At 40.0% G+C, this 55,712-nt stretch carries 61 protein-coding genes, 1 tRNA gene and 1 riboswitch (2 of these 63 only partly in view); of the genes, 45 read left to right on the forward strand and 17 right to left on the reverse strand.

Annotated elements, in window-relative coordinates:
- The 4 genes in view from ACE1TH_RS01220 to ACE1TH_RS01235 are tightly spaced (at most 40 nt apart) and all read left to right on the forward strand, a layout consistent with a single transcriptional unit that may run on beyond the window.
- On the forward strand, positions 1-1,578 hold the 3' portion of the coding sequence (locus tag ACE1TH_RS01220) for a PTS mannitol transporter subunit IIBC (protein ID WP_099301624.1). It extends 144 nt beyond the left edge of the window; only the last 1,578 of its 1,722 coding nucleotides appear in the window; the start codon falls outside the window, past its left edge; its stop codon occupies positions 1,576-1,578.
- A 40-nt stretch (positions 1,579-1,618) separates the two neighbouring features.
- Positions 1,619-3,700 (forward strand): BglG family transcription antiterminator, encoded by a 2,082-nt coding sequence (locus ACE1TH_RS01225; RefSeq protein ID WP_375078247.1) that lies wholly within the window; start codon positions 1,619-1,621, stop codon positions 3,698-3,700.
- Positions 3,697-4,128, forward strand: coding sequence for a PTS mannitol transporter subunit IIA (locus tag ACE1TH_RS01230; protein WP_255223745.1), 432 nt, complete (start codon positions 3,697-3,699; stop codon positions 4,126-4,128). The genes ACE1TH_RS01225 and ACE1TH_RS01230 overlap by 4 nt, the downstream gene beginning before the upstream one ends.
- Complete coding sequence (locus ACE1TH_RS01235) at positions 4,128-5,255, forward strand: mannitol-1-phosphate 5-dehydrogenase (protein WP_255223744.1); 1,128 nt, start codon at positions 4,128-4,130, stop codon at positions 5,253-5,255. The genes ACE1TH_RS01230 and ACE1TH_RS01235 overlap by 1 nt, the downstream gene beginning before the upstream one ends.
- A gap of 48 nt (positions 5,256-5,303) precedes the next feature.
- Here ACE1TH_RS01235 and ACE1TH_RS01240 read toward each other — a convergent pair whose 3' ends face one another.
- The gene (locus ACE1TH_RS01240) at positions 5,304-6,299 is read right to left on the reverse strand and encodes an NAD(P)/FAD-dependent oxidoreductase (RefSeq protein ID WP_255223743.1); all 996 of its coding nucleotides are present in this window, start codon (positions 6,297-6,299) and stop codon (positions 5,304-5,306) included.
- A 252-nt stretch (positions 6,300-6,551) separates the two neighbouring features.
- Between ACE1TH_RS01240 and ACE1TH_RS01245 the strand changes: the two genes are divergently transcribed.
- From ACE1TH_RS01245 to ACE1TH_RS01255, 3 genes are all read left to right on the forward strand, one after another.
- Positions 6,552-7,754, forward strand: a complete 1,203-nt coding sequence (locus tag ACE1TH_RS01245; RefSeq protein WP_099301619.1) for an NAD(P)/FAD-dependent oxidoreductase — start codon at positions 6,552-6,554, stop codon at positions 7,752-7,754.
- A 117-nt stretch (positions 7,755-7,871) separates the two neighbouring features.
- Complete coding sequence (locus ACE1TH_RS01250; RefSeq protein ID WP_255223742.1) at positions 7,872-8,198, forward strand: YuiB family protein; 327 nt, start codon at positions 7,872-7,874, stop codon at positions 8,196-8,198.
- 83 nt (positions 8,199-8,281) lie between these two features.
- On the forward strand, positions 8,282-8,905 hold the full coding sequence (locus tag ACE1TH_RS01255) for a 3D domain-containing protein (RefSeq protein ID WP_099301617.1): 624 nt from the start codon (positions 8,282-8,284) through the stop codon (positions 8,903-8,905).
- Positions 8,906-9,022: 117 nt separating this feature from the next.
- On the opposite strand, the gene ACE1TH_RS01260 is transcribed toward ACE1TH_RS01255, so the two are convergent.
- Complete coding sequence (locus ACE1TH_RS01260; RefSeq protein WP_099301616.1) at positions 9,023-9,496, reverse strand: divergent PAP2 family protein; 474 nt, start codon at positions 9,494-9,496, stop codon at positions 9,023-9,025.
- Positions 9,497-9,633: 137 nt separating this feature from the next.
- Between ACE1TH_RS01260 and ACE1TH_RS01265 the strand changes: the two genes are divergently transcribed.
- From ACE1TH_RS01265 to ACE1TH_RS01275, 3 genes are all read left to right on the forward strand, one after another.
- Complete coding sequence (locus ACE1TH_RS01265; protein WP_375078248.1) at positions 9,634-11,118, forward strand: leucyl aminopeptidase; 1,485 nt, start codon at positions 9,634-9,636, stop codon at positions 11,116-11,118.
- A gap of 139 nt (positions 11,119-11,257) precedes the next feature.
- Positions 11,258-11,539 carry a hypothetical protein gene (locus ACE1TH_RS01270; RefSeq protein WP_099301614.1) on the forward strand — a complete coding sequence of 94 codons (282 nt, stop codon included), beginning with the start codon at positions 11,258-11,260 and terminating at the stop codon, positions 11,537-11,539.
- A gap of 123 nt (positions 11,540-11,662) precedes the next feature.
- Positions 11,663-12,994, forward strand: coding sequence for a Na+/H+ antiporter NhaC family protein (locus tag ACE1TH_RS01275; RefSeq protein WP_375078249.1), 1,332 nt, complete (start codon positions 11,663-11,665; stop codon positions 12,992-12,994).
- Positions 12,995-13,037: 43 nt separating this feature from the next.
- Here ACE1TH_RS01275 and ACE1TH_RS01280 read toward each other — a convergent pair whose 3' ends face one another.
- Both ACE1TH_RS01280 and ACE1TH_RS01285 read right to left on the reverse strand, forming a co-directional pair.
- The gene (locus tag ACE1TH_RS01280; protein ID WP_099301612.1) at positions 13,038-13,310 is read right to left on the reverse strand and encodes an HU family DNA-binding protein; all 273 of its coding nucleotides are present in this window, start codon (positions 13,308-13,310) and stop codon (positions 13,038-13,040) included.
- A 63-nt stretch (positions 13,311-13,373) separates the two neighbouring features.
- Positions 13,374-14,204, reverse strand: coding sequence for a YihY/virulence factor BrkB family protein (locus ACE1TH_RS01285; protein WP_375078250.1), 831 nt, complete (start codon positions 14,202-14,204; stop codon positions 13,374-13,376).
- A gap of 121 nt (positions 14,205-14,325) precedes the next feature.
- Between ACE1TH_RS01285 and ACE1TH_RS01290 the strand changes: the two genes are divergently transcribed.
- Positions 14,326-14,796 (forward strand): S-ribosylhomocysteine lyase, encoded by a 471-nt coding sequence (locus ACE1TH_RS01290; protein ID WP_375078251.1) that lies wholly within the window; start codon positions 14,326-14,328, stop codon positions 14,794-14,796.
- Positions 14,797-14,924: 128 nt separating this feature from the next.
- On the opposite strand, the gene ACE1TH_RS01295 is transcribed toward ACE1TH_RS01290, so the two are convergent.
- Positions 14,925-15,473, reverse strand: coding sequence for a cysteine hydrolase family protein (locus tag ACE1TH_RS01295; RefSeq protein WP_375078252.1), 549 nt, complete (start codon positions 15,471-15,473; stop codon positions 14,925-14,927).
- A 130-nt stretch (positions 15,474-15,603) separates the two neighbouring features.
- Between ACE1TH_RS01295 and ACE1TH_RS01300 the strand changes: the two genes are divergently transcribed.
- The 5 genes from ACE1TH_RS01300 to yugI all read left to right on the forward strand — a co-directional run bounded on the left by ACE1TH_RS01300 (position 15,604) and on the right by yugI (position 19,750).
- Entirely contained in the window at positions 15,604-16,101 is a 498-nt protein-coding gene (locus tag ACE1TH_RS01300) for an Lrp/AsnC family transcriptional regulator (RefSeq protein ID WP_099301608.1), read from the forward strand.
- Complete coding sequence (locus ACE1TH_RS01305; protein WP_375078253.1) at positions 16,101-17,294, forward strand: aminotransferase; 1,194 nt, start codon at positions 16,101-16,103, stop codon at positions 17,292-17,294. Before ACE1TH_RS01300 ends, ACE1TH_RS01305 begins: the two co-directional genes overlap by 1 nt.
- 33 nt (positions 17,295-17,327) lie before the next feature.
- Positions 17,328-18,107, forward strand: a complete 780-nt coding sequence (gene thiM, locus ACE1TH_RS01310; protein WP_375078254.1) for a hydroxyethylthiazole kinase — start codon at positions 17,328-17,330, stop codon at positions 18,105-18,107.
- Positions 18,108-18,121: 14 nt separating this feature from the next.
- A complete protein-coding gene (locus ACE1TH_RS01315) occupies positions 18,122-19,255 on the forward strand; it encodes a DEAD/DEAH box helicase (RefSeq protein ID WP_375078255.1) in 1,134 nt (377 codons plus the stop codon).
- A 78-nt stretch (positions 19,256-19,333) separates the two neighbouring features.
- Positions 19,334-19,750 (forward strand): S1 domain-containing post-transcriptional regulator GSP13, encoded by a 417-nt coding sequence (gene yugI / locus ACE1TH_RS01320; protein WP_099301604.1) that lies wholly within the window; start codon positions 19,334-19,336, stop codon positions 19,748-19,750.
- A 29-nt stretch (positions 19,751-19,779) separates the two neighbouring features.
- Here yugI and ACE1TH_RS01325 read toward each other — a convergent pair whose 3' ends face one another.
- On the reverse strand, positions 19,780-20,013 hold the full coding sequence (locus ACE1TH_RS01325) for a DUF378 domain-containing protein (protein ID WP_099301603.1): 234 nt from the start codon (positions 20,011-20,013) through the stop codon (positions 19,780-19,782).
- Positions 20,014-20,201: 188 nt separating this feature from the next.
- Between ACE1TH_RS01325 and ACE1TH_RS01330 the strand changes: the two genes are divergently transcribed.
- The 5 genes from ACE1TH_RS01330 to ACE1TH_RS01350 all read left to right on the forward strand — a co-directional run bounded on the left by ACE1TH_RS01330 (position 20,202) and on the right by ACE1TH_RS01350 (position 24,725).
- Positions 20,202-21,365, forward strand: coding sequence for an iron-containing alcohol dehydrogenase (locus ACE1TH_RS01330; RefSeq protein WP_375078256.1), 1,164 nt, complete (start codon positions 20,202-20,204; stop codon positions 21,363-21,365).
- A 104-nt stretch (positions 21,366-21,469) separates the two neighbouring features.
- Positions 21,470-22,573 (forward strand): D-alanine--D-alanine ligase, encoded by a 1,104-nt coding sequence (gene ddlA / locus ACE1TH_RS01335; RefSeq protein WP_255223735.1) that lies wholly within the window; start codon positions 21,470-21,472, stop codon positions 22,571-22,573.
- A gap of 66 nt (positions 22,574-22,639) precedes the next feature.
- On the forward strand, positions 22,640-23,986 hold the full coding sequence (locus ACE1TH_RS01340; protein ID WP_375078257.1) for a glucose-6-phosphate isomerase: 1,347 nt from the start codon (positions 22,640-22,642) through the stop codon (positions 23,984-23,986).
- A 99-nt stretch (positions 23,987-24,085) separates the two neighbouring features.
- The gene (locus tag ACE1TH_RS01345; RefSeq protein WP_099301599.1) at positions 24,086-24,502 is read left to right on the forward strand and encodes a YugN-like family protein; all 417 of its coding nucleotides are present in this window, start codon (positions 24,086-24,088) and stop codon (positions 24,500-24,502) included.
- Positions 24,503-24,563: 61 nt separating this feature from the next.
- Entirely contained in the window at positions 24,564-24,725 is a 162-nt protein-coding gene (locus ACE1TH_RS01350) for a hypothetical protein (RefSeq protein WP_255223733.1), read from the forward strand.
- 3 nt (positions 24,726-24,728) lie between these two features.
- Here ACE1TH_RS01350 and ACE1TH_RS01355 read toward each other — a convergent pair whose 3' ends face one another.
- From ACE1TH_RS01355 to ACE1TH_RS01365, 3 genes are read right to left on the reverse strand one after another with little or no spacing between them, the layout of a single operon-like run.
- On the reverse strand, positions 24,729-24,941 hold the full coding sequence (locus ACE1TH_RS01355; protein WP_141556763.1) for a hypothetical protein: 213 nt from the start codon (positions 24,939-24,941) through the stop codon (positions 24,729-24,731).
- Between the two features lie 21 nt (positions 24,942-24,962).
- Positions 24,963-25,130, reverse strand: a complete 168-nt coding sequence (locus ACE1TH_RS01360; protein ID WP_176554285.1) for a hypothetical protein — start codon at positions 25,128-25,130, stop codon at positions 24,963-24,965.
- A gap of 22 nt (positions 25,131-25,152) precedes the next feature.
- Positions 25,153-25,341, reverse strand: coding sequence for a hypothetical protein (locus tag ACE1TH_RS01365; RefSeq protein WP_099301598.1), 189 nt, complete (start codon positions 25,339-25,341; stop codon positions 25,153-25,155).
- Between the two features lie 152 nt (positions 25,342-25,493).
- On the opposite strand from ACE1TH_RS01365, the gene ACE1TH_RS01370 reads away from it, so the two are divergent.
- The 8 genes from ACE1TH_RS01370 (at position 25,494) to ACE1TH_RS01405 (ending at position 34,176) form a co-directional block, all read left to right on the forward strand.
- Positions 25,494-25,566, forward strand: a tRNA-Ala gene (locus ACE1TH_RS01370).
- A 243-nt stretch (positions 25,567-25,809) separates the two neighbouring features.
- Positions 25,810-26,565 (forward strand): DeoR/GlpR family DNA-binding transcription regulator, encoded by a 756-nt coding sequence (locus tag ACE1TH_RS01375; protein ID WP_306345939.1) that lies wholly within the window; start codon positions 25,810-25,812, stop codon positions 26,563-26,565.
- Positions 26,566-26,592: 27 nt separating this feature from the next.
- On the forward strand, positions 26,593-27,891 hold the full coding sequence (locus ACE1TH_RS01380; RefSeq protein WP_255223668.1) for a four-carbon acid sugar kinase family protein: 1,299 nt from the start codon (positions 26,593-26,595) through the stop codon (positions 27,889-27,891).
- A gap of 3 nt (positions 27,892-27,894) precedes the next feature.
- A complete protein-coding gene (gene pdxA, locus ACE1TH_RS01385) occupies positions 27,895-28,893 on the forward strand; it encodes a 4-hydroxythreonine-4-phosphate dehydrogenase PdxA (RefSeq protein WP_255223667.1) in 999 nt (332 codons plus the stop codon).
- An 80-nt stretch (positions 28,894-28,973) separates the two neighbouring features.
- Positions 28,974-30,341, forward strand: a complete 1,368-nt coding sequence (locus tag ACE1TH_RS01390) for a GntP family permease (RefSeq protein ID WP_099301595.1) — start codon at positions 28,974-28,976, stop codon at positions 30,339-30,341.
- Between the two features lie 106 nt (positions 30,342-30,447).
- Complete coding sequence (locus ACE1TH_RS01395) at positions 30,448-31,551, forward strand: GerAB/ArcD/ProY family transporter (RefSeq protein WP_255223666.1); 1,104 nt, start codon at positions 30,448-30,450, stop codon at positions 31,549-31,551.
- Positions 31,535-32,992 carry a spore germination protein gene (locus ACE1TH_RS01400; protein WP_375078258.1) on the forward strand — a complete coding sequence of 486 codons (1,458 nt, stop codon included), beginning with the start codon at positions 31,535-31,537 and terminating at the stop codon, positions 32,990-32,992. Before ACE1TH_RS01395 ends, ACE1TH_RS01400 begins: the two co-directional genes overlap by 17 nt.
- Entirely contained in the window at positions 32,989-34,176 is a 1,188-nt protein-coding gene (locus ACE1TH_RS01405) for a Ger(x)C family spore germination protein (RefSeq protein ID WP_255223664.1), read from the forward strand. Before ACE1TH_RS01400 ends, ACE1TH_RS01405 begins: the two co-directional genes overlap by 4 nt.
- A 34-nt stretch (positions 34,177-34,210) precedes the next feature.
- Here ACE1TH_RS01405 and ACE1TH_RS01410 read toward each other — a convergent pair whose 3' ends face one another.
- A complete protein-coding gene (locus ACE1TH_RS01410) occupies positions 34,211-35,143 on the reverse strand; it encodes a manganese-dependent inorganic pyrophosphatase (protein ID WP_255223663.1) in 933 nt (310 codons plus the stop codon).
- Between the two features lie 287 nt (positions 35,144-35,430).
- Here ACE1TH_RS01410 and cyoE point away from each other — a divergent pair, with 287 nt between their 5' ends.
- The 4 genes from cyoE (at position 35,431) to ACE1TH_RS01430 (ending at position 38,114) form a co-directional block, all read left to right on the forward strand.
- On the forward strand, positions 35,431-36,375 hold the full coding sequence (gene cyoE / locus ACE1TH_RS01415) for a heme o synthase (RefSeq protein WP_176554283.1): 945 nt from the start codon (positions 35,431-35,433) through the stop codon (positions 36,373-36,375).
- 84 nt (positions 36,376-36,459) lie between these two features.
- On the forward strand, positions 36,460-36,954 hold the full coding sequence (locus tag ACE1TH_RS01420; protein ID WP_099301590.1) for a CcdC family protein: 495 nt from the start codon (positions 36,460-36,462) through the stop codon (positions 36,952-36,954).
- Positions 36,955-37,023: 69 nt separating this feature from the next.
- A complete protein-coding gene (locus ACE1TH_RS01425) occupies positions 37,024-37,395 on the forward strand; it encodes a DUF1516 family protein (protein ID WP_099301589.1) in 372 nt (123 codons plus the stop codon).
- Between the two features lie 230 nt (positions 37,396-37,625).
- Positions 37,626-38,114, forward strand: a complete 489-nt coding sequence (locus tag ACE1TH_RS01430) for a small multi-drug export protein (RefSeq protein WP_255223661.1) — start codon at positions 37,626-37,628, stop codon at positions 38,112-38,114.
- Between the two features lie 13 nt (positions 38,115-38,127).
- Here ACE1TH_RS01430 and ACE1TH_RS01435 read toward each other — a convergent pair whose 3' ends face one another.
- Positions 38,128-38,271 (reverse strand): Fur-regulated basic protein FbpA, encoded by a 144-nt coding sequence (locus ACE1TH_RS01435; protein ID WP_099301587.1) that lies wholly within the window; start codon positions 38,269-38,271, stop codon positions 38,128-38,130.
- Between the two features lie 167 nt (positions 38,272-38,438).
- Between ACE1TH_RS01435 and ACE1TH_RS01440 the strand changes: the two genes are divergently transcribed.
- From ACE1TH_RS01440 to ACE1TH_RS01465, 6 genes are all read left to right on the forward strand, one after another.
- Positions 38,439-39,062, forward strand: a complete 624-nt coding sequence (locus ACE1TH_RS01440; protein WP_375078259.1) for a phosphatase PAP2 family protein — start codon at positions 38,439-38,441, stop codon at positions 39,060-39,062.
- Between the two features lie 318 nt (positions 39,063-39,380).
- A complete protein-coding gene (locus ACE1TH_RS01445) occupies positions 39,381-40,334 on the forward strand; it encodes an ABC transporter permease (protein ID WP_099301585.1) in 954 nt (317 codons plus the stop codon).
- Complete coding sequence (locus ACE1TH_RS01450) at positions 40,324-41,277, forward strand: iron chelate uptake ABC transporter family permease subunit (protein WP_099301584.1); 954 nt, start codon at positions 40,324-40,326, stop codon at positions 41,275-41,277. Before ACE1TH_RS01445 ends, ACE1TH_RS01450 begins: the two co-directional genes overlap by 11 nt.
- Positions 41,274-42,089, forward strand: coding sequence for an iron ABC transporter ATP-binding protein (locus ACE1TH_RS01455; RefSeq protein WP_099301583.1), 816 nt, complete (start codon positions 41,274-41,276; stop codon positions 42,087-42,089). The genes ACE1TH_RS01450 and ACE1TH_RS01455 overlap by 4 nt, the downstream gene beginning before the upstream one ends.
- A gap of 98 nt (positions 42,090-42,187) precedes the next feature.
- The gene (locus ACE1TH_RS01460) at positions 42,188-43,165 is read left to right on the forward strand and encodes a siderophore ABC transporter substrate-binding protein (RefSeq protein ID WP_099301582.1); all 978 of its coding nucleotides are present in this window, start codon (positions 42,188-42,190) and stop codon (positions 43,163-43,165) included.
- Between the two features lie 130 nt (positions 43,166-43,295).
- Positions 43,296-43,901, forward strand: a complete 606-nt coding sequence (locus ACE1TH_RS01465) for a restriction endonuclease (protein WP_099301581.1) — start codon at positions 43,296-43,298, stop codon at positions 43,899-43,901.
- 83 nt (positions 43,902-43,984) lie between these two features.
- Here ACE1TH_RS01465 and ACE1TH_RS01470 read toward each other — a convergent pair whose 3' ends face one another.
- Together ACE1TH_RS01470 and ACE1TH_RS01475 are read right to left on the reverse strand one after the other, a co-directional pair.
- On the reverse strand, positions 43,985-44,620 hold the full coding sequence (locus tag ACE1TH_RS01470; RefSeq protein WP_099301580.1) for a deoxynucleoside kinase: 636 nt from the start codon (positions 44,618-44,620) through the stop codon (positions 43,985-43,987).
- Positions 44,607-45,239 carry a deoxynucleoside kinase gene (locus ACE1TH_RS01475; RefSeq protein ID WP_375078260.1) on the reverse strand — a complete coding sequence of 211 codons (633 nt, stop codon included), beginning with the start codon at positions 45,237-45,239 and terminating at the stop codon, positions 44,607-44,609. Before ACE1TH_RS01475 ends, ACE1TH_RS01470 begins: the two co-directional genes overlap by 14 nt.
- A gap of 144 nt (positions 45,240-45,383) precedes the next feature.
- Here ACE1TH_RS01475 and ACE1TH_RS01480 point away from each other — a divergent pair, with 144 nt between their 5' ends.
- The 4 genes from ACE1TH_RS01480 (at position 45,384) to ytkD (ending at position 49,172) form a co-directional block, all read left to right on the forward strand.
- On the forward strand, positions 45,384-46,559 hold the full coding sequence (locus ACE1TH_RS01480) for a MalY/PatB family protein (protein WP_375078261.1): 1,176 nt from the start codon (positions 45,384-45,386) through the stop codon (positions 46,557-46,559).
- Positions 46,560-46,806: 247 nt separating this feature from the next.
- Positions 46,807-47,298: a YwpF family protein gene (locus ACE1TH_RS01485; protein WP_375078262.1), complete on the forward strand. Its 492-nt coding sequence runs from the start codon at positions 46,807-46,809 to the stop codon at positions 47,296-47,298.
- Between the two features lie 111 nt (positions 47,299-47,409).
- Positions 47,410-48,621 (forward strand): MFS transporter, encoded by a 1,212-nt coding sequence (locus ACE1TH_RS01490; RefSeq protein ID WP_303708741.1) that lies wholly within the window; start codon positions 47,410-47,412, stop codon positions 48,619-48,621.
- A 65-nt stretch (positions 48,622-48,686) separates the two neighbouring features.
- Positions 48,687-49,172 carry an RNA deprotection pyrophosphohydrolase gene (gene ytkD, locus ACE1TH_RS01495; protein ID WP_099301576.1) on the forward strand — a complete coding sequence of 162 codons (486 nt, stop codon included), beginning with the start codon at positions 48,687-48,689 and terminating at the stop codon, positions 49,170-49,172.
- A gap of 27 nt (positions 49,173-49,199) precedes the next feature.
- Here ytkD and ACE1TH_RS01500 read toward each other — a convergent pair whose 3' ends face one another.
- The 3 genes from ACE1TH_RS01500 to ACE1TH_RS01510 are packed head-to-tail and all read right to left on the reverse strand — an operon-like array spanning position 49,200 to position 51,735.
- Entirely contained in the window at positions 49,200-49,997 is a 798-nt protein-coding gene (locus ACE1TH_RS01500) for an ABC transporter permease (protein WP_099301575.1), read from the reverse strand.
- On the reverse strand, positions 49,987-50,736 hold the full coding sequence (locus tag ACE1TH_RS01505) for an ABC transporter ATP-binding protein (protein ID WP_375078263.1): 750 nt from the start codon (positions 50,734-50,736) through the stop codon (positions 49,987-49,989). The genes ACE1TH_RS01500 and ACE1TH_RS01505 overlap by 11 nt, the downstream gene beginning before the upstream one ends.
- A gap of 12 nt (positions 50,737-50,748) precedes the next feature.
- Entirely contained in the window at positions 50,749-51,735 is a 987-nt protein-coding gene (locus tag ACE1TH_RS01510; RefSeq protein WP_375078264.1) for an ABC transporter substrate-binding protein, read from the reverse strand.
- Between the two features lie 108 nt (positions 51,736-51,843).
- Between ACE1TH_RS01510 and ACE1TH_RS01515 the strand changes: the two genes are divergently transcribed.
- Entirely contained in the window at positions 51,844-52,632 is a 789-nt protein-coding gene (locus tag ACE1TH_RS01515; RefSeq protein WP_099301572.1) for an alpha/beta hydrolase family protein, read from the forward strand.
- 29 nt (positions 52,633-52,661) lie between these two features.
- Here ACE1TH_RS01515 and pckA read toward each other — a convergent pair whose 3' ends face one another.
- A complete protein-coding gene (gene pckA / locus ACE1TH_RS01520; protein ID WP_375078265.1) occupies positions 52,662-54,242 on the reverse strand; it encodes a phosphoenolpyruvate carboxykinase (ATP) in 1,581 nt (526 codons plus the stop codon).
- 637 nt (positions 54,243-54,879) lie between these two features.
- Positions 54,880-54,985, forward strand: a riboswitch (SAM riboswitch).
- Between the two features lie 222 nt (positions 54,986-55,207).
- Here pckA and metK point away from each other — a divergent pair.
- Positions 55,208-55,712 carry the start of a methionine adenosyltransferase gene (gene metK, locus ACE1TH_RS01525; protein WP_099301570.1) on the forward strand. Its footprint extends 695 nt past the window's final position, so the window shows 505 of its 1,200 coding nt (coding positions 1-505); its start codon is at positions 55,208-55,210; the stop codon falls past the right edge of the window.

Genomic DNA, 55,712 nt, shown 5'->3' on the forward strand with positions numbered 1-55,712 from the left:
AACATGGTCCAACCGATGATTTATTTCTTACTACCGCTATTAATTGCATATACAGGTGGTAAGCTTGTTCACGACATGCGTGGAGGTGTCGTCGGTGCAACAGCACTTATGGGTGTAATTGCAGCCGTACCAGACGCACCAATGTTTATTGGAGCAATGGTGATGGGACCACTTGGTGGGTATGTCATCAAAAAATTTGATCAGCTCATTGAAGGGAAAATTAGACAAGGGTTTGAAATGCTTGTCAATAACTTCTCTGCTGGTTTAATTGGTGCCGCTTTAGCTGTCATTGGTTCTTTAGTTGTAGCGCCACTTGTTCAAGGCTTAACGGAAATTTTAGGACGTGGAGCAGATTTTCTAATTTCAACAGGCCTTCTTCCGCTTGTAAGTATTATTATTGAGCCTGCAAAAATTCTCTTTTTAAATAACGCCATCAATCATGGTGTACTTGTTCCTTTAGCAGCTACTCAAGCAGATGAGTTAGGGAAATCAATTTTTTACTTACTAGAAGCCAACCCAGGGCCTGGTTTAGGAATTTTACTAGCGTTCATGATTTTTGGTAGAGGTGCTGCTCGTGGTTCTGCATACGGTGCAGGGATTATTCACTTCTTTGGGGGAATTCACGAAATCTACTTCCCTTATGTGTTAATGAAGCCATTAATGTTTATTGCTGTTATCTTTGGTGGGGCATCTGGTGTATTCGTTTTTAATTTATTTAATGTAGGTTTAGTAGCTCCAGCGTCACCAGGTAGTATTATTCCGATATTAGGTTTAACAGCACAAGGGGATTATCTAGGCGTCATCTTAGGTGTGCTTGTTGCAACAGCTGTTTCCTTTGTGATTGCTTCTCTTGTACTTCGTTTCGATAAAAAAGGCGAAGATGACAACATTGAAGACGCGCAAGCAAAAATGCAAGACATGAAAGGAAAGAAATCATCTGTCATTGCTGATGCAGGTGAGTCACAAGCAACTGGTTACGCGAATGTTTCATCAATTATCTTTGCATGTGATGCTGGAATGGGTTCAAGTGCGATGGGCGCATCGATCATGAAAGATCGCGTGAAGAAAGCAGGAATTGATGGGGTATCGGTTGCAAATACATCGATTAGCAATATTCCTGATAGCGCAGACCTTGTCATTACCCATAAGGACTTAACGGAACGTGCGAAGCAAAAAAATCCGTCTGCCATTCATGTATCAGTAGACAACTTTATGAATAGCCCGCGCTACAATGAAATCATTGAAGATTTAAAAGGTGGCACCTCGGCAGATGAGACAGTGAAAGCCGAAGCGGTCCAAGCAGATGTCGATAAAATTATTTTTGCATGTGACGCTGGAATGGGCTCTAGTGCGATGGGTGCTTCTTTACTAAAAAATAAGTTTAAGAAAGCAAATATCGAGGGTATTCATGTATCGAATACAGCGATTAATTCCATCCCATCGGATGCTGATATTGTCATTACCCATAGAGATTTAACGGAGCGTGCGAAGCAAAAGTTACCTGATGCTGAACATATCTCTGTAGAAAACTTCATGAACAGTCCGAAGTATGATGAGTTAATTGAACGCTTGAAATAAAAATTGGCATCCCTAACTCTAGGGATGCTTCCTGCTTTAGATGGAGGTTTTTTATGTGTTCTTAACGGCGAGAGAGCGTTTGCTATTAAGGGTGTTAATCGATCATGAATTTGGAATCGACATGAAGCAACTAGCGGATGCGGCATCAGTTAGTTTGCGTACGGTCCAACGTGATCTTAAACAACTGGAAAAGACACTTGCGAACCAACACCTACAGTTGCAAAGGAAGCCACACTTAAAGATTGTTGGAAACGAAGAACAAAAGCAGCAGCTGCTTGAAAGATTATCCGAAGGAGTTCAAAACGACTTCACCGCTCAAGAACGAATAAGCTTACTGATTGCCAGCTTGCTCGATGCAAAAGAACCAATAAAGCTTTATACATTAGCAAAAGATTTAAATGTTGCGGTTGCAACGGTTAGTTCTGATCTCTATAAAGCGAGCGAATGGTTAGAGCGATTTGGAATTGAGCTTATTCGGAAAAGAGGTTTCGGAATTGAGGCTGTTGGGAATGAAACGTCTATCCGCCGCGCAATGTCAGCTGTTTTATCTGAACATTTAACGGAAGAAACGTTTTATCAGGCTGTTTTTTCCAAAGACTTACAGCAAGAAGTTGCCAATCGGCTGCTACATTTTGTGGATTTGCAAACAATTCGAAGTGTCCAACTAACGTTGTCTAAATTACAAGCAGAGTCATTAGAACGATTAACAGATCAATCCTATGTTGCGCTCGTGGTTCATATCACATTAGCGGTTGAACGAATTCGTCAAGGTGAGAAGATTCAAATGGATGCTGGACAACTCGAAGTGCTGGAGCGAGAGAAAGAAGTGGTGCCATTGGCACAAAAGCTTGCTCGTGCACTTGAGCGAACATTTTCCGTTCATATTCCAAAAGAAGAGATTGGTTATTTGATCATGCATCTTCGAGGGACACGAACGTCGCAGCCTTTTGAAGAAACATTAGTGAAGGGGAATCCAGAGCTTTCCTATCGTGTAAAAGCATTTATTCGCGAAATGGAAGTAGCGTTACAGATGACCTTTAGTGATCCATCGTTTTTTCAAGGGTTGATGGCGCATTTACGCCCGACGATTTACCGGGTTGAGCAACAAATGAAAATTCACAACCCGCTGTTAGAGCAAATTAAAGCGGACTATAACGAACTTTTTGAGACGACCAAAGAAAAGGCGAATAAAGTGTTTGCGCCGATCGTGTTACCTGATGAAGAAATTGGATTCTTGACGCTTCATTTTGGCGCAGCTATGACACGCAAGAAAAACCGCCACTCTTTGCGGGCGCTGGTCGTCTGTTCAAGCGGTATTGGTTCAGCGAGAATGTTATCAAGCCGAATTCGTGATGAATTCCCTGAAGTTACGTCTATCACTCTCGCTTCGATGTTGGAGCTTGATCAATATGACCCTCATTCGTTTGACTTATTTTTATCAACGGTTCGTTTGAATGAACAAAAGCGACAGGCGATTCATGTTAGTCCGGTATTAACAGACAATGAAGTGACCATGATTCAGACGTATCTCAATAGTCATAATGAACAAAGGCCTATGCTCAACCTTCCACCTAAAAAAGACGGAAGTACCGTAACTTCCATGAAAGAAATTATTAATATGAGCTTGTACATTGAACAAGTGCTTGATTCTATTTTTCATTGTGACGTTTCTTCCGTTGAAGACGGACTTGAAATGATTATTGGCCAGTTGGAAGAAAAGGGGAAGGTTAAAAAGAAAGAGCGTGTTCTGTCGTCGCTACAAGAAAGAGAAGCGCTCGGAGGTTTAGCCATTCCAGGTTCAGGGTTAGCGCTATATCATACGAGAACAGCGGATATAATTGCGCCTGTATTTGGGATACTAACTTTGACGACCCCAGTAACGGTCCAATCAATGGCTGGTGAGAATGAAGAGATCACCAGAATGATCCTTATGCTCGCACCGATTCAATTAACAGAGCAACAATTAGCTTATATGAGTTATTTAAGTATCTTATTGATTGAATCAGAAGAACAAACGAGATTGTTTAAAGAGGAATCGATAGCAGAAATTAAATCGTTGCTCGAAGAAAAAAGCAAAACATTTTTAATCAGATTTATAAATGAAGGAGTCGATACAACATGAGTATTTTAAAAGAAGAAAACATCCGATTAAACGTTAAAGTGAGTTCAAAAGAAGAGGCGATTCGTCAAGCTGGAGAAATTCTTGCTGAGCAAGGGTACATTAGCGAAAACTACATCGATAAAATGTTTGAAAGAGAAGAAGTGACATCGACGTATATGGGTAACCTTTTAGCAATCCCTCACGGAACAGAAGATGCAAGAGACGAAGTACGTTCTTCTGGACTATCGATTCAATTGCTTGATGAAGAACTGGATTGGAACGGAAATCCTGTTCAGCTTGTTATTGGGATTGCAGGAAAAGGAGACGAGCATTTAGCAATTCTTTCGCAAATTGCGATTGCTTGTTCAGAAGAAGAAAATGTACGCGAATTATTAAAAGCGACTTCAGAAAAAGACGTCCTTGATTTCTTCTCAGAGGTTGCTGAATAATGAATGCTGTTCACTTTGGTGCGGGTAATATAGGAAGAGGATTTATTGGCGCTTTATTAGCTGATGCGGGCTATCAAGTTCAGTTTGTGGATGTGAATGATGCCGTCATTGATGCATTAAATGAACGTGGTCACTATGATGTTCAAGTTGTGGGTGAACAAAACCACTCATTCACTGTGAAAAACGTCTCTGGCATTAACAGCAAAACAAACGAGGCTGGCGTATTAGATGCGATTGCGCAAGCAGATATTATCACAACAGCAGTTGGGCCACATATTTTGCCAATGCTTGCAGGAACAATTGCAAAAGGACTTTTGGCGCGGACTTCAACTAAGCCTGTGAACGTCATTGCTTGTGAAAATGCGATACGAGCTACTTCTCAATTAAAAGAAGCCGTTGTCTCACAGTTAAGCGCAGATGAATGGGAAACAGTAAGTGCGTATACTGGTTTTGCGGATGCTGCTGTAGATCGAATTGTGCCAAATGTGCAGTCTGATGATGTGTTGTCTGTAACCGTAGAGCCCTTTTTTGAATGGGTTGTCGAAGAGCCTTCATTAAAAGGTGAATCGATTTCTTTAGGTGAAGCAAAACGTGTACAAGACTTAGCGCCGTTTATTGAAAGAAAGCTTTTCACTGTTAACACCGGTCACGCGGTTGCTTCATATGCTGGTTTTCAAGCAGGAATTGAGACCATTAAGGAAGCGTTGGCTCAAGATTACATTAAACACCGTGTGCGCGGTGCATTAAATGAAACAAAAGCAATTTTAGTTGAGGATCATGGATTTGATGCAGAAGAACAAGAAGCTTATATTGATAAAATCATTTCGCGCTTTGAAAATCCTTATTTAGAAGATAAGGTGAACCGTGTCGGTCGAGGACCGATACGTAAATTAGGGCTAAACGATCGACTTGTGAAGCCAGCAAAAGCATTAGCTGAAAAAGGGCTTCATCCAGAGTCCCTTGTAGAAACGATTTATGACGCCTTACGCTTTTACGATGAGACAGATGAGGAAAGCGTAAAGCTTAAGCAATTAATCGCGGATAAAGGCTATATTGGCGCGTTTACGAGCATTACAGGGTTAGAAGACGCTCATCCTCTCGTGCATTTGTTAAAGAAACGTCTATAAAAATAAAAAAGCTCGTGCATAGATTACATTCTATGTACGAGCTTTTTCTTATTCAAATATACTAGTGGAGTGACCTGGAAAAACGCGCGCTTTAGGGTCAATGTATACTTTTGCGTTATTAACAGCTGTTGGTGCTTCACCGAACCCGGTTGCAATGAGCTTTACTTTTCCATCGTATGTGCTCACGTCTCCTGCTGCATAAACGCCTTCAATATTTGTTTCCATTTTAGAGTTTACTTGAATAGCATTTTTATGAATGTCTAAGCCCCATTCTTTAATAGGTCCTAAAGTGGATACAAAGCCAAATGTGACCACCACATCATCAACATTAATCGTTTCTGTTTCTTCACCTTTTACTTTTGTGAAAGTCACAGCAGACACACGGTCATTTTCGCCGTGCAGTTCAGTTGTTTCATACGGTGTAAGTAGGCGCACATTTGATTTTTTCAATAATTCAACACTATGCTCATGAGCACGGAATTCATCGCGGCGGTGAACCAACGTCACTTCCTTTGCGATTGGTTCAAGCATGAGTGCCCAGTCAACCGCAGAGTCTCCTCCGCCAATCACAGCTACACGCTTACCTGTAAAAGCAGATAAATCACGGATAAAATAATGGATATTTTGATCTTCGTATTGCTCTGCTCCGTCTACTTTAAGCTTTCTTGGAGCAAAGGCACCGGCACCAGCCGTAATTAATACCGCTTTTGTTGCATGAGATTGCTTATTTGTGGTTAATGTAAACGTATTATCTTCTTCTTTCGTTAACGTTTGTACCGCTTCTTCAAGCGCCAGTTCTGGATTAAACTGCTGAGCTTGTGCAGTAAGTTGATCGACTAAGTCTTGTGCTTTTATGTTCGGAAAACCAGCAACATCATAAATATATTTATCAGGATAAAGCGCTGAAAGTTGGCCGCCTAATTGAGGCATACTTTCAATAACTTTCACTTTCATTTGGCGCATTCCTGCATAAAAGGCAGCAAAAAGTCCAGCTGGACCGCCACCGATAATGGTTAAGTCATATAAATCTTCACGTTCTTCCAATGTGTTACCCCCCAGACTGAATTGAGATCCTTTCTCATTATACATGGTGGTGGAAACAAATACAAAGGGCAGCAATTAAACCAAACTTTTTTATACAATGGAGTTGAATTTTGAAGAAAAAACGAATATTATTAGAGTGTTGGATTATATGACGATTATATGAAATTCTCTAGTTATGAATTAGAACGTGAAATTGATCACAAACATAAACGCCATACGAATTAAAATACTGACAATTGGAAGTGATTTGTAGTGAACAAAGCAAAAATCGTTATTGCCGGAGCTGGATACGGTGGTATGAATACAGCGGTAACGTTGTCAAAGAAACTAGGACATAATGATGCATCGATTACACTTGTAAATAAGCATGACTATCATTATCAAACAACGTGGTTACATGAGCCTGCTGCAGGCACCATGGATCCTGATCGTACACGCGTGAAAATTTCAGATGTCTTAAATACAAACAAAGTTAATTTCGTTCAAGATGAAGTGCTTGAAATTAAAACAGACGATAAAAAAGTGATGCTTAAAGATGGTGAATTAGAGTATGATTACCTCGTTGTATCATTAGGTGCTGTTTCTGAAACGTTTGGTATTCCAGGTGTGCATGAACATGCATTCACGAAATGGACATTAAACGGTGCTCGTCAAGTGAAGGATCACATTGATGCGCAATTTGCAAACTACAACAATACAGCAGATCCTCATGAAGGCATGCTAACATTTGTTGTAGCAGGCGCAGGATTTACGGGTATTGAATTTATCGGAGAATTATCTGAGCGCGTTCCTGAGCTTTGTAAAAAATATGATGTACCACGTGAAAAAGTTCGCTTGTTCGTTGTTGAAGCAGCACCGAGTGCCCTTCCAGGATTTGACCCTGAATTGGTTGAATATGGCATGAACCTTCTTGAAAGCCGTGGTGTTGAGTTTAAAATTAACACGCCAATTAAAGAAGTAACGGCTTCTGGTGTTGTTGTTGGTGAAGGCGAAGAAATTAAATCAGAAACGATCGTTTGGGCTACAGGTGTACGTGGAAACCCAGTTATCGACAACTCTGGTTTTGAAGCGAACCGTGGACGTATTAAGGTAGAACCAGATTTACGTGCGCCAGGTTATGATGATGTATTCGTTATTGGCGACTGCGCGCTTATTATTAATGAAGAAGCGAATCGTCCATACCCGCCAACAGCGCAAATCGCGATGCAAATGGCGAAAACGGCTGCAACAAACATTGAAACGCTAAATAAAGGCGGCTCGAACCTAGAAAGCTTTAAGCCAGACATCAAAGGAACTGTTGCTTCTCTAGGCGGTAAAGAAGCAATCGGTGTCGTAGGCTCTAAAAAGATTTACGGTGGTACGGCCAACTTTATGAAGAAAATGATTGATAACCGTGCGCTATTCGTTCTTGGTGGACCAATGCTAACGTTGAAAAAAGGGAAATTCCCTCTATAAGATAAGGTAGCAACTGAAAAAATCAGTGAGGCTTCAAGCCTTACTGATTTTTTTAAGTTTGATTCGATATTGACTTACGGAAGCGCTTTTTCGTAAACTAAGAGGGGAGGATGAGTTATGGAAGGTATACATATCTTACAATTAATTGTTTCAATCATATTGTTCTTTATCCTATTTGCCGGGATTGGCTTTCTATTAAATATGGTGTTGCGCTTAACCTGGATTATGGCGTTTATTTATCCAATCGTTGTGTTATTAATCGTGAATCAACAGCCTTATCGCTTCTTTTTTCAACAACCTGGGGAAGCATTTAGTCAGTTATTTGAACGTGTGATCTCGCTTCATTTTGCTGATATTGTCGTGCTAACAAGCGGATTCCTTGGCGCAATCGCGGCCGGAATTATTATGAAATTACTAAGAAAAGCGGGCTATCAGATGTTTTAAGCAGACTTGTTAAGAGAGTCTGTTTTTTTTTGCATAATGTCTCCTCTACTGGAAATGCTGTAGTAGAGGAGTGTGACGACAATATGTATAAAAACGCAACCTATAAATGGCTTTTTCGATCATTCATGTGTGTTCTCTTTATTGGTGCAGTGCTTACCACATTTTCTGTATTTACCAATTTCCCATTCTCAACCATTCACGTGCAAGATATGAACGGAAAAGCGTTGCATGAACATGATCGCTCGATTCCTGGTTTAACGGTGCCCACCTATACGCTTATGGAGGAAGAGTTGGATACGACAGAATATAATCGTGTTCATGTAACGGCGACAGGGTATACAGCTGGAGTGGAGTCCACTGGAAAATATCCAGGTGACCCAGCATACGGAATTACCTTTTCAGGATTGCCTGTATTAAGAGATTCTTATTCGACTGTTGCAGCGGACCCATCGGTATTTCCTTTAGGAACGGTTTTATTTATTCCGGGCTATGGATATGGGGTAGTAGCAGATACAGGATCGGCTATAAAGGGAATGAAATTGGACTTATATTATGATTCCATTGATGATGTGTTTAATGAGTGGGGCAAAAAAGATCTAGATGTGTTTGTTATTAAAGAAGGTAAAGGCTCGATTACGCAGGATGAATTAAATGCTTTAAATGAGCGAACAAACTATCATGAATTTAAACGTACCCGTGAAACATAAGGCTACCTTGCTACATAGAGTGCAGAGGTGAAGCTTTTCTTTTGTACAAAGGGTAAATGAAAAGAATCTGCATGAGCGATTGTGACTCATACAGATTCTTTTTCTTGTTCAATTCATTTAGATAGCGTTTAGGAGCGGATATAGAACAAATGCGAGGATGATTCCTAGCAATGCACCAAAGAACACTTCAATCGGTTGATGACCGAGTAATTCTTTTAGCTTTTGTTCATTTTCCTTTTTAGGCCATGTCTTAACTTCTTCTACTAATCGATTAAAATCCAGTACAAGTTGGTTTAAAACGGTTGCGTGGTAACCAGCATGTCTTCTTACACCAGTAGCATCAAACATGACAACAACAGCAAATACTGCAGAAATAGCGAATAGAGAAGAGTCTAAACCGTGTTCAATAGCAATGGCTGTTGATACACCTGTTACTGCAGCGGAATGTGAACTTGGCATGCCGCCAGTGCTTGTTAAAAGAGACATGTTAAGCTTACGGGTAGCAAAAAATGCGAGTGGAATTTTGATAACTTGAGCTAATGCAATCGCAATTAAAGCTGTCCAAAGCGGGTAGTTTTGAAAGATTTCCATAGTTCCTTCCTTTCACTCTTCTCATTTATTGATGTGAATAGTATATCATAAGCGATTTGTGATTTCCTTTCAAGTCTAATCCTTTGAGACATTTTTTTAACATGCTATACTAGTTGCTAAAGAGAGGAGATGTAAGAATGTTTAAAGAAAAAGCACAATGGAATGTTGGGCAAATGGACGAGCAAGTGCTTGTTCTAGCTGTCTGGAATAAAGGCGATTTTTCAACAGGCGTTAAAGCGATTGATAAGGAAATGAATGGGCAATTAACGGAACTTTCTAAGCAAAAATCGTTTCCGAACAAGAAAGGCTCTTTTGTAGAACTGTTTACGCTTGGAACAATAGGGGTAAAGAAAATTTATGCCGTTTACCTAGGTGAAGAAGGACAACTACATAAGGATGAGCTTCGAAATGCGGTTGGAAATGTAGGGTTAGCTTTAAAAAAGGACAAAGTTGAGCATGCGGCATTTGTCATTGATAGTTTCGCAAAGTCTGGTCTTTCTTTAGAAGAGATTGCTTTCACTTGTGGTGAAGCGATTGCGTTAAGTTCTTATGATAAGCTTACGTATAAAGAAAAAACCAACGAAGTGAAAAAAGAGCTAACGTCTGTTAGTTTTTATGTGGATGAAGAGGGATTCACAAAACATGCAGAGCTTGGGTATACATATGGAGAAGGCGCGAATACAACGCGTCGATTAGTCAATATTCCAGGGAATCTTCTGACGCCGACTGACCTTGCTAATGAGGCTAAAGCCATCGCGGATAAGCATCGGTTTGAATTTAACGTGTTAGAAGAAGAGGAAATGGAAACCCTCGGTATGGGGGCGCTTTTAGCTGTATCACGAGGAAGCGATCAACCAGCAAAAATGATCGTGATGCGTTATAACGGCGACAGTGACAGCGAAGAAGTGACGGCGCTTGTTGGGAAGGGTTTAACTTTCGATGCAGGTGGTTACTCGCTAAAGCCGGCGGCAAATATGCATACAATGAAAACAGATATGGGTGGCGCAGGAGCTGTACTAGGAGCGATGGATATCATCGGCCGAACAAAACCAAAACAAAACGTTTTGTGCGTCATTCCTTCAAGTGAGAACTTAATTAATGGTTCTGCGATGAAGCCAGGTGATGTATTACGAGCGATGAATGGGAAAACAATAGAAGTACGTAATACAGATGCGGAAGGTCGACTCATTTTGGCAGATGGGGTTGCGTATGCGGTTCAACTCGGAGCAACGCGCTTAATTGATGTGGCGACGTTAACAGGAGCTTGTGTGGTAGCATTAGGGCAAGAAACGACAGGTGCTGTCACAAATGATGAGCGCTTAATGGAACGTATTCGTCAAGCAGGCGATGAAACGGGTGAGCCGGTATGGGCATTCCCAAATAGCCAGCCTTACAAAGATATGTTGAAGACAAGTGATGTTGCAGATTTAAATAATGCTCCAGGTCGAGCAGGTGGTAGCATTACAGCAGGATTGTTTATTGGTGAATTTGTTGGTTCCACGCCTTGGGTACATCTGGATGTCGCTGGAACGGCGTCAAAAGACAAAGGTTCATCAACAGGCCCTGCTGGAGCGACTGGTGTAATGGCTCGAACGCTTGCAAAGTTTGTAGAACAGTCGTAATAGAAACGACTTAACAAATGGCTTAAAAGGCAAATTTGTATTAATACTTGTACCGATTGAATCATATCGTTATAATGAAGGATATTAATGAGTGGAACCTAGCCAAACAGAACGTTTCTGTATGAGGAAGGGGAACAAAATGATTGATACTGCTTATGTGGAGATAAAGTGTGCACGTGAGCTTTATGCGACAAATCGGAAATACCGAGTATTTATTAATGACCATTTCGTGGGCTCGCTTAAACGCAGGCAAAAAATGACCATTGAAGTGCCTGCGGGAACCCATAAACTTTTTGCGACGAATGATGCATCTGATACCGAAACGTTAGAACTATCGGTTCAAGAAGGAGACAGAGTGTCGTATCAGTTAAAAGGTTGTCGTGATAAATCACTGTCCTTCACAAAAATATTAGCGATATAATGAATGACGAAACCCAAAAGGAGTAAATCCTTTTGGGTTTTTTTATGACCTTGACAAAGGGAAGAGAAGGATGATAAATTATACAAATGTTTTAGTGATTTATCAGACTAAAGGATGATGGATATGAATGCAGTAATTATTGCCGTTTTACTTATGATTCTATTGAGTTTGTTAAGAGTGCACGTCGTTTTGGCAATTACACTCTCTGCTTTAGTAGGTGGACTATTAGGGGGACTCGATTTCTCAAGTACCGTACAAATATTTGGAAATGGGTTAGGGGGCAATGCAGAAATTGCCTTTAGCTATGTTCTTTTAGGCGCTTTTGCAGTTGGACTCTCTAGGACTGGCTTACCGGATTTTATGGTGGATCGTTTGCAAATCTGGATGAAGCGAAACGGAGAGCGTGAACGAGATACACTATCAAGAATGTTGCTGTTTCTTATGCTGTTAATTGTTGCGAGTATGTCGCAAAATGCGGTACCTGTTCACATTGCATTTATTCCAATACTAATTCCGCCGATTCTGCTTATTTTAAATCGATTAGAAGTGGATCGCCGATTGATTGCGTGTATTTTAACGTTCGGTTTGACCGCTCCATATATGCTCCTCCCCTATGGGTTCGGGCAAATTTTCCATAAGACGATTGCAGATAATATGGAAGCAAGTGGATTGCCTATTAACATCGATCTTATTCCACAAGCTATGCTACTCCCAACAGCAAGTACGCTTATTGGCTTAGGAATTGCAGTATTTATTACCTATCGTCAGCGCCGTGTCTACAAAGATGTTCCGCTGTCAGGTGATGATTCAAGCATGAGCGAGGAAAAATCTTATAGTACAACGTCACTTTTGCTTGCGGGGCTTGCGGTTGTCGTCACGGTTGTTGTACAAAGTTTTTATCGTGATTCGATGATTCCTGCTGCACTAGCCGGATTGCTGTTACTGTTTGTAACGGGAGCGGTTAAAGTGAAAAAAACAGATGAAGTGATGTCAGAAGGCATTAAAATGATGGGCTTTATTGGGTTTGTGATGCTTTCCGCAGCAGGATTTGCTGATGTGATTCGAGAGACGGGTCATGTAGAAAGCCTTGTGCAAAACGTAGCGAGCATGATTAACGGCAATCAGATCATCGCAGCACTCTTAATGATGGTCGTTGGTTTGATTATTACTTTAGGGATTGGGTCTTCTTTCTCCACCATTCCAATTATTACAGCGCTGTTTGTTCCACTCGGTTTAGAAGTCGGGATGTCGACATTAGCGATTATCTCCATTATTGGTTCTGCTGGAGCGATTGGTGACGCAGGTGCGCCAGCATCGGATTCAACCCTTGGTTCAACGGCAGGCTTAAATGCAGACGGACAGCATGATCATATTTGGGATACATGTGTGCCAACGTTCTTGCACTTGACCGTCCCACTATTTCTCGTTGGGTGGCTAACGGCCATTATTTTATAAAGAAAAAGCGAAGGCAGTCTAATGGACTGTTCTTCGCTCTTTTTTATTTTACTGCGTCTTTTAGTTGTTTACCTGCTTTGAATGCTGGTGTTTTTGTAGCAGAAATATCAATTTCTTCACCTGTTTGTGGGTTACGCCCTTTTCGAGCCGCACGCTCACGAACTTCAAAGTTACCGAAGCCAATTAATTGAACTGTTTCTCCTTTTTCAAGGGACTCTGCGATAAGATCAAACATACTATTAACTGCTGTTGTCGCATCTTTCTTTGAAAGTTCAGCTCTGTCAGCAAGTGCATTAATTAATTCAGTTTTATTCATAACGAACACTCCTTAAAACGTATATGTTAAGTACTGGTACCATCTTACCCAGCCTACATAAGTTTATACATGATTATTGTTTTTTTTCTGCAACTGATGAATGGTTGCATTAATTTCAGCGCCAATAATCAGGATAATCCCCGTTAAAAAGAACCAAAACATGAGAATGATCACACCAGCAAGTGGCCCATATGTACTCTCAAAGTTTGAAAAATCACTAACATAGAGAGAGAAGAAAAAAGAAATTAGCTGCCAGGCTAATGTAGCCACAACTGCACCTGGTAACCCGTCCTTTAATTTTAGATGCTTGTTCGGCGCAATACGATACAAAACCATTAACGATAAAATCATGACCGTAACCGCAACAACCCAGCGTAGATTATCAATCATTGAAATGAATTCAGAAGGAACTGATAAGAAATTCTCTAAGAAATCAAGAATTAAACTACCAAAGACAGGTAGTGCAAGCGTGATGATAATGACAATAATCATTGCTAGGGTTAGAATAATTGCCGTTCCGCGTAACTTTAAAAAATGTCGTGTTTCTTCAATGTTGTATGCACGATTGACAGAACGTATAAATGAGTTAATGGCGTTTGAAGCCGACCAAAGTGTACCTATGATCCCAATTGAGAATAGTCCTATTTGTGGTTCACCAATTGTATTTAACACAATCTCACTAAAGGTTTCGCCAATTTCGCCCGGGAAAAATTCCGTAATGGTGTTCGATACTTGTTCATTGTCTATATCAAAGAAAGACACTCCTGCAAGCACAAAAATCATTAACGGAAAAATGGCAAGTAAGAAGTAAAAAGATAAAGTAGCTGCTAAATCAGGAATTGGATCTTTTTTGATCTGTTCAACTAATAGCTTAAAAAATGGACGGAATTTCATGTACGCCTCCTAGATAGGTAAAAATTACTTAGCAAATTCATTATAAAATTAAATGAAAGCTTCGACAGGACAGACTGCTATCCTTTATACTATATACGAAGATGAAAGGAGAGTGTACCATATGCCATCAGTAGAAAGCTTTGAGCTTGATCACACGATTGTAAAAGCACCGTACGTTAGACATTGTGGGACGCACAAAATTGGGACGGATGGAGAAGTGAACAAGTTTGATATTCGCTTTTGTCAGCCTAATAAGGAAGCATTAAAGCCTGACGTGATTCATACGATGGAACATTTATTAGCAATCAACATTCGCCGCTTTTCTGAAGAGTACGATCACTTTGATGTCGTTGATATTTCTCCAATGGGATGCCAAACTGGTTACTATTTAATTATGAGTGGAACACCAAGCGTCGCTGAAATAATAGATGTCCTAGAAAAGACTATGACCTATTCTCTGCAAACAGAACAAGTTCCTGCTGCTACGGAAAAAGAGTGTGGGCAGGCTGTGCTTCATGATTTAGAAGGAACAAAAGAGAGAATGCGCAAGTGGCTTGCAGAGGACAAAGAAAGTTTAAAACAAGTATTCTAAACCATTTGTTCTAACGATCAAAAACGTTTAATTAAAACAAGAGCTAACGAGTTTCGAGAGCCTCAATTGGTTCATCTCGTAGCGCTTGTTTTTCTTTATATGAAAGAAGTCTGAAATCTTCGTTCTTATTAGTCCGTTATCCAATCTCGGCATAAACGTGTATCGGCTTTTAATATGTTTTCAAAATGATGCAGGGCAACATCTGTGTCTTTTTGTGTGAAACTAGCGATGCCGTCTGCTGGAATACAAAGCTCGTATTCTAATGTATACGCATCATTGGCTGTAAACTGCACACACATGTTTCCAACAATTCCCGTTAACATAAGAGTCCGTACGTTTAGATGCTCAAGAAGAAGGTGGAGAGGTGTGTCAAAGAAACCAGAGAATTTAGGTTTAATAATGGAATAATCATCTTCGCTTGGCTCAAGCCGCGCGGCGATAGAGGAACCGAGCTCCTTGCTTGTTTTAATATCATAAACAAGTTGATTAAAGTCCGATTTCCATTTGCCATAGTTGTCGTTAACATATAAAATGGGACAACCTTTCTGTTTCATCACGTTTTTAAGGGCAAGGATGTTTTCAGTAATCTCTTTTGTTTGGGGGTAAATATCAGCTCCGTGTTCGAAAGAAAGTGGGTTAATCATGTCGATAATAAGTAGTGCGGTATGTTTATCCATGCTTTTCTTCAGCTCCTAAAGGGTCCCTTAATTTAAAACAGGAGTTTGGGAATTTCCTATGTTATGATTAGGATAAACAAACAAACTATAATTACTCTAAAGGAATAGCGTAAGATGAGGAGCGATCACCGTGTTTGATAAGAAATCAGTTGAGATTTTGCAAATTATTGAAGCAAATGGCCGAATTGAATCCGAAAAAATTGCGAAAATGGTTGATCTAACGGCAAAAGAGGTTGACACATATATTACGGAACTTGAAGATAAGAACGTAATCCTTAGTTATTCAGCTGTTGTAGACTGGGCTAAACTGCCGGTTCAAGAAACTGTGACAGCCATGATCGATGTGAAAGTCGCGCCGAAGCGTGGTGTAGGATTTGATGAAGTGGCTGAACGTATTCACCGTTTTCCAGAAGTAAGGGCGTTGTATTTAATGTCAGGTGCATATGATTTATCTGTTGTCGTTGAAGGGAAAACGATGCAAGAAACGGCTCGGTTTGTATCCGAACGATTGTCCACCATTGATTCTGTTCTATCGACAACAACTCATTTTCAATTAAAGACCTATAAGCATGATGGAGTTATTTTTAAAGAACCAGACGAAGATCGTAGAATCGTGGTGACGCCGTAATGAAGGATACAGTCGTAAAAAAAGAGCGCCTCTCACAAAAAGTATCAAGTATACAGCCGTCTGGTATACGACGTTTTTTTGATTTAGCATCGAAAATGGACAATATTATTTCCCTTGGTGTGGGAGAGCCTGATTTTGTCACGCCTTGGAATGTCCGAGAAGCAAGTATTTCGTCCCTTGAAAGAGGTTTTACAGCGTATACGGCAAATGCTGGACTGCCGGAGCTGCGTGTAGCCATTTCTCATTACATGGAGCAGCGTTATCGCGTGCGCTATAACCCTGATGAAGAGGTTTTAGTGACGGTTGGTGCAAGTGAAGCAATTGATATAGGCATGCGCGCGATTTTAGATCCTGGTGATGAAGTGATCATTGTTGAACCAACGTTTGTTTCTTATGCGCCGCTTGTCTCTCTTGCTGGTGGTGTGCCGATTTCAGTTGGTACGAGCGCAGCGAATCATTTTGAAGTTGAGCCAGTGGATATTGAAAAAGCCATTACAGATAAAACGAAAGCCATTATGATTTGTTATCCGAACAATCCAACAGGTGCATCGTTAAGCAAAGAAAAGCTTGAGCAAATTGCTGCGATCGTGAAGAAGCATCAATTACTTGTATTCTCTGATGAAATTTATGCAGAATTGTCCTATGATGAGGAGCATACATGCTTTTCCACTTTACCTGGCATGAAAGAACAAACCATTGTTATTAACGGTTTTTCAAAAGCATTTGCGATGACTGGATGGCGACTTGGATTTGTGCTTGCTCCACCAGATTTGCTGCAAGCGATGTTGAAAATTCATCAGTATAGCTTGATGTGTGCCCCGACAATGGCGCAATACGGTGCGTTAGAAGCGCTTGAGCACGGTATGGAAGATATTGAGAAAATGAAGCTATCCTACCAGCAACGACGAAATTTCTTTGTGAAAACAGCAAATGAAATTGGGCTGCCTTGCCATAAACCAAGCGGGGCATTTTACGCATTTCCGTCAATTGAACATACAGGCTTGTCGTCTGAAACGTTTGCGGAGAAGCTTTTAATAGAAGAACGCGTTGCTGTTGTACCAGGCTCGGTTTTTGGTGCAGGCGGAGAAGGACATATTCGATGCTCCTACGCAACATCTCTAAAAAATTTAGAAGAAGCGTTAACGCGAATTGGACGCTTTTTAGAAAATCACAATTGGCAAGCAACGAAATAAACGAACAATAGGACAAAGAAAGGGATGTAACGGATGAGTATCGTACGAGACCACCAACCATTGATTCACTGTATGACAAATGCAGTTGTAACGAATTTTACGGCAAACGGACTATTAGCAGTTGGGGCGTCGCCTGTGATGGCCTATGCAATAGAAGAAACACACGAAATGGCGACGGCAGCGGATGCGCTATTGTTAAACATTGGGACGCCATCTGAGACAGTTGTGGCGTCAATGATTCATGCTGGTCAAGCTGCCAATAAAAAAGGGATTCCGGTTATTCTTGATCCAGTTGGTGTCGGTGCGACGACGTTTCGAAATCAGATCGTTGCTCGCATTTTAGAAGAAGTAAACATTTCGCTTGTTCGTGGTAATGCAGGTGAAATAGCTGCGGTTTTAGGTGAAGCAGGGACTGTTAAAGGCGTTGACACGAATATTAAGACAGATCCAGTCGCTTTAGCAAAAAAAGCAGCAGAGCAACTACAGACGGTTGTCGTTGTAACCGGAGAAAAAGATGTTGTCACAAACGGAAAGCAAATCGTACAAGTATCAAATGGACATGAATGGCTTACCCGTGTTGTGGGAACAGGTTGTTTACTTGGTGGTGTGCTGGCAGCATATCTTGCAGTAAATGGGAAAGACTTTGTAAATGCCGCAGCAAATGGTTTAGCTTTTTACGGAGTTGCTGCCGAGCGAGCGTATGCGAAAGCAAATGAGTATGGTGTTGCCTCGTTCCAAATGGAATTTCTTAACGAGCTAAGCATGATCAAGGAAGAAGAAGCAGAACCATTCTATCGAATTGAGTGGTTATAATAGAGGAGTTAAGCATGATTAATCAATTGAATTTACACGTATCCCCCCAAATAAATGAAAACCTCGAAAAAAAGAACATTACAGAGCCGACACCAATTCAACAAGCTGTGATTCCTAAAGCATTGAAGGGTGAAAGCGTGATGTTTCGTTCGCAAACAGGTTCAGGAAAGACATTAGCATATGTCCTCCCACTTTTAGCAGCAATTGAAGCAGATCAACAAACGATTCAGGCTGTAATTGTGGCTCCTTCGCAAGAGTTGGCTGTTCAAATTGAATCGGTCATTAAAGAAGTGACGGCTCAAACAACATTGTCATCGATGGCGTTTATTGGTGGGGCGAATGTGAATCGCCAAGTTGAAAAGCTAAAGAAAAGTAAACCACATATTGCAGTTGGGACACCAGGTCGCTTAATGGAGCTAATTCGACTGAAGAAAATTAAATTGGCAAATGTCCGCATGTTTGTTCTTGATGAAGTGGATCGATTAGTCGAGGAACAAGAATCGTGGAAAGACGTTGAGGAGCTTGGAAAACGTTTAGGCTATAACGTCCAAGGACTATTTGCTTCTGCCACGATCCCTAAAGGGTTGGAGGACAAGCTTAAAGTGTTTTCACCAAACGTAGAAAAATTGGAAGAGAATACGTCGACTTTACCAGAGCAAATTGAACATCTTGCCGTCATGATTGAAGAACGAGATCGAATTGACACCGTTCGTAAAATTGTTCACGCTGAAGAGATCAAAAAAGGCATTGTGTTTGTCAATCATTTAGATCGGTTGAATGAGACCGTTGAAAAACTACGCTACCGTAAAATTGAGGCTGTCGCATTGTCTTCTGAACAAACGAAAACAGATCGAGAACAAGCTATTGCCCGGTTTAAAAGCGGTGCAGCATCGATTTTAGTGGCGACAGATGTTGCTGCAAGAGGAATTGATATCGAAAAAGTATCTCACATTATTCAGCTTGATGCCTCTCGATCGTTTGAAAGCTACCTTCATCGTGCTGGACGAACAGGGCGCGTTCAAGAAGATGGAAAAGTAATCTCTTTGTTAAACGGCCAAGAACGTTACCTTAAAGAGAAGTATGAAAAGTATTTAAACATTCGTGTGAATGAAGTCTTTTTAAAAAATGGGACGCTAATCAGCGAATAAACGTGAACGGACTTTGCGCTATAGAGAAACCTATGGTAAAATTAGTTGGTTAAATCATTGTTTAGGAGTTGTATATGAATGTCTAATTACGAAGAAGGTAGCATTATAGAGGGAAAGGTAACGGGAATCAAACCTTTCGGAGCCTTTGTAGCAATCGATGAAAAAAAACAAGGTCTCGTTCATATTTCTGAAGTCGCTCACGGATATGTGAAAGATATTGCAGATGTATTAACAGTAGGAGACGAAGTGAAAGTAAAAGTCATGTCCGTTGATCAAGAATCTGGAAAGATTTCTTTATCAATCCGTGCAACGCAAGAGGCGCCTGCTCGTCCACAAGCGAAACCACGTACACCAAACGCTGGCGGCGGAGCGCGCAAGCCTCAAGCAGCTCAGCAGAAACAACAAGGCTTTAATACACTTGAAGATAAACTTAAAGAGTGGTTAAAGCAGTCAAACGAAATTCAAGCAGATTTAAATAAGCGCGCGAAGAAATAAAAAAAGCAGCTAGTGAAAACTAGCTGTTTTTATCGTTGTGGCTCCACTTCATGGTCGCGGCCTAACTCTTCTTTTGGTTTCATTAGAATCGAAATGGCATAAAGACCAGCTAAACCAACTAAAGCATAAATCACGCGCGAAATAGCTGACGCTTGACCGTTAAATAGGAAAGCGACGAGGTCAAATCGGAAGAAGCCGATTAATCCCCAGTTAATCGCGCCGATGATGGCTAATACTAATGCTGCTTTTTGAATTCCACTCACTTAAAAGCACCTCCTTTTGTTTTGCACATCGATTGAGATGTACTCTTCTTAGATTGGATGGAAAACACGTGATTATTCTAGGCGATGACTACCAATAAAAGTGGAAATAAAATTAGGTTGTTATCTTTGCGTATAAAGGACAAAAAAGCTACGATTAAAGTGGATCAATTTTAAAAGGAGGCTCCTTCATGGACGCTTTTACATTTTATAACCCGACTAAATTAATTTTTGGACAAGGCAAAACAGAAAATTTAGCAGATGAACTCGTTGTATACGATCGCAATGTACTACTTGTATACGGTGGCGGCAGTATTAAGAAAAATGGCTTATATGATACGGTCATGCAACAATTGGAATATGCAGGCTGTAACGTCACGGAATTGGCTGGTGTCGAGCCTAACCCGCGCTTAAAGACTGTTCGCAAAGGGATTGAACTTTGTAAAGAGCACTCGATCGGCTTTATTTTAGCTGTTGGTGGTGGAAGCGTGATTGATGCAACGAAAGCCATTGCTGTAGGCGCACGGACGGAAACAGACGTCTGGGACATTATTACAAAAAAAGAACTCGCAGAAGATGCCCTTCCGTTCGGTACGATTTTAACGTTAGCAGCAACCGGATCAGAAATGAATTCCGGATCGGTCATTACAAATTGGGATACCCATCAAAAAGTCGGCTGGGGCTCAATTTTTACGTTCCCGAACTTTTCTATTTTAGATCCAGAAAACACGGTGTCTGTGCCAAAGGATCAAACCGTGTATGGCATCGTTGATATGATGACCCATGTATTAGAAGCGTATTTCCACCCAGCTGAAAATACGCTCTTGCAAGACCGTATATGTGAGTCGATTCTTTTAACGGTTATGGAAGTTGCGCCAGACTTGCTAAATGATTTAGAAGACACGGATTTACGTGAAACGATTCTTTATAGTGGCACCATGGCGCTTAACGGAATTACACAAATGGGCGCGCGGGGCGACTGGGGTACACATAACTTAGAGCACGCTGTATCTGCCGTTTCCGATATTCCTCATGCCGGTGGATTAGCAATTTTATTCCCGCACTGGATGCGTCATAGCGTTGATGTAAATCCAGAGCGCGGTGCACAACTTGCCGAGCGTGTTTTTGGTGTAGATCGTACGGGCAAAGAAGATCGTGATGTTGCTTTAGAAGGAATCGACAAATTGTCAGCGTTCTGGACAGCTTTAGGGGCACCATCAACGTTAAGTCATTATGAAATTACAGAAGATCAGCTTGAAGAAATTGCAGACATCGCGAGTGCAAATGGCTATTACGGCAACTACCACAAAATTGGTAAGCCAGAATCGTTAGAGATTCTCAAACAAGCCCTGTAAAATAAAGAAGGCAGCCAATTTTTGGTTGTCTTTTTTCATTACGTATTTCTCATTCTGTAACAAGCTATTTCCGTGTATAATAAACGGGAAGGAGAGTGAAGGGTTTGGCAAAAACACGTGTAGGAATTATTTTTGGTGGAAAATCAGCTGAACATGAAGTATCGCTTCAATCAGCAAAAAACATAGTCGACGCGATCGATAAAGATCGGTTTGACGTTACACTTATCGGTATTGATAAACAAGGCCAATGGCATTTAAATGAAGCCTCTAATTTCTTATTAAATGAAGACAATCCAGCTTTAATTGAGCTTAATAAATCAAATGAAGGGATTTCTTTTTTACCTGGAAAAGAATCCAATCAACTCCAGCCCGTTAATCAACATACGGCGCTTGGACAGCTAGACGTAATTTTTCCAATTGTACACGGAACGCTTGGAGAAGATGGGTCTCTACAAGGAATGATGCGAATCGCAAATTTACCATTTGTTGGTTCAAATGTTTTAGGATCTGCAGTGAGTATGGATAAAGATATCGCTAAGAAACTTCTTCAAGCAGAAGGGCTTCAAGTAGCGAACGGGGTAAGCTTTAATCGTTCAACGAAAGCATCTATTAACTTTAATGAGATTAACGAATCTTTAGGGATGCCGGTCTTTATTAAGCCAGCCAATCAAGGCTCATCTGTTGGCGTTAGTAAGGCGACAAATGAAGCTGAACTTCAGGAAGCTGTAGAATCTGCTTTTTCCTATGATCATAAAGTTTTAATTGAAGCAGCAGTTGTTGGAAGAGAAATTGAATGTGCGGTTCTTGGGAATGATGAACCAAAAGCAAGTGTATGTGGAGAAATTTTGCCACAAGACGGTTTCTATTCGTATGATGCGAAATACATTAGCGAAGATGGTGCAAAACTTGCCATTCCAGCAGAACTTTCAGAAGATGTTAGCGCACAAATTCAAGAAATTGCTAAACGTGCTTATCAAGCTTTAAATTGTGAAGGGTTAGCACGAGTAGATGTTTTCTTAACAGAAGATCATGAAGTAGTGATTAATGAAATTAACACACTCCCAGGGTTCACAAAAATCAGCATGTATCCAAAGCTTTGGGAAGAGAGTGGGCTTTCCTATCAAGATTTAATTTCCACGCTGATCGATTTAGCGATTGAACGTCATGAACAAGATAAGCTGTTAAAGAGCTCGGTTTTTGACCGCTGATTACTTGTGTTTTTCGCCTCCTTTCGGTACATTAATGAAGTACCGAATATAAGGAGGCTCTTTTTAATGGCACATATTCAATTCGATTATAGCAAAGCACTTTCCTTTTTCGGAGAGCATGAGATGAAGCATTTGCAAGATCAAGTAACAACTGCACATCAAGCCCTTCACGAAAAAACGGGAGCAGGGAATGACTTTTTAGGGTGGATCGACTTACCAGTTGATTATGATAAAGAGGAATTTGCACGTATACAAGAAGCAGCTAAAAAAATTCGTAACGATTCAGACGTATTACTTGTTGCCGGAATTGGTGGTTCCTATTTAGGGGCAAGAGCAGCAATTGAAGCGTTAAACCATTCATTTTTTAATGTCCTATCAAACGAACAGCGTAACGCGCCACAAGTCATTTTTGTCGGACAGAATATCAGTTCAACCTATATTCGCGATTTATTTGACTTGCTGGAAGGGCGCGACGTCTCTGTAAATGTTATTTCGAAATCTGGCACAACGACGGAGCCAGCTATCGCATTCCGTATTTTCCGTGACTTCTTGGAAAAGAAGTACGGTAAAGAAGAAGCGCGTACACGCATTTATGCGACAACAGATAAAGAAAAAGGTGCACTAAAAACGCTTGCGAACGAAGAAGGATACGAGTCATTTGTTATTCCTGATGACGTTGGTGGACGTTTCTCTGTTTTAACTGCTGTTGGACTTTTACCGATTGCTGTATCTGGCCTTAATATTGAACAAATGATGAAAGGTGCTGCAGATGCGAGAGATGCGTATGCTTCACCTAAGCTTGAAGAAAACGAAGCATACCAATATGCAGCAGTTCGCAATGTTCTATATAACAAAGGGAAGACAATTGAACTTATGGTGAACTATGAGCCGCAGCTTCACTTTGTTTCAGAGTGGTGGAAGCAACTATTTGGTGAAAGTGAAGGAAAAGACCAAAAAGGCATTTATCCTGCCTCAGTAGATTTTTCTACAGATCTTCACTCAATGGGTCAATATGTGCAAGATGGACGTCGTGATTTATTTGAAACTGTCTTACATGTTGAGAATGTGGACAAGCATATTGAAATTGAAAAAGCAGAGCAAGATTTAGACGGATTAAATTATCTTGCTGGGGAAACAATGGATTTTGTGAACAAACAAGCGTTTAAAGGGACGATGCTCGCTCACACAGATGGCGGTGTTCCAAACTTAATCGTGTCGATTCCAAAGCTTGATGAGTACACATTTGGCTATCTTGTGTATTTCTTTGAAAAAGCGGTCGCAATTAGTGGCTACATGCTGGGAGTCAACCCGTTTGATCAACCGGGAGTAGAAGCATATAAGAAAAATATGTTTGCTTTACTCGGAAAGCCCGGCTTCGAAAAAGAAAAAGAAGAACTTGAAAAACGTCTATAAACAGGGAAAGCACGGGTGATGGTTCATCCGTGCTTTTTTGATGCATAAGTTTTTCGAAGGCTCACACACTAATCAATAAAAACGATTAGGAGCGGTCATATGATTTATGTATCTTCAAAAATTGAAGGCAAAGAAGTGAAAGCAAAAGAATTAGAGTCATTATTAACGCCTCTTGGTTATTCAATTGGTGGAAATTGGGATTATGATCATGGTTATTATGATTATAAGCTAGCAGAAGAAGGGGGCTATACATTTCTTCGTTTACCGTTTACAGCAGTAGAAGGAGAAGTTGGCTCAAGCCATGCTGTATTTGAAATGGGGAAGCCGTATTTACTAAACCATGTCTATCAAGATGGAAACACAGATGAAGGCATAGGAGGCTACATCCCCCCTGCGGTTGATGGACTAATTAACCAATTTCAGCGACCAATTGATAAAGATGGGGAAGTGGACGAGAAATATGTCGACGTCGCCAAAAATTTAATAGAAGAAGTTGAACAAACCTTTCAACTGTAACTATTGTTTGCGGTCCCTCTAAGTTCTTGCTAAAGTAGGAAGAGAACGTGGAGGGATAACAATGACTGATGCAATTATTCTTGCTTTTGCCGTCTTTTTCGGATGGATTATTTTAGACGTTGCGAAAACAAAAAAAGTAACAGGGGAATTAATCATTCAAGCTGGCTTTGTTGGTGTGATTGGCGGGTTGATTTGGTATGTAATTGGTGTGTTGTTAGGATAGGCTTTATTTCGTTTTAGGTATTCGGTTTCGTTTGTTACGGTTGCGCTCTTTTACGATCCCTCGAATGGAACCGCCAATAAATGAGCCAAGGACAATGGCAAAAATGGAACCCCGAACTTCGCTTATATCTCCTAATAGCCATATCAATAGTAAATATAAACTCGTTGAACATATAGAAATGACAAACCCATGACCTATTACGCGGAACACACTCATCTACAGCACCTCAATCTTTATTTAAAATAAGGAGAAAGACAAAAATGTTAAAAAGATCACAACTGTAAAAATCAATGTAGTAATGAACCATCGCTTTACGCTCGGTTCGTTTTTTAAAGCAGAATCAATAATAACCATTAACAAAAACATGATAATAAAGAGAATGATGAATGTGAAAAATAAAATCACTCCGTTCAACTCCTAAGCAAGATCAGTTAGATTTCCGCTTATTGAAAATCCTTGGAATCAGCAATGTGTGGGTTAAAAAAAGCGCTACAGCGATAGCGAGCGCATTTATCCACTTTACATGATCATCGTAAATGAGAGATAAGACGAAGTAAACACTACCGCTTATCATCGCTAAAATCAATGCGTCAATCCATTTGTTAAACCGAACCATCTTTTTATGCCCCTTTTGTTTCTTCTCGTGCTTTGTTATTCAATACCCGTGATGATCACGATTAAACAGACGGTTTCCACGATGAAAAGCGCTTGTCGCGTTGAGGCTATTTATGATATATTATGAAAGTAGTATCAAACTCATACATATTCGGGGCCTTAGCTCAGCTGGGAGAGCGCTTCGCTGGCAGCGAAGAGGTCAGGGGTTCGAGCCCCCTAGGCTCCACTAGTTAGTGTAAAACACTTCCTCACGAGGAAGTGTTTTTTTAATTTCTTACGTATCCCGTCTGTGCAGATGAGATGTAGTTCAATTTTGTCATTTCATCTTATTTTGCTATACTTAATTGAGAAAAATAAACATGAAAATGAATGTTTTTCGCAAAAAACAACCGATTTATGAAAAAAACAAACAAATTAATGTTGACTTATGTCGAATAATGTTTTAAATTAACAATGAAAGGTGTTATAAATGAACATGAAAGCACAAGAACGAAAAAGCGTCATTCAAAATCTTTTAGAATCAAATGGAAAAGTGGAAATTGAAGAGTTAGCGGAGCAATTGAACGTATCTCAGATGACCATTCGTCGTGATTTAACGCAGTTAGAAGCAGATAACCAAGTGATTCGAACACCTGGAGGCGCCGTTCCGCAAAAAGCTTTGATTCGGGAAACACCTTATGCAAGAAAAGAAGTCGAACATTTAGATGCAAAGAAAGAAATTGCAAAAAAAGCAGTGTCACTGATTGAATTGAATGCAACCATCTTACTTGATTCAGGAACCACGACACTTGAAGTGGCTCGTCTCATCAAAGATCGTCAAGATTTAACCGTAGTCACAAATGATATTAAAATAGCTGCTGAACTTGTTCATTCATCTGTTACATGTATTGTAACAGGTGGTGAAGTGCAGGCAGAAGTTGGTGCTTTATACGGGAGTCAAGCGCAGGCATTGATTGAGTCCATTCACGTTGATTTATTTTTACTCGGTGCGCATGCGGTTAATTCGTTATCAGGAGTGATGGCACCGACCCTCGAAAAAGCAAAAATGAAGCAACTTATGATTCAATCTGCGCGAGAAACATGGCTCTTATGTGATTCTAGTAAATTTGCGCAACAATCGTTTGCTCATGTTTGCAGACTAGATCAAGTTGAAGGAATTATTACCGATTCAGATATAGCATTACATGAGCTTGGCCAATACCATGAAAAGATCGTACAAGTGTAAGAATGGAATAGAAAGGGGGCATGCAAGATGAAAGTTGGCGTGATCGCAGACGATTTAACAGGCGCCAATGCATCTGGTGTCAAGCTGGTGAAACAAGGTTTTCAGGCAACAACCATTGTTCATAGTGCAAGCTTACCAGAAAATAGTTATGTCGATGCCGTCGTGATGGACACGGATAGCCGATATATTGACGAAGCTATTGCGAGCCAGCGTGTAGGGCGAGCGATGAAAGAACTTCAAGCTTGGGGAGCTGATGTGTTTACGAAACGAATTGACAGTACATTTCGTGGAAATATTGGCGCTGAAATTGACGAAATGCTCTCGCATATGGCTGAAGATGCAATAAGCATTGTGATGCCATCGTTTCCAGAGTCTGGACGAACAATGGCAGGAGGCTATCTATTATTAGATGGGGTGCCGTTGCAAGAAACGTATGTTTCCAAGGATCCGATTGCTCCAATAACAGAATCGTTTATTCCCGATTTACTAGCAGAAAAAACAAGGCATCAAGTTGGATTTGTTTCATTAAGCACAGTAATGAAAACGGAATCAGCTATAGAAACGGCTATTCAAAAGGAAATCACTCAAGGCAATCGTGTCATTATTGTTGACGCGATGACCACGGAACAAATTGAAAAAGTAGCGCTCGCATTAACAATGCTTGAAAGACAAATCCTTTGTGCAGATCCAGGGCCATTAACAGCAAATTATGCCCGCGCTATGTTGCAGCAAGAAAACCAAAACGGCACGATTCTCGTATCGGTTGGAAGTGCAACGAGCTTAACAGGAGAACAGCTTACGTATTTAATCGAAAAGACAGGGTCAATCCCTGTATATGTTGATCCAGCGATGTTGGCTAGTTACAGCAGTACGTGGGATGAAGAAGTGGAGCGTGCGACAGAAGCTGCCCTAGAACAAGCAAAGGTAGATCGTGTTCTTATTGTGACGACTCATAAAAGCGGTCAAAAACTCGTCCCATTGAAAGCCAAAGCTGAGCAAGAAGGCAAAAGTCAAGATGCGCTGGCAAAGCGAATTACAGATGGACTTGCCACCATTAGCCGTAAAGTATTGACGCAAGAACAGTTAACGTTTGCAGGTTGTTTTACAAGTGGAGGCGACGTAACCGCTTCTGTCTGTGCTTTAGGAAGAGCGAACGGAATTGCTCTTAAAGATGAAGTCATGCCGCTTGCAGCATATGGAACTTTTGATGGCGGGTATTTTGATGGACTACCTGTTGTAACAAAAGGTGGACTGATCGGAGATAAAAAAGCGATCTATGAATGTGTGAAATTTATTGATCAAGCAGCGACAAAAATTGGAGGATGATGAATGATGAAACCAGTTATTGCGATTACGATGGGAGATCCAGCAGGAATTGGACCAGAAATTACGCTAGGGTCACTAAATAAACAAGAAATTTACGATGTGTGTACGCCGGTTGTAATCGGAAATGCACGAGTGTTGGAAAGCTTGTTTTCTGTAAAAGAAGTAGATTTCAAGATTAACAAAATAGAAAAAACAAGTGAAGCGAAAGGTGAATTTGGGACGATTGATTTAATTGATTTTCCAGATTTACCAGAGTATGAATTTGGTCAAGTGAACGGAAATAATGGAGAAGCTGCTTTTGCCTACATTAAACATGCGGCAGAGCTTTGTCGAGCAAATGAAGCGCAAGCCATGGCGACAGCGCCGATTAACAAAGAATCATTAAAAGCAGGTAACGTTCCTTACATCGGTCATACGGAAATGCTTGCCGGTATTGCCAATATCGATGATCCGCTAACCATGTTTGAAGTACGTAATATGCGAATCTTTTTCTTAACTAGACATTTATCGTTAAAAGATGCGATTGGTCAAATGACAAAAGAGCGTGTGCATGATTATTTGGTTCGCTGTGATGCAGCACTACAAAAGCTAGGGGTGGAAAAGCGAACTTTTGCAGTCGCAGGCTTAAACCCACATAGTGGAGAGAATGGTTTATTTGGGACAGAAGAAATGGACGAAATTAAGCCTGGCATTAAACTCGCAAAAGAGAGCGGGATTGACGCAGTCGGACCAGTTCCAGCAGATTCCGTCTTCTTCCAAGCGCTAAATGGGCGTTATGATGCGGTTTTATCCTTATATCATGATCAAGGACACATCGCAGCAAAAATGACGGATTTTCACCGCACGATTTCCATTACAAACGGTCTACCATTTTTACGTACGTCCGTTGATCACGGTACGGCGTTTGATATTGCGGGTCAAGGGATTGCAAGCTCCGTCTCAATGGAAGAGTCCATTAAGTTGGCAGCTAAGTACGCACCACATTTTGCAGGAAAAGAGTAAAGCATTTATGGAGGGCTGTTAATCAGTCCTTCACTCTTTATTAACGATTAAAGCGCTTACGCGTTTAGGGGGATAGGGTTATGGACGTATCTGGTACGCAAATGATACTCGGACTTGCAATTGCAATAGTTGTGTTAATTTTCTTAGTCGTAAAAACAAAGGTTCACGTGTTTTTAGCATTAATTATTGCTGCATCTATTACAGGTTTAGTAGGAGGAATGACGCCAACTGCGGTCGTTGACGCCATCACAGAAGGCTTTGGTAATACGTTAGGATCCATTGCCATTGTCATCGGTTTTGGTGTGATGATGGGTCGAATTCTTGAAGTCTCAGGAGCGGCTGAACGACTCGCTTATACAGTCGTGAAGTGGTTAGGAAAACGAAAAGAAGAGTGGGCGATGGCGGTCACTGGTTATATTGTTTCGATTCCCATTTTTGTTGATTCCGCCTTTATTATTTTAAGCCCATTGGCGAAAGCGTTATCAAAGAAAACTGGCCGTTCCATTGTTACACTGGCCATCGCTTTAGCAGGTGGTGCGGTTGTCATTCATAGTGCGGTGCCACCAACACCAGGTCCACTCGGAGTAGCGGGAATCTTTGGGATTGACATTGGCTGGATGATTATTACCGGGATGTTGTTTGGGATTCCGATTGTTATCTCTATGGTGTTATACGCGAAATGGCTTGGGAAGCGGATTTATCAGTTACCAAGTGACGATGGACTTGACTGGATTCGCCCTGAAAAAGAAGTAACAATTGAAGAGTGGATGGAAGAAAAAGAAAGTAAAGACTTGCCTTCACTACTACGCTCGGCTTTACCAATTTTTGTCCCGGTGTTCTTAATCTTCTTAAATACGACGACCTCAGCGATGGAATTGTCTGGTATGTGGGTAGAATACGTACAATTTTTTGGAGCTCCAATTATTGCAGTAGGTATCGGGGTACTACTAGCAATTTATGGATTATTCGGACATGTTCGACGTTCAGAAGCACTTGATCGAATGGAAGAAGGAATTAAACAAGCAGGTATTGTGTTACTCGTTACCGGTGCAGGTGGGGCATTAGGATTTGTTCTTCGTGCAACGGGCGTTGGCGACCATATTGCAGAAATTGTCGTAAATACGGGAATCCCGGCGATTTTGTTACCGTTTGTTGTTGCTACGCTCGTTCGTTTCATTCAAGGAAGTGGAACGGTGGCAATGATCACAGCCGCGTCCATTACAGCACCAATTTTGTCAGGTATGGATGTAAACATGGTGCTTGCAGCCCAAGCAGCGGCACTTGGTTCTCTGTTCTTCTCTTATTTTAACGATAGTCTATTCTGGGTCGTAAACCGAACAATTGGGATCAAACAAGCGAAAGAACAGATTCTCGTTTGGTCTGTTCCGACAACGATTGCCTGGTTTGTGTCACTAATTATGCTTATTGTTGCAGACTTTTTCTTTTAAAATTTTGCTCACATTCATACGTGGATGTGAGCTTTTTCGATTTTCACCGCTTGCATAAATATCCTAACCCTCTGGCATGATAAGAAAAGATTGCGAGGTGAGTGAATTGAGATCCGTAACGATGTTGCAACTATTTCCGTTAATTTTATTATCGAGTGGATTAATGAATCATGTCATTATGATGCCAATTCTTTTGCAATTCGGTGAGAAAGACTCATGGATTGGGGTCTTGGTAGCATCGGTTTTTCTTCTTATCTGGGTGCCACTCATTGTATTTATAAGTAAGCGAACAAAACAAGAGCATATCGTAGATTTTATAAGTGCTCGTTCGTCTAAAGTGAGTACTTTTTTATTCGCATCCTTCATGTTTATTTATTTTACAGTTTATGGTTACGTTACGTTATTTTCAACCATTAGTTGGACAACAAATACATATTTAAAATTAACGCCGAATCCTGTGTTAGCTCTTCCATATTTATTGCTTTGCGGGTTAGCTGCGTATTATGGGATTCGCACCATAGCCTTTACAGCAGGGATCTTACTTCCAATCGTTGTGTCATTTGGATTTCTAGTTGGGATTGGCAATATAAAAGAAAAAGATTATACCTTATTACTGCCTGTTTTCGAAAATGGTGCGAATGCCATGTGGATAAGTTCTTTTTTTGCCATATGTGGGTTTGCAGAAATTGTTTTTATCTTGTTTCTTCAACACCGTTCACGAACCAAGTTGAAGAAATCGCATTTATACGTGCTAGCTTTTCTTTTATTTGGTCTTGCCCTAGGTCCACTAGTTGGTGCCATCACAATTTTTGGAATTGAAGAAGCGCAACGAATGAAATATCCTGCATTCTCGCAATGGAGAATTTTAGAGTTGGGAAAATATTTAACCCGGTTAGATTTTTTCTCGATTTTTCAGTGGGTAGCTGGGGCTTTCACTCGACAAGCAGTTGGTCTATACGTTGTGGCAGATTTATTAGGTAAGCAAACACCGAAAGCACGATTTTTAACGATCATGACTCTATGCTTCTTACTATGGTTAACGTTGTTTCTTCCTTTTAATGAGCCCGTTTTCACGATTTACTTAAGTCGATTTTACATGCCGTTTTCGTTTGTCTTTGCCTTGATTGTGATCGCTTGGCTGTGGCTAGTAAGCTTCAAAAAAGTGAAAACACCTAAGAAAAGGAGGGATCAAAATGGCGCATCCTTCTAAAGCGTTCATACAATCGCTTAAAAAAGAATTAGCGGTTAGTGATGACATCATCATTGAGCGCATCGTTCTTCAAGAAGACCCAGTTTATGCAGTCGAACTCATTTACTGTCATTCGATTGTGGATGTAAAAACGCTAAAAGAAAAAGTCATTCCAGCTATTTATTCATTGTTTATTCAAACTGGAGATGGTTTCTTACAACGACAATCCGTGGTGAATCATCTTCAGGCTAGTCCTGTAACCGCTGAAACTTCAGAAGAAACGATAAAAGACGTGTTTTCAGGCTATGTGTTCGTGTTTGATCAACATGACGATACATTAGTGAAGCTTGAACTACCACATTTCCCTAAAAGACAACCTGAGGAATCAAATACGGAAATCTCATTCCGTGGTCCACGAGATGGATTTACAGAAGATGTAGAAGAGAACATCGCGCTCGTTCGAAAACGACTTCGCACAAGCGCATTGGTAAATGAATCCTATACCGTTGGTAAAAGAGGGCAAGTACAGCTTTCTCTACTTTACATGAAGGATATTGCTCGTGAAGAAGTATTGAAAGATGTACGGCAGCAAATCGAAGCGATTGATACAGATTCCGTATTAAGTTTAGCAGAAATCGAAGAACGATTAACAAATACAAAATTTACATTTTTTCCGCTAACTGTTTTTTCAAGTCGACCTGATTTTGTTTCAGCTTGTTTAGAGAATGGCCGGTTTGCCGTTTTAGTCGATGGGTCACCTGGAGCAGTTATTGCACCAGTTAACCTCATGTTCGTGTTAAAAACAGCAGAAGACTTGCACAATTCGTTTCTTTTTGTTTCATTCCAGCGGCTTTTACGGATAACTGGACTACTACTCGCTCTTTTTTTACCGGGATTATGGATTGCGTTAAATTCATTTCATGTCGATCAACTGCCGCTTCCATTCTTAGCAACCATTTATGTATCTCGGCTTGGTTTGCCTTTGTCGTCAACATTAGAGATTTTCTTAATGATTGTGTTGTTTGAGTTGTTTAGGGAAGCTGGAACAACACTGCCAAAATCTGTTGGCCAAACCTTAGCAGTAGTTGGAGGTTTGATTATTGGGGATGCGGCCATTCGAGCAGGTCTTACATCACCAACGATGCTTGTAGTAGTTGGATTAACGGTCGTATCAACCTTTGCCATTACAAGTCAAGTTTTATCAGGAACGGTTTCCATCATTCGCGTGTATATTTTAATCCTCTCCGCTTTTTTAGGAATGTTTGGGTTTTGCATTGGGGTCATCTCCATCATTGTGTACTTAGCAAGTTTAGAATCATTTAGCCTTCCGTATTTGTCGCCGTTATCACCGTTTAATAAAAAAGATTTTCTGTCTGCTGTTATGGTCAAGCCATGGGAGTGGCGTAAACGGAGACCAACGACATTAAAAACCGTGGATTCAACGAGGAGGCGATCTCGTTGAAGAAATGTTTCTTTCTCGTTTTTTTAACTATGATCACGTTAAGTGGCTGTTGGGATGCTATTGATTTGCAAGATATCCAGTACATCACGGCACTTGGAATTGATTATGACGAAGAATCAGCTGAATATATTGTATACGGAGAGTCTATTAATTTCGGGCAATTGTCTGTAAGTCAAGAAGGAAGACAAGAAGCTGAATCTGGGGCATGGGTCGCGGTATCACGGGGGAACACGATACTAATGGCTCTCGAAAATTTCAACTCTAAATCAAACCAAACGCTTCACTGGGGGCATGTGATGGTGATTGTGTACGGAATGAATGCGTTGGAACATGAATCGATTGTGGAAATAAATGAAGGGCTGTATCGGTTTCAACAGATTCGCACAACACCTTGGGTATTCGCGACAAGTGAAAAACTAGAAGATATTTTACTTGTCACAAATATGTATGGCGATACAGTGCATACCATTTTGTTTAATCCAGACTCTGTTTACAAAGAGCGCTCTATTATTCGACCAATGTCTTTACATCAGTTAATGCGAGCGTATGCAGAGAAAGGTCGTTCGGCGACGCTGCCAAAGATTGATATTAATGAAAAAGAATTAGAAGATAATACGGGCAAGAAAAAAGATGCCTTACATGCAAATGGAGCAGTTTTATTAAAGGGCGGAAAAAGCCCGAAAATCTTTGATGACTATCAGCTATCAGGGCTACGGTGGCTTGATTATCATACGGTTAATACGCCTCTTCAGCTTTATGATGAGGGAAAAACGATAGCGGCTTTAAATATTATTCGTCCGAAAAGTATCATTCGCTCAGAAGTAGTTGATGGCAACGTGTATTTTGATGTCAGTGTGGACATTAATGCATCGCTTTTAGATTTTCCACCTGATGAAACCCTAGGTGCGTCTCGAACTGTAGATGAAATTCTTGACCTTATGAAAGAAAAAGTGGAAAAACAAATTAGGGATACGTATATGCTTGGTTTAGAGCATGGCAAGGATGTCTATAGCCTTGAAAATCATTTATACCGGAGTCACGTGCGCGCATATAAACAAGTTGAAGACACTTTTCAATTAAGAGAGGACTCGCTTCGTACAATTACGGTTCACCCGACTATTGAACATACAGGGGAGTATGAATTTTATCGAGATCGGGTTCCAAAAGCGGAACAAGAGCGTTGAGGAGAGACAAAATAAGAGCAGGCGATGCCTGCTCTTATTTTTGCATGAAGCTTTCTGTTAATGGGGGAACCACTTGTTTTTTTCTTGAAACAACACCAGGCAATGGAGCGACATGTTGATCGAGTGTCGTTTGGAACGCTTGTTCAAAAACCGCCACTTCTTTACCCATTGTCACGGCGGTGGAGTTGTTTTCAAGAATGTCCGTGATGATTAAAACATACAAGTCCAATTGTTTGGAATCAATGACGGCTTGGATCTCTTTCTCAAGTTCGCTCTTTCTAGACAAAATATCGGTAATGTCTACGGTGTTGACTTGAGCAATTTCCACTGCATAATCGTTCATTGAGAATTCTTTTGCATCAATTGACAATAGTTCTTTTGATGTTTTGCTTGAAACATCTGCACCTGCTTTTAACATGGCGAGTCCGTATGTTTGGGCATCAATATCAGCTAGTTGTTCAAGTTCTTTCGCTACCGCAATATCTTCATCAGTACATGTAGGTGATTTGAAAAGTAAAGAATCAGAAATAATAGCAGAAAGCATAAGACCCGCAATTTGTTTAGGGATTTTTACGTTCTTTTCTTGATAAATTTTATAAATGATCGTTGCGGTACAACCAACAGGTTCTGCACGATAATAAACAGGATCGGCTGTTTCGAAATTTGCGATACGGTGATGGTCAATGACTTCACGTACATGAACATCATCAATATCGTCCACACTTTGTTGACGCTCGTTATGGTCGACTAAAATAACGTCGTTTGTTTCGTTTGAAGCAGATTCAATATAACGAGGTGCTTCAACGCCAAATGTTTCTAATGCGTGAGCCGTTTCCCCGCTTACATCACCTAACCGAACAGCCTCGACTTGAAAACCAAGCTGTGTTTTTAAGTCTGCATAGGCAATCGCAGAACAAATTGTATCCGTATCTGGATTTTTGTGACCAAAGATTAATAGGTTCGACATGAAATTTGACTCCTTTTATACAAAATTACGATCAATCGTATCATATCACGATCACTAGGGAAAGGTTAAGTCAAGCATTGTTCAGAATGACAAAAAATCAGATTTGTTGCTGATATACTTTGCATTACGCATTAAAAAGCGTATAATAGAAGAGATGTGAACAGGACAAGTGTTGTTCAAGATTTAGCCATAACTTCTTGACAAGGAGACGACAGATTTGTCAGATGCTTTTCACGCTCACACTTTATGATAAACTATAGCTATTCATTAACGAATTATACTAACAGATGGGGGGGAAGAGAGGATTGCGGTCGATAAAAATAGAAAAGAAACCCTCTCTTGCTGTGCCTAAGCAGGCATTCTCACAAGTATTATCAGAAACATTAAAGACAGGGATTATTAAATCAAACTTATTGGCAATGGTTGCTGGGCTAAGTTTAGCTCTTTATCTAAGTGGTACGTCTATAAATGAGCGTTTTCCGGAAATTCTTTTTGCTGTTATTGGTTCTACATTTGTTATTGGAGCTGCAGGTGCTTTTAATAACTTGTATGATCGAGATATTGATGCCATTATGGATCGGACAAAAAATAGACCAACCGTAACAGGTAGAATGCAGCCGTTAAATGCACTTATTCTAGGAATTTCCTTGTCGTTACTTGGAATTCTATTATTGTTACTTGCGACACCGATGGCTGCTTTGTTTGGATTTTTAGGTCTTTTCTTATATGTTGTTCCTTATACAATGTGGTCAAAAAGACGAACCATCTACAATACAGAAATCGGTAGTATTAGTGGAGCGATACCTCCTTTAATCGGTTGGGCAGCGGTCTCACCAGAATTGTATCATCCTGCTATTTTAGGCCTTTTTGTGGTTATGGTCATTTGGCAAATGCCGCATTTTTATGCGATTGCCATTCGAAGACACGATGAGTATAAGGCAGCGAGCGTGCCGATGTTACCTGTTGTAAAAGGATTTAAACGCACGTACATTCAAACAAATGTTTACTTAGTTGCGTTAATTGCAGCAAGCTTTTTATTTATGTCAGTTAGCTGGATTATTACAATCGTTGCCTTTCTATTGGCAACGGCTTGGCTAGTTCTAAGTGTTGTTGGTCATAAGCGAATGGAACCAAAGAAATGGGCAACACTTATGTTTGTCTTCTCTTTAAATCATCTTGTTCTTTTATTTGCTGTTATAATTGGCTATTCGATGTTAGCGCCATTGTTTTAATGTTGAGAGGTGCCTTGTGATTATGAACAAGGCACCTTTTCATCTATACATATAAAAAAGAAGGATCATGTTAGGGTGATTTTTATGGAAGAAACAAGTTGGATTGTAATCGTTATCCCTATTCTTATTGCCTTGTTTATGGGGAGTGCTGCTCTTGTCATTCGTATGAGAGCTTCCAAGCGACCAACATCTGCAAAGTTAATTATTATTCCTCCATTAGCGATGTCCACAGGTGCGTTAATGTTTTTATATGAGCCGACGAGACCGCCGTTTTTTTATGTAATGGAAGCCATTGTCGCAGGTTTGTTGTTTTCGCTTATTTTAATCTACACGTCTAAATTTGAGGTTCGTGATGGAGAAATCTATTTGAAGCGTTCTAAAGCGTTCGCATACATTCTTGTCGGTTTGCTCGTTGTGCGCATTATCTTGCGATTGTTAGTTGGACAAGACATTAATCCGGCGGAATTATCTGGAATGTTCTTTATTTTAGCGTTTGCCATGCTTCTACCATGGAGAATTGCTATGCTCATTCGTTATATGAAGTTAAAACAAGGGTTAAATCACTACACGACTTCATAACGTTCGCATTTCGTAAAAGGACAAGTTATACTGAGAGGAGAGAAATATTGGAAAGGAGGATGAAAAAAGATGGATTTTTTTACTGAGTATTATAATATTTTCCGCGGAACACATGAAGGCTCATGGGCTTTTCTTGTTATCTTATTTATCGTAGCTTTTATCTTATATAGAAGTAGAAAGATGAAAGCAGCGACAATCCTACATATGATTACAAGGCTATTTTACCTGTTCATGCTTGTTTCGGGCATAGGGATGTTAATTGCGCTTAACTTTGAACTTTTCTATGTCGTTAAAGGCCTATTAGCGATTCTCGTCATTGGCTTTATGGAAATGGCTGCAGGTAAGGCGAAACGTAATGAAAATAGTCTTGGATCGCTTTTCATTGTTCTTGTACTTGTGCTAGTGGTTGTACTAATGGGCTTTCGAGTCATTAGTTTCTAAACCATTTTTGCAAGAGACGAGCATGTATGTAAACTTACTGTAACAAGCACGTTTGACGACAACACCATAGGAATCCTAAGCTTAAAGGTAGAAGTGTTCCTAATAACTAAGCAGACTTAGTAATAAGCTATCACTCTGCTACAGGTATGGTGAAAAACGATCGTCGGCGTGCTTTTTTTTTACTGTTAATTGAATGAGCAAGAAATGATTTCCCGGGAAAGGAGGATTGAATGATGGACGTTGATTTTTCGTATATGCTTGTTCTGTTTATTGGAGCCATTATTCCACTTGTAGAATATATGTTAGCCGTTCCGGTTGGCGTCATTTTGATGGGGGAGCCTGTTGTACCAGTTGTGATTGTGGCAATTATTGGTAATACTTTAGGGGTTATTGGGATTGTATTATTAGGTGAGAAGATTCGAGCACTTATACTTCGACGTAAAAAAGATACCGAAGAGAATAAACCAAATCGAAGAAAAGAAAAGACGCAAAAATATTTAGAGAAATATGGAATGCCAGGTGTAGGAATTATAGGTTCTTTTCTATTAAGCAGTCATTTGTCTGCGGCAACAGCGGTTGCTCTTGGTGTGCCAAAAGGGTTAGCCATCTTTTGGACAGTCATAGGTGTATTAATTTGGGCAACCGTTTTCGGTATTGTATCTGTGTATGCAAGTCATTGGTTTGAGCCTTTTTTAGGGCCGCAAGCAATAAAAGAGTAGCTTACTAATTAAGCTACTCTTTAATGTGGTCAGAATAAAAACCTTTTATCTCTTCTTCGCTTAGTTCGAATAAGTGTCGATCATTTAATTTATAAATTCCTCGTTTTATAAGTTCATCAATTAGTTGGTCAATCGTATTTGTTTGATCTTCTGGCATTATGATCACTCCCGCTTTTATTATTCCACCAAAGTAAAAAACGAAACCGCTTCTTGGGAATTATTTCAATTTTAGTTGAGATGTGATAAGAAACGACAAAAAGGGTATAAGTACGTGTTGAAAGGTTTAGTTTGTATGCTACGCAAATAACATGTAAGGAGTCTGTTGTGAAAACGATTCGAAAATTCCCTCTTCTCACAAGTGCTGTTTTTCTCGTATTATTTTTTAGTATCTTTTTGTCTTTTCGTACGAATGTGGTCACGTCTATTGACTACACGATGTTAGCATGGTTTCAAGACATTCGTACTGATATTGTTTATACAATCATGAATGGATTTGCATTTATTGGTTCCACAAATGTTGTTGTGATTCTCACAATAGCAGTTATTGTCATTTTGTTGCTTACACGCTCATCGTGGATCGATATTTTCTACACGGCGATCGTCATGAGTATGACAGGCATACTAAATACAGTTGCTAAGTTTAGCATTGCCCGTATACGCCCCGAGGATTTTATGATGGTTGATCTATCCTCATATAGCTTTCCAAGTGGTCACACGATGGGAGCGGCTTCTTTTTATAGCGTACTAGCGTTTCTCATTTGGCGAAGAACCGATCATCGACCGACTCGAATCGTTATAGTGATTTTCTCGACTGTGATGATTTTACTTATGGGTGTTTCAAGACTGTTTCTAGGCGTTCACTACCCAACGGATGTTCTTGGCGGTTTTTTTCTTAGCGGAGCCATTTTAACGTTTTTTTATTGGCTATTATACAAACGACGAGCATGAAGAAAGAATTCCAAAAAGGCAACGTAAAAAGAACCCGTCTAACGCAGACACTTCATAAAGTGGAAGCCTTAGACGGTTTTTTTGTGCGTTAGTTTGACCAATACCTACTACTGAGCCCTTCGTTGTTTTAAGCACGAATTTGTTTTTTTAATATGGAGCGATTGATGAATTCAATTTATTTTAACTGATAGTGATATTCTTTCTCATTTACTCTTGACTCTTTCTCAGTAAGTGGTAGAATGAGAATTGTAATTGATAATGAGTATCATTATTGGAAGAGAAGGAGGCAAATACATGGTTTAATCATGTACAAAAAGAATGAAAATAAAGATTTTATTGCCGATTCTCATTGTGTTATCGATTAGTTCACTTTTTATTGGTGCCCATGAAATTTCACCACTTGATCTTTTTCGTTTAACGGATGAAGAAGTCCAGACTATATTAATTAATCGAGTGCCAAGACTTTTGAGCATTCTCATTGTAGGCGTTAGTTTAAGTGTGTGCGGGTTAATTATGCAGCAACTAACGCAAAATAAATTTGTCTCGCCAACGACAGCAGGAACGATGGACTGGGCGCGTTTAGGCATTTTAGTTGCGATGCTCGTTTTTTCATCAGCAAGCACGATGGAGCGTATGCTTGTTGCCTTTGCTTTTGCTTTAGGTGGAACGCTTTTATTTATGAAAATTTTAGAGCGTATTCGCTTTAAAAATGTCATCTTTGTCCCACTAGTTGGTTTAATGCTTGGAAGTGTTGTGAATTCTATTACGACGTTTATTGCATACCAAAATGATTTAATTCAATCCCTCTCCTCTTGGATGCAAGGAAACTTTGCTTTAATCATAAGAGGAAATTATGAACTTCTTTACATAGGTATACCCTTAGTATTCATCGCGTTTCTTTTTGCAAACCGCTTTACGGTTGCAGGCTTAGGAAAAGATTTCTCGACAAATCTAGGGATGAACTACAATCGCATTATGAACATCGGTTTATTAATTGTGGCGATGGTAACCGCAACAGTTGTTGTAACAATTGGTTCTGTTCCATTTTTAGGACTCATCATACCAAATATTGTTTCAATCATGCGTGGAGATAACTTGAAAAATAGTTTACCGCACACAGCATTATTTGGAGCCATTTTCTTACTTGCCTGCGATATTTTAGGTCGAATCCTTATCTATCCTTACGAGATTCCAATTGGCTTAATGGTTGGCGTCATTGGGAGCGCAATTTTCCTTTATCTGCTCTTAAGGAGGCCAAAACATGCAAGCTAAATGGATTTACATTGGCTTCGGCACAGGCGCAATTGTCTTAATTTTAACGTTCTTATTCGCTGGTATTTCACCTGGTGTGTGGGATTATGCATTACCTAGAAGAGCGAGAAGCGTCTTAGCCATTATCATTGTCGGTGCCGTCATTGCGTTTTCAACGCTCGTATTTCAAACGATTACGAACAACCGAATTTTAACGCCAAGTATTATTGGATTGGATTCACTTTACGTGTTAATCCAGACTGTGCTCGTTTTTATTTTTGGAACAGCAGGGATTGTAGCAGTTAGCCGCTATGTCAATTATGGGTTATCCATTGTATTTATGGTATTGTTTGCGCTTTTACTTTACGTCATGTTGTTTAGACGTGAGCAACAAAATTTATACTTTTTGCTCCTTGTAGGAATTGTTTTCGGAACATTGTTTTCGAGTTTATCGACCTTTATGCAGGTCGTTATTGATCCAAATGATTTCTTAACCATTCAAAATCGAATGTTTGCAAGTTTTAGCAATATCCATGTGGATCTATTATGGATCTCAATGCTTTTAATTGTGCTAACCATTTTATACATATGGCCTTACTTAAAGTATTTAGATGCGATTTCACTCGGTAGAGATCAAGCCATTAATTTAGGTGTCCCGTATGATAAAGCGATTCGAAAGTTTTTAATTATGATTGCGATTTTTGTTTCAATCTCGACGGCGCTTGTAGGTCCAATCTTATTTCTTGGACTACTCGTTGTAAACGTTGCCAGAGAGATGTTGCCGACTTATCGACATACGCACATGGCGGCCGTAAGTGCACTTGTAAGCATTATTGCCCTTATAGGTGGAACCTTGTTAGTAGAAAGAGTCTTTTCTTACTCTGCACCACTTAGCGTATTTATTAATTTTGTCGGTGGTATTTACTTCATTTACTTATTATTAAGGGGGACGAAAACGACATGACAACAGCATTAGTTGATCGAGAGATACGGATTGATCGGAAAACGTTACCGGTAGCGATACAAGTAAAAGGGGTAAATAAATTTTTCGACGGAAAACAAGTATTGAATGATGTAAGTGTTGATGTGAAAAAAGGAACAATTACGTCATTCATTGGGCCGAACGGGGCCGGAAAAAGTACACTCATTTCATTAATGAGCCGAATTGCCAAAAAAGATGGCGGAGAAGTATTGATTGATGGGAAGGAAATTGATTCCTATAAGAGTAAAGATTTAGCGAAAAAAATATCCATTTTGAAACAGGCAAACAATATTAATATCCGACTAACGATTCGTGAACTCGTCAGCTTTGGACGTTTTCCTTACTCACAAAATCGGCTTACGAAAGAAGACTGGTCGTTTGTGGAAGATGCCATTGATTTTATGTCACTGAGAGAGATCCAAGACAAATATTTGGATCAATTAAGTGGTGGACAGCGTCAACGCGCTTATATCGCGATGGTTCTCGCTCAAGATACGGACTATATTATACTCGATGAGCCGTTGAACAACTTAGATATGAAGCACTCTGTTTCCATTATGAAAACATTGCGCCGGTTAGTGGATGAACGAAACAAGACGATTCTCATTGTTGTGCACGATATTAATTTTGCGTCGTGTTATTCAGATAATATTGTCGCAATGAAACATGGTGAGATAATTGAAGAAGGACATTGCCACGATATTATTAACCCAGACACACTGCGAAATATTTATGATATGGAGATTGCCATTCAAGAAGTGAACTGTAACAAAATTTGTGTGTACTTTAATTAACCTAATAACTGTATGGAAAGGAGGTGAGCTGAGAAGCAACTCATACATAAGGCGTCATTTAAAACGGGGTCAACCAACATTTTAGGAGGATTATATAAATGAAAACATCTAGCAAGTGGTTCATGACAGCAGGAGCAGCATTATTTTTAGCAGCATGTGGAAATGGAGATAGCGAAGAGAACTCTAATGATACATCTTCAGGTGAAGGTAGCGATACAGAAGAGCAACAAACAGTTGAAGTAGAGACAATGAACGGGGATATGGTAGAAGTACCGGTTAATCCAGAGAAAGTGGTTTCATTTGACCACGGTGTAACAGACTCAATCAGAGCGATTGGTGGAGATATTTCTGGAATTCCAATGGGTAGTAATGTTCCTGAATATTTGCAAGAATTAGAAAATGATGATAGCGTTGAAAACGTAGGGTCGTTGTTTGAACCAGACTTTGAGTTAATTTATGAGATGGAACCAGACGTAATCTTTATTTCTGGACGTGCATCTGAAAACTATGAAGAGTTAAGCGAAATTGCACCTACTGTCTTTTTACAAGTTGATAATCAAAACTTCATGGAGACATTTGAAAGTAATATGAACGTGTTAGGCGAGATTTTTGATGCTTCTGAAGAAGTCGATAGTCAATTAGCCGATATTAACAGCGTGATTGAAGATGTACAAGCACGTGCGGATGAATCTGAAGCAAATGCGCTTATTGTTTCCATTGATGAAGGTTCAGCAAGTGCTTACGGAATCGGCTCTCGTTTCGGTATTGTCCACGATGTACTAGGTATTCCGGCAGCAGATGAAGATATTCCTGCTGAAGGACACGGACAAAATATTTCAAATGAGTATTTCTCTGTAACGGATCCTGACTATATCTTCGCGATCGATCGTGGTGCGTCAATTGGAAACTCAGCAACAGCTGACGATGTATTAGCAAATGAAGAAGTACAACGTACACCAGCTTATGAAAATGACAATATTTATCAACTTAATAGTGAAGTTTGGTACTTAAGTGGTAGTGGACTTGAATCTGTCAAAATCATTGTTGATGAGATTAACGAAGCTTACGAGCAGTAAATTCAGGCATTTAGAGGAATGACAACTCCAGTCATTCCTCTTTTTTAAAACTTCCAGAACCGTCAGCCATGGACGTGAGCGATAGAATTGTGTATGCTTCGATAGAGATGAATGTAAAGGATCGAAGAAAATGGAAGGAACTATCGCTTTAATTAGTATTATTTTTATCCTATTCGTTGTTGTGATCGGTTGGTTATGGCGAACATATCTAGTTCGATCGCAAACCGATGTAAGCAAAATTACTATTCGACATATTGATCGAATGGATGGTCATGCATTTGAAGATTATATGGCTGTTGTGTATGCCGCAAGTGGATGTGCCACTTATCAAACGAAAAAAAGTAGGGACTATGGAGCGGATCTACTTGTAACCGATGAAGATGGTCAAAAATCAGTAATCCAGTTAAAGCGTTATGGTGCAACTCTTGGTCTCAGTAGCGTTCAAGAGACCTACGCGTCAAAAGCGTATTATCTCGCAGATAAAGCGGTGGTTGTCACCACTGCGGAACAGGTGACAGATTCTTGTTGGAAATTAGCAGCCGCGACGGACGTTTATTTTCTGCTTCGAGCTGATATAGAAGAAATGACGAAGCTGATAAAAAGAGAGAAATGGGACGATGTCTACTGGTTGTTAATGACGCCACACATTCCTGAGAAAAAGAATGGAACAATCCATTTAGATGAAGTCGATAGTACGAAGCGAAAAATTCAAGTAGGCGATTATTATTTAAAATAATTCGGTGAAAACAAAACACCCTCGATCGTATTCACTTTTTACGTGTCTACTTTGGAGGGTGCTTTTTCGTTCCTGTTTAAGGATTAAAAATACTGTTCTAGTTTTTTAATAATCTCGTCCATACATGTGTCATCATTGACTAAATCGTAGTCTTGGATATTAAGTTTTAATACAGGGCAAGCCGTAAAGGATTCAATCCAGTCGTGGTATCGTCCATGCATTTCTTCCCAATAGGTAGTAGATGTCTGCTTTTCCATTTCTCGTCCGCGATGATGAATGCGGTTGATGATTGCATCTAGATCACCATCTAAATAAATTAATACATCTGGAGTAGGGAAATAAGGGTTCATCACCATAGCATCAAACAAGCTTGTATACGTTTCATAATCAACTTTAGTCATCGTTCCTTTATCTGCATGCATCTTTGCGAAAATGCCTGTATCTTCATAAATGGAACGATCTTGCACATAGCCGCCGCCTGCCTCGACCATTGCTTTTTGTTCTTTAAATCGTTCTGCGAGAAAATAAATTTGCAGATGAAAACTCCAACGTTCAAAATCCGCGTAAAATTTATCTAAATACGGGTTATTGTCCACTTTTTCAAAAGATGTTTTGAATTGAAGGGTTTCCGCCAGCTTTTTTGTCATTGTTGTTTTGCCAACGCCGACGGTACCTGCTACTGTGATAATGGCGTTTTTTGGAATATTAGGCATGGTCATTTTCCTTTCGTGTACCAAAGTTCGTTGTAATCTGCTCAACGATTGCTTCAAAATCGTCTTGATCTGTAACAAAATCTAAATGGGATGTATCAATTGTAATAACCGGAATGAAGTCTTTTATGGCCGACATCGCCTGTTCATAATCGTTCATTAAGTTTTTTATATACGTGTGATCCATATTTTGTTCGAAAGAGCGACCTCTTACTTTGATGCGATCCATAATCGTATTGAAATCCGCTTTAAGATAAATAATGGCTTCTGGCTTTGGTAGTGGTTCGATTAAGATATCATAAATACGTTTGTATTGATTGTATTTTTCTTCGTGTAGCGTTTGGTGCGCAAAGATCAAATTCTTGCCTATATAATAGTCAGCTATGACCGTTTGACCTTGGTCTAAAAGCGTACTCGTATCTTCTAATTGTTTAACCCGGTTACAGAGAAAAAACATTTCCGTTTGGAAGCTCCAAGCGTCCATGTCATCATAAAATTTTTCTAAATAAGGATTTTCAGTAATGATTTCAAATAATCGCTCTGTCTTAAAATGAGCTGCTAGTTTTTTCATAAGAGTAGTTTTTCCGACGCCAATGACACCTTCAACGCATAGGAATGAGCCGCGCATGCATCATCACTCCTTTCTATTTTTCTAAACGACTTTGATAGTGTATCATTTTTTCTGAAGCCTGGACAACAAACCTTTTTGGAGTTTATGTTACACTATAGGTATAAAAAGAGTGAGTGGGAGGGAGTCTGCGTTAGCAGCAAGATGATGAGTTATTTTGATGAAGCAATGAACCGAATTGGTACCGATTCAATGAAATGGGACGGTGCAAAAGAACGCTTTGGACAAGAAGGTCTTCTACCATTATGGGTAGCAGATATGGACTTCAAAGCGCCGCAACCTGTTATTGATGCATTAAAAGATAAAGTTGAACACGGAATATACGGATACGCAGCACCTTCTCCTGATGTGAATCAATCCATTGTCAACTGGCTATCAACACAATATAAATGGGCGATTCGTGAAGACGATATTGTTCATGTCACAGGTGTGGTACCGGCAATAAGTAATCTCATTCGTACATTTACTGAAGAAGAAGACGAAATTATTATACAAACCCCTGTTTATTATCCTTTTTACGATGTGATCGAAAAAAATCGTCGCAAAGTCGTTAAAAATCCGCTGCTTCTTGAAAATGAGCACTATAAAATGAATTTTGATGGGCTTGAATCGGTCATTACAGATAAGACGAAAATGCTTATTCTATGCCATCCACACAATCCAGGTGGACGTGTATGGTCTGAGGAAGAACTTTCTAAGCTTGCGGAGATTTGCGAGAAACATAACCTTTATGTGATTTCTGATGAAATTCATGCAGATTTGTTGTTTGATGGCTATCGCCACATCCCGTTCGCACGTGTGAATGAATCGTTTGAAAATCGTGTCTTCACGGCTTTGGCACCGACGAAAACGTTTAATTTAGCTGGTGTTCAGGGAGCGTATGTTGTGATCAAAGATGCGGCATTGCGTCTTCGTTACCGACAAACGCTGGCAAGCACATTTGTCGGGGCTAACATGTTTTCACAAGTGGCGACAAAAGCAGCATATGATCACGGTTTGCCATGGTTGAAAGAATTAATGGCTTACATTCAAGACAACTATAAACTTGTTGAAGACTATTTAAGTACGCATATGCCAAAAATTAAACCAATGAAACCTCAAGGGACGTACTTACTATGGATTGATTTTGAGGGAATTGGTTTAACGGCAGAAGAACGAAAAAAATGGCTCCTAGAAGATGCGAAACTGGCTTTTAATCACGGTCCGATTTTTGGTGATGAAGGGGAGCATTTTGAGCGAATGAATTTAGCTACATCTAGAGAAACGTTGATGAAAGCTCTCGATCAACTACATGCAGCCTATAAACAAAAGCACTTTTAAGCAGGAACGCGCTAAGTTTTATCGAATTACATGATTGGACAAGAATATAGAACGAATGAGTGAAGAGGAGTCGGTAAACGGAATGAGCAACCCTTCTAATTGTTTGTTTGACGATCTTGAAAAGGAATGTAAAGAAAAGCTTGGAAGAGAGCTGGAAACGAAAGAACATGAGCTTTTAAAGTGGGTTGTGTCAAGCCATTTTCAACACGTGTACAATAAAAGCTCTTAATGGAGAGAGGGGGCGCTCATGAAGACATTCAAACTATATGCGATGCAAGTGATTGATGGGCAACAGGGAAATGTGAAGCAAGAACCAATTCCGCTTCATGAAGGTCTCATTATAAACATGGAAAATGAAGAGCATACGTGGTTTATCGATGCGGTTATTTCAAAAGATGATGCACGATTGTTTGAACGTGAACAAGAAGGCGAGCGTCACATTCTTGTTAGTGTTGTCATTACAAGTAAAGACAACCATCCAGCTGTTTTGATTACGTCGATTGAATCAATCACTGACTTAAAAGAAAACAAAAGTATTATTTTAAAAGGCCAGATTGTTTCAGGTCGCGATGATGTATTGGAAGATGTTTTTGAAGATCTTCTTGAGGAAGGCATTCAGCGTGAGTCGTTGCTTTTAGAATACAAAAGTAGAGTGGAAAAGCTTGATGCGTACTCCGATAAGACGATTGCAGAAGTATACGATCAACTAAAGAAAAGTGAAAAATACCATCTTTATTAAAAAAGCAGGCAGGTTATCTTGAGGGATATCTGCCTTTTTACGTGTGTATACGTTGTTTTTGTTTGCTCATACTACATGTATCTGATGTAAGTAAAGGGGCTTAACAACAACGTGGAAAATTCAAAGAAAATGTGGGGATTACTCTCTCTGTCCTCCGTTCCTCTTGTGATGACATTAGGGAATTCAATGTTAATCCCAGTCTTACCGACAATAGGTAGCGAGCTACAAGTAAGTTCATTTATGGTTAGTTTATTAATTACCGCTTATTCGGTTGTTGCAATTATTTTTATTCCAATTGCAGGCTATTTATCGGATCATATTGGACGAAAACAAGTAATTATCCCAAGCTTAATTCTTGCAGGTATTGGTGGTTTGGTGGCAGGATTGGCTGCCTGGAAAATCGATCAAGCATATTGGGTTATTTTTATTGGTCGCCTATTACAAGGGATTGGTGCAGCCGGAGCAGCGCCAATTGTCATGCCATTTGTAGGTGACTTATTTAAAGAAAAACAAGAAATCAGTGAAGGCTTAGGGTTAATTGAAACATCTAATACATTTGGAAAAGTACTAAGTCCTATATTTGGCGCGCTGCTAGCTTCGATCGTATGGTTTATGCCATTTTTTGCGTTTCCTATTTTTTGTGCGATTTCCATTATCATGATTTGTTTTTTTATTCAAACGCCTCCGAAAACAAAGAAGCCGAAAAAATTCAAGCAGTTTATTAAACAGGTGAAACAAATTTTTAAGCGTGAAGGTCGCTGGCTGTATACGGTTTTTGTTACAGGTGGAGTACTTATGTACATTTTATTTGGGATTTTGTTTTATTTATCCACGTTTCTTGAAGATAGCCACCAAATTCACGGCGTGAGAAAAGGGGTCATTCTTGCATTTCCGCTGTTGGCGCTTTGTTTAACGTCATATGCAGCTGGAAAAGGGATTGGGCAAGATCAGCTAAAGATGAAATGGATAACGGTTGCAGGACTTTCTTTATTAACATTGGCTGTGTTTGTAATCTCGTTTAATAAAGAACTTTACATGATGTTAACCGCATTGTTTGCGGCAGGTATTGGCATAGGAGCGGCCCTTCCAAGCCTAGATGCGTTCGTAACAGAAGGGATACCTGCTGAGCAACGAGGATCAATTTCTTCTTTTTATAACAGTACGCGCTTTATTGGTGTAGCAGCAGGTCCACCGCTATTTGCGATTTTTATGAAAGGAAGTCATTTTTTTACCTTTACAGGAAATGCGATTCTCGTCTTGTTAACCATTATTCTTGTATTATGGGGGATTCGTCCACAAAAAAAAGGGGTTCGTACATGGTAAGAGTCGAACTGCGATCGTTTTTGCTCTATACTTTAAGGAGATTGTGACAAAAGCGAGGGAATTAAATGAGAACGTTTAAAGATCAAAAAGGGTATCTAGTTAACCTTGTGCTGGGAGATGAAGTGCCGTTTACCTCTTCACCAAAGCATGTATTGATTGTAGCCCGCTATAAAACGGCATGGGTATTAACCGACCATAAAGAAAGAGGGTATGAATTTCCAGGAGGGAAACTAGAACGAGGTGAGGGGCCCGAAGACACTGTCAAACGTGAATTAAGGGAAGAAACCGGGGGACATGCAAGTTCAATTGTCTATATTGGTCAATACGAAGTTGAGATGCCTGAAGAAACAATCCAAAAATCCATTTATGCTGTAAAAGTAGCTTCATTTGAAGAATTGGAACCTGGGTTTGAAACAAACGGGGCGAAATTGATGGAAGAGCTGCCAATTGGGATGAAAGCTGACAATCGATTCAGCCCGATTATGAAAGATGACGTTGTCCCTCAAGCGATTCAATATACCATTGAAAAAGCGATCTTTGATAACGACTAGCACGACAAATAACGCCCTAATCGGGCGCTATATGCTGTACTTCGTAAGTTTTTTTTCGATATATTCTACAAAAAGATACATGAGTGTCGCGAGTATCGCAATGACCAATAAACTCATAAACACAAGATTGAAATTAAATACTTGGAAACCATAAATAATCAAATAACCTAATCCTTGCTTGGAGACGAGAAATTCTCCGACGATTACACCAACCCATGCTAGCCCCACATTCATTTTAAGAGTTGAGATAATAACGGGGATGGAAGCAGGATAAATAACATTCGTGAAAATTTGTCGCTTTGAAGCTGAAAATGTTTGAAGGACTTTTATATAATTTTGATCCACTTCTTTAAATGCCGTATGAACAACCATTGTTGTAATGATGACAGACACAAGCATGCCCATTGCAATAATGGAACCCATATTCGGGCCAATTCCTACAATTAAAATGGGCCCAATCGCTACTTTAGGCATTGAGTTCATAATCACTAAAAAAGGATCTAAAATTTTTGAAAGAATTTTCGACCACCATAGTAATGCAGCCAAGAGTGTTCCAATAACCGTACCAAGTAAGAAACCTAAAATTGTTTCAAACATGGTCACAGAAGCATGCAGCCATAGTGTTCCTGCGGTAATGTGCTCATAAAGCAACGTGACGATTCGAGAAGGCATACTGAACAGTAACGGATCAATAAGCGCAAAGCGTGAAGCAAGCTCCCAAGCCACAATAATAAGCACGATTATGCTTACTTGCGTGAACCGAACGAAACGCTTTTCTTTCTTTTTTGCGAGTAAGAAATGGTTGTGAAGTTCATTAGGATTCAAATCGATCCAGCTCCTTCCATATTAATTGGAACTGGTCTTGGAAATCTTTGTGCTGACGACTTTCAAACGGCGTACAGTCACGAATAGACTGTGGTATAGTAAAGATTTGAGCGACTTTTCCAGGACGCGGCGAAAAAAGAATGACTCGATCACTCATGGCAATGGCTTCACTAATATCATGGGTGACAAGAATCGCTGTTTTTTGTTCTGCTTTTAACGTAGCAGAAACGAGATCTTCAAGTTTTAACTTTGTTTGTTGATCTAAGGCGGAAAACGGTTCATCAAGCAACATAAGAGACGGATCGGTAGCGAGCGTTCGAATTAGCGCCACACGCTGCCTCATTCCCCCAGATAATGCTTGAGGAAGGTCGTTTTTTTTATCTGTTAAGCCAAAGCGTTCAAGCCACTTTAATGCTTTACGATGCGCGATTTCATTATCAGTCCCTTTAATTCGTTGACCTAGGGTGATGTTTTTTTCAATGGATAGCCAAGGAAAAAGGTAATCGTGCTGAAGCATATAGCCGATGGATTCTTTGTTTTTTGTAAAAATCGATCCGCTCGTTTGTTCAAGTAGTCCGGCAATGATCGAAAGTAGCGTTGTTTTTCCACATCCACTTGGACCAATAAATGAAACAAACTCGCCTTCTTCAATGGAAAGTGAAACATTTTGGAGAGCAGGAAAAGCCCCAGATTCATTGACGTATGTTAACGATAATGAATCAATCGATACGTTTGACATCGTTGGCCTCCTTCATTCCATCGCTTCCGCTGCAATGGTTGTATTGACTAATTCTTCAAATGGAATGTGATCTGGAAGTTCACCAGCTTCATCCATAATCTCAAGTAGCGTGTTCCATGCATCTTCTGATAAAAGCGGATCTGTTGCATATGACCCTTGTTCTTTATAGCGGTCAATGGCATTTGCTAAAATATCCACGTCTGTATCTTCAAAATAGCTATGAATGGATTCTGCAATTAACGCTGAATCTTCGGTTTCAACAAACTGCTGCCCTTTATAAATGGCTTTAGAAAAACGAGTGAGCGCATCCTCATCTTTTTCAATCATGCTTCGTTTTGCCATAAATGACGTATAAGGGACTTCTCCAGATTCTGCGCCAAACGATGCAATAACGTGACCGAGTCCTTCTTTTTCGAATGTAGATGCTTGTGGTTCAAATAACTGTACATAATCGCCGGTGCCTGAAGCAAATGCACTCGGTATATTTCCAAAATCAACATTTTGAAGTAGGGTTAAATCATTTTGTGGATCAATATCATGTTGCTTTAATACATATTCTCCTACCATTTGCGGCATCCCACCTTTTCTTTGCCCTAGAAACGTAGTGCCGTTTAAATCACTCCAATCAAAAGATGAGATGTCTTCACGAGCAACAAGAAATGTGCCGTCTGTTTGGGTTAACGCTGCAAAATTAATTGCGGGATCTGTCGCTTCTTGACCAGCAACATAAATCGATGTTTCCGATCCTACTAAAGCAATATCTGCTCCATCAGAAAGCAAAGCAGTCATTGTTTTATCGCCACCCCAAGTCGTGGTTAAATCAATTTCGAGATTTTCTTCTTCAAAGTAGCCTTCTGAAAGGGCAATGTATAATGGTGCATAAAAAACAGAACGGGTCACTTCAGCAACTTCTAATTTATCAGCACGATCATTGGTTTGACAGCCAACCATCAGTGCAATAGAAGAGGTAATGGTGAATAAAGCTAGCAGGCGTTTCATGTTTTATCACTCCTTCTATGTTTTTTTTAACGACCGAATGGGAAAATGACTTTATTGCTACACTATGCATAGCGAGAGAAAAGGGTGTATGCCTAAGAGGAGGGTTTTATGATTATTGAAAAAGTAAGAGTGCCCTCACCGAGTATACGTATTCATTTGTATGAAGTGACGTACATAAGCGAAGGACTAAAGGTGATCGGCTTGATGGCAGAACCGATCGGTCACCATTCGTTACCTGGCTTACTTTATTTACGTGGTGGTATTAAAACCGTTGGTATGGTTCGACCACAACGAATTATCCAGTGGGCAAGTGAGGGATTTGTTGTGTTTGCGCCTTACTATCGCGGAAATCGCGGTGGAGAGGGGCGAGAAGATTTTTGTGGCAATGATCGTTTTGATGCGATTAACGGATTTGATCTATTGGAGCAGCATGAACAAGTTGATGAGGCGAAAGGCATTCATATTGTCGGCTTTTCCCGAGGCGGTATTATGGCATTATGGACAGGGATTTATCGTCCGCAATCTCGCTCCGTTACATGTTGGAATGGCGTAACAGATATGGTGCTTACGTATGAAGAACGCGTGGACTTACGAAAGATGATGAAACGAGTGATTGGCGGAACACCTTGGAAATATCCAGAGCGTTATGAAGAGCGGACGCCTCTTAAGAGTATGAGTGAATTTCAGCCGCAGCTTCTTGTGATACACGGAGAAAAAGATGAACATGTCTCGGCTGAACACGTGTATCAGCTACTGGATCATATTCCAGATAAAAACCAACATCGAGTGGAAACGTGGATCTTTCCAGATTACCGACATCATTTTCCGCCAATGGAGCAGGCTGATATTTTAAAAAAAGCAGCTAGCTGGATGAAACAACAAAAAAAGCGTACGTGATAACGGTATCACGTACGCTTTTTTTCTGTTTAGTTTGTACGAGTTGGGCCAGCTTGCTGGATGCTTTCTTTTGCAGAAGAAAAACGAGAGAAGTTGTCTGCAAATTGATTCGCTAATGATTTTGCTGTTTGATCATAGGCATCTTTATCTGCCCAAGCGTTGCGTGGGTTCATTAATTCATCAGGAACACCAGGGCAACGAGTTGGCATATGAAGATCAAAAATAGGGTCTGTTTCTGTCTCAGCTTGATTCAACTCGCCTTGAAGAGCCGCTTCAACCATTGCTCTCGTATATCTGAGCTTCATTCTGCTTCCAGTACCGTAGCTGCCGCCGGTCCAACCTGTATTAACTAAGAACACATCCACATCGTTGGCTTCGATTTTTTCTCCAAGCATTGCAGCATAGGTTTCTGGTTTTCTTGGAAGGAAAGGCGCTCCAAAACATGTTGAGAATGTCGCTTCTGGTTGCGTAATGCCTCTTTCTGTTCCAGCAAGCTTGCTCGTATAGCCAGATAAAAAGTGGTACATAGCCTGTTCTTTTGTCAATTTGCTAATTGGTGGAAGAACCCCAAAAGCATCAGCAGTTAAAAAGACGATTGCAGTAGGGCTTCCTGCAACGCTTGGTTTTAGTGCATTCGGAATGGCTTCAATCGGATAAGCCGCTCTTGTATTTTCAGTTAATGAAGAATCATCGTAATTCGCTTTTCCTTCTTCAACGGCAACATTTTCAAGAACTGACCCAAATGAAATCGCATTCCAAATTTGTGGCTCTTGCTCTTGTGAAAGGTTAATACATTTCGCGTAGCAACCGCCTTCAATATTAAAGATTCCAGTTTCGGTCCAACCATGTTCGTCATCTCCAATGAGCGAACGGTGGTTAGAGGCAGATAGCGTTGTTTTTCCTGTTCCAGACAAGCCGAAAAATAGAGCGGTTTCACCATTTTCGTTTGTATTTGCTGAACAGTGCATCGGCAATACATTTTCGTCAGGCATTAAATAATTCATAACCGAAAACATTGATTTTTTCATTTCGCCTGCATATTCGGTTCCACCAATTAACACAACGCGTTCTTCAAATGAGATCATGACAAACGCTTCAGAATTGGTGCCATCAACAGCAGGGTCTGCTTTAAATGTTGGCGCACTGACAATGGTAAATGGTTCTTGATTGGTTTTTGTTGATTGCCCTTCGCGAATAAAAAGTTGACGAGCAAAAAGGTGGTGCCATGCAAATTCATTAATGTATGTGATCGGCAATTGATAATTTGGGTCTGCGCCAACAAAGCCATTCGACGCATAGCGAACTTCTTTCTGCTGCAAATAGTATAACACTTTTTCATAAAGCGCTTTAAATGTGTTTTGTGAAATTGGTTGATTGACTGGTCCCCAATCAATCGTATTACGAACACTTGGCTCATCTACAATAAATTTATCTTTGGGTGAGCGACCAGTATACTTCCCTGTTTGTACAGAAAGCGCGCCAGTGTCTGTTAATTCACCTTCTTGATTCATTAACGCTCGCTCAACTAAAGAGGGAACAGAAAGTTGGTGAACCGTCTTAGGACTTGAAAGTAGCTGCTCTAATTGTGTTGATCCATTTAATATTTTCATAATCGGCTCCTTTATGGTCGGTGTTCGTGGTAATAGTATAACACATTATATTTATTAGTCCATACTAAAGTGAAAGATGTTTTGAAAAAAATGCAATCACAGTATATGTGTTTTTTATAAGGTTAATTAGAGAAGGGATAGCCGGAGTAAAACTTCACTCATATCGCTATTGTATTCATACCATAAAACTTTCGCTTGTCATTTGACTCTCCCCGTGTCTCCTTTGGTGACTTCATCCAAGCATATTTGGTAAAAATAGATACATGAAGCTTAGATAAGTGAGCGTTCCAAACGCAACTCCAAAAACGATTAATAGAATGGCTTTTGTTTTAGTAGACATAAAACACCTCTAATTCTGAATAGTTAATGTTTTTTCAGTGATCAATCATACACGATTTTATTTCTACTTAAAAGAGATAAAGCAAAGACTCTTCTTTATCCTTTCAAAGTAGAAGAAATTATGTTATGCTAATGTGCGAAAACGAACAAAGCGCAAACTTATGACAGTGCCTGCGAAATCCATTGAAAAAACGACAAATTTCTTACAGACTCGCTGTAGAAATAGCTCGAAAAAGATGGCGAGCATTCATCGTCACAAGTTAAAGTTATACTGCTTTTTAAAACAGATAACATCACGCTTTTATCAAGAGAAGGTGGAGGGACAGGCCCTTTGAAACCCAGCAACCATCACGTTAGTGAAAAGGTGCTAACCTGCAGAACAATTATGTTCTGGGAGATAAGAGGCGATCGATAAACAAGTCAGCTCTTTTCTCATGTGGAAAAGAGTTTTTTCATTTTGTATGTGACAACATATAAAGAGAAGATAAAAAATGATACGGATAAGTTACGGTTGTGTGTCCGTGGGCATAAGATGCCTTTAGCCTACTTACCAAAGTCAGCTCTGATCGTTCGTTTTAGAATACAACATGCATTCCGAGCGAAAGTATGGAATAGGAGGAATTAATATGTCTGAAAAAAGAGGAAAGCACTTATTCACATCAGAATCGGTTACGGAAGGTCATCCAGATAAAATTTGTGACCAAATTTCAGATGCGATTCTAGATGAGATTTTAAAGAGAGATCCGAATGCACGTGTGGCGTGTGAAACATCTGTTACAACAGGAATGGTACTCGTAGCCGGAGAGATTACGACAAGCACCTATGTAGATATTCCAAGTGTCGTTCGTGAAACGATTAAAGGGATTGGCTATACACGAGCAAAGTACGGCTTTGATGCCGAGACTTGTGCAGTTATTACATCCATTGATGAGCAGTCTGCCGATATCGCTCAAGGAGTGGACCAAGCATTAGAAGCAAGAGAAGGGCAAATGACAGATGAAGAAATTGAAGCAATTGGTGCAGGTGACCAAGGGCTAATGTTTGGATTTGCTTCAAATGAAACGAAGGAGCTTATGCCGCTTCCGATTTCATTAAGTCATAAACTAGCATTCCGTTTAAGCGAAGTACGTA

Source organism: Shouchella sp. JSM 1781072, assembly GCF_041949915.1.
Classification (GTDB): domain Bacteria; phylum Bacillota; class Bacilli; order Bacillales; family Bacillaceae_D; genus Shouchella.

What these genes read in the sequence shown, in the direction of transcription:
- thiM (WP_375078254.1), top strand. Translation starts at nt 17,328, where the DNA reads ATGAGTATCGTACGAGACCACCAACCATTGATTCACTGTATGACAAAT.
- ACE1TH_RS01305 (WP_375078253.1), top strand. Translation starts at nt 16,101, where the DNA reads ATGAAGGATACAGTCGTAAAAAAAGAGCGCCTCTCACAAAAAGTATCA.
- ACE1TH_RS01350 (WP_255223733.1), top strand. Translation starts at nt 24,564, where the DNA reads ATGACTGATGCAATTATTCTTGCTTTTGCCGTCTTTTTCGGATGGATT.
- ACE1TH_RS01460 (WP_099301582.1), top strand. Translation starts at nt 42,188, where the DNA reads ATGAAAACATCTAGCAAGTGGTTCATGACAGCAGGAGCAGCATTATTT.
- ACE1TH_RS01435 (WP_099301587.1), bottom strand. Translation starts at nt 38,271, where the DNA reads ATGCCAGAAGATCAAACAAATACGATTGACCAACTAATTGATGAACTT.
- ACE1TH_RS01365 (WP_099301598.1), bottom strand. Translation starts at nt 25,341, where the DNA reads ATGGTTCGGTTTAACAAATGGATTGACGCATTGATTTTAGCGATGATA.
- ytkD (WP_099301576.1), top strand. Translation starts at nt 48,687, where the DNA reads ATGAGAACGTTTAAAGATCAAAAAGGGTATCTAGTTAACCTTGTGCTG.
- ACE1TH_RS01230 (WP_255223745.1), top strand. Translation starts at nt 3,697, where the DNA reads ATGAGTATTTTAAAAGAAGAAAACATCCGATTAAACGTTAAAGTGAGT.
- ACE1TH_RS01410 (WP_255223663.1), bottom strand. Translation starts at nt 35,143, where the DNA reads ATGTCGAACCTATTAATCTTTGGTCACAAAAATCCAGATACGGATACA.
- ACE1TH_RS01285 (WP_375078250.1), bottom strand. Translation starts at nt 14,204, where the DNA reads ATGAAATTCCGTCCATTTTTTAAGCTATTAGTTGAACAGATCAAAAAA.
- ACE1TH_RS01270 (WP_099301614.1), top strand. Translation starts at nt 11,258, where the DNA reads ATGATTGATACTGCTTATGTGGAGATAAAGTGTGCACGTGAGCTTTAT.
- ACE1TH_RS01465 (WP_099301581.1), top strand. Translation starts at nt 43,296, where the DNA reads ATGGAAGGAACTATCGCTTTAATTAGTATTATTTTTATCCTATTCGTT.
- ACE1TH_RS01380 (WP_255223668.1), top strand. Translation starts at nt 26,593, where the DNA reads ATGAAAGTTGGCGTGATCGCAGACGATTTAACAGGCGCCAATGCATCT.
- ACE1TH_RS01290 (WP_375078251.1), top strand. Translation starts at nt 14,326, where the DNA reads ATGCCATCAGTAGAAAGCTTTGAGCTTGATCACACGATTGTAAAAGCA.
- ACE1TH_RS01505 (WP_375078263.1), bottom strand. Translation starts at nt 50,736, where the DNA reads ATGTCAAACGTATCGATTGATTCATTATCGTTAACATACGTCAATGAA.
- ACE1TH_RS01420 (WP_099301590.1), top strand. Translation starts at nt 36,460, where the DNA reads ATGGAAGAAACAAGTTGGATTGTAATCGTTATCCCTATTCTTATTGCC.
- ACE1TH_RS01515 (WP_099301572.1), top strand. Translation starts at nt 51,844, where the DNA reads ATGATTATTGAAAAAGTAAGAGTGCCCTCACCGAGTATACGTATTCAT.
- ACE1TH_RS01330 (WP_375078256.1), top strand. Translation starts at nt 20,202, where the DNA reads ATGGACGCTTTTACATTTTATAACCCGACTAAATTAATTTTTGGACAA.
- ACE1TH_RS01225 (WP_375078247.1), top strand. Translation starts at nt 1,619, where the DNA reads ATGGAGGTTTTTTATGTGTTCTTAACGGCGAGAGAGCGTTTGCTATTA.
- ACE1TH_RS01480 (WP_375078261.1), top strand. Translation starts at nt 45,384, where the DNA reads ATGATGAGTTATTTTGATGAAGCAATGAACCGAATTGGTACCGATTCA.
- ACE1TH_RS01345 (WP_099301599.1), top strand. Translation starts at nt 24,086, where the DNA reads ATGATTTATGTATCTTCAAAAATTGAAGGCAAAGAAGTGAAAGCAAAA.
- ACE1TH_RS01315 (WP_375078255.1), top strand. Translation starts at nt 18,122, where the DNA reads ATGATTAATCAATTGAATTTACACGTATCCCCCCAAATAAATGAAAAC.
- ACE1TH_RS01250 (WP_255223742.1), top strand. Translation starts at nt 7,872, where the DNA reads ATGGAAGGTATACATATCTTACAATTAATTGTTTCAATCATATTGTTC.
- ACE1TH_RS01475 (WP_375078260.1), bottom strand. Translation starts at nt 45,239, where the DNA reads ATGCGCGGCTCATTCCTATGCGTTGAAGGTGTCATTGGCGTCGGAAAA.
- pdxA (WP_255223667.1), top strand. Translation starts at nt 27,895, where the DNA reads ATGATGAAACCAGTTATTGCGATTACGATGGGAGATCCAGCAGGAATT.
- ACE1TH_RS01265 (WP_375078248.1), top strand. Translation starts at nt 9,634, where the DNA reads ATGTTTAAAGAAAAAGCACAATGGAATGTTGGGCAAATGGACGAGCAA.
- ACE1TH_RS01455 (WP_099301583.1), top strand. Translation starts at nt 41,274, where the DNA reads ATGACAACAGCATTAGTTGATCGAGAGATACGGATTGATCGGAAAACG.
- ACE1TH_RS01355 (WP_141556763.1), bottom strand. Translation starts at nt 24,941, where the DNA reads ATGAGTGTGTTCCGCGTAATAGGTCATGGGTTTGTCATTTCTATATGT.
- ACE1TH_RS01445 (WP_099301585.1), top strand. Translation starts at nt 39,381, where the DNA reads ATGAAAATAAAGATTTTATTGCCGATTCTCATTGTGTTATCGATTAGT.
- ACE1TH_RS01255 (WP_099301617.1), top strand. Translation starts at nt 8,282, where the DNA reads ATGTATAAAAACGCAACCTATAAATGGCTTTTTCGATCATTCATGTGT.
- ACE1TH_RS01340 (WP_375078257.1), top strand. Translation starts at nt 22,640, where the DNA reads ATGGCACATATTCAATTCGATTATAGCAAAGCACTTTCCTTTTTCGGA.
- ACE1TH_RS01375 (WP_306345939.1), top strand. Translation starts at nt 25,810, where the DNA reads ATGAACATGAAAGCACAAGAACGAAAAAGCGTCATTCAAAATCTTTTA.
- ACE1TH_RS01280 (WP_099301612.1), bottom strand. Translation starts at nt 13,310, where the DNA reads ATGAATAAAACTGAATTAATTAATGCACTTGCTGACAGAGCTGAACTT.
- ACE1TH_RS01275 (WP_375078249.1), top strand. Translation starts at nt 11,663, where the DNA reads ATGAATGCAGTAATTATTGCCGTTTTACTTATGATTCTATTGAGTTTG.
- ACE1TH_RS01430 (WP_255223661.1), top strand. Translation starts at nt 37,626, where the DNA reads ATGATGGACGTTGATTTTTCGTATATGCTTGTTCTGTTTATTGGAGCC.
- pckA (WP_375078265.1), bottom strand. Translation starts at nt 54,242, where the DNA reads ATGAAAATATTAAATGGATCAACACAATTAGAGCAGCTACTTTCAAGT.
- ACE1TH_RS01470 (WP_099301580.1), bottom strand. Translation starts at nt 44,620, where the DNA reads ATGACCATGCCTAATATTCCAAAAAACGCCATTATCACAGTAGCAGGT.
- ACE1TH_RS01400 (WP_375078258.1), top strand. Translation starts at nt 31,535, where the DNA reads ATGGCGCATCCTTCTAAAGCGTTCATACAATCGCTTAAAAAAGAATTA.
- ACE1TH_RS01260 (WP_099301616.1), bottom strand. Translation starts at nt 9,496, where the DNA reads ATGGAAATCTTTCAAAACTACCCGCTTTGGACAGCTTTAATTGCGATT.
- ACE1TH_RS01510 (WP_375078264.1), bottom strand. Translation starts at nt 51,735, where the DNA reads ATGAAACGCCTGCTAGCTTTATTCACCATTACCTCTTCTATTGCACTG.
- yugI (WP_099301604.1), top strand. Translation starts at nt 19,334, where the DNA reads ATGTCTAATTACGAAGAAGGTAGCATTATAGAGGGAAAGGTAACGGGA.
- ACE1TH_RS01485 (WP_375078262.1), top strand. Translation starts at nt 46,807, where the DNA reads ATGAAGACATTCAAACTATATGCGATGCAAGTGATTGATGGGCAACAG.
- cyoE (WP_176554283.1), top strand. Translation starts at nt 35,431, where the DNA reads ATGGGGGGGAAGAGAGGATTGCGGTCGATAAAAATAGAAAAGAAACCC.
- ACE1TH_RS01235 (WP_255223744.1), top strand. Translation starts at nt 4,128, where the DNA reads ATGAATGCTGTTCACTTTGGTGCGGGTAATATAGGAAGAGGATTTATT.
- ACE1TH_RS01295 (WP_375078252.1), bottom strand. Translation starts at nt 15,473, where the DNA reads ATGGATAAACATACCGCACTACTTATTATCGACATGATTAACCCACTT.
- ACE1TH_RS01425 (WP_099301589.1), top strand. Translation starts at nt 37,024, where the DNA reads ATGGATTTTTTTACTGAGTATTATAATATTTTCCGCGGAACACATGAA.
- ACE1TH_RS01450 (WP_099301584.1), top strand. Translation starts at nt 40,324, where the DNA reads ATGCAAGCTAAATGGATTTACATTGGCTTCGGCACAGGCGCAATTGTC.
- ACE1TH_RS01390 (WP_099301595.1), top strand. Translation starts at nt 28,974, where the DNA reads ATGGACGTATCTGGTACGCAAATGATACTCGGACTTGCAATTGCAATA.